The organism is Streptomyces sp. NPDC047000, from assembly GCF_040644295.1.
Classification (GTDB): Bacteria; Actinomycetota; Actinomycetes; order Streptomycetales; family Streptomycetaceae; genus Streptomyces.
Map to the genome: position 1 here is coordinate 748,489 of NZ_JBEYWE010000001.1, position 57,671 is coordinate 806,159.

The window sequence follows — 57,671 nt, forward strand, 5'->3', positions numbered from 1 at the left end:
CTCGTCGACCAGTTCCAGCAAAATCGCGTCCGCGGTACCGCTCGACGAACTGTGCGTCGCAGTGGCAGGTGTGATCGGCATACCCATCCTTCGCCTCGGTCCTCGTGCCCCAGTCTGCCGTACGGATCCGGCACCCCCGGCACTCCGCGGTGATCGTTCCCGGCGCGGCGGGCGGAGAACCGTCGGACATCAGGACGGGCACACCCCGGGGGTGTGAGGCTGCCGCGGGCCGCTCAGTGGCAGAGCCGGGCCTCGTGCTCCGCGTGGCCGCCCGGCTCCAGCTGGAAGGTGCAGTGCTCCACGTCGAAGTGGCCGCCGAGGCACTCCTGCAACTCGTGCAGCATCTTCTCGTGACCGATGGCGGTCAGCGCGTCCGAGTCCACCACCACGTGCACGGACAGCACCGGCATCCCCGAGGTGATCGTCCACGCGTGCAGGTCGTGCACGTCCTCGACGCCCTCGAGCGCCAGGATGTGGGAGCGCACCTCGGCCATGTCGACCCCCTTCGGAGCCGCCTCCAGCAGCACGTCCAGGGTCTCGCGCAACAGCTTCACGGTGCGCGGTACGACCAGCACACCGATGGCGATCGACGCGATCGGGTCGGCCGCCTGCCATCCCGTGGTGAGGATCACCACCGCGGCGATCACCACCGCCGCCGAACCGAGTGCGTCCGCGGCCACCTCGAGGAACGCGCCACGCACGTTCAGGCTCTCGGACTGTCCCCGCATCAGGACGGTGAGCGAGACCGTGTTCGCCACCAGGCCGACCAGACCGATCACGATCGTCAGACCGCCCGCCGTGTCCGCCGGTGTGACGAACCGCTGAACGGATTCGAACAGCACATAGCCGCCCACTCCCAGCAGCAGGAGGCCGTTGGCCAGCGCGGCCAGGATCTCCGCGCGGGCGTAGCCGAACGTCCGTGTCTCACTGGGCGGGCGGTTCGCGAAGTGGATCGCCAGCAGGGCCATGGCCAGGCCCACCGCGTCCGTCGCCATGTGCGCGGCGTCCGCGATCAGGGCGAGCGAATCGGCGAGCAGCCCGCCGACCACCTCCACCACCATCACGGTGAGCGCGACCCCGAGGGCGAACCGCAGCCGGCCGCGGTGCGCGGCACCGGCGGTGCCTGGCCCGCCGTGAGCATGCCCGTGGCTGTGGCCGTGCCCGTGGTCATGTCCGGCGCCCATACGGCTCCGCCCCCTTCACCTCAGCCCTGCCTCACCCGGGGTGCCAGTGAACTACGGGCGGGGGGTATGGGGCAACGCGGCACTGAAGACCGTTGTCATGTGCCGTGATCAGGTACTTCGTCTCCGTGGCCGCCGTCCCCGTGCCCGCTCTCCCCGCGTCCGCCCTCACCGCACCCACCCTCCCCACGGCGGTACGTGTTCCGGCGGCAGGCGCCCACGAAAAGGGAGGCGCGTCACCCCGAGAGGACATCCCAGCCGTAGATACCCGCCCAAACCCTCCCTCCCCGCCCCCGGTGACCCCCTCGCGGTTTGTGGCGCGGGCGCCGCATCACCCATGATGATCGCGGCGACGGCAAGCCGGGTTTTCGCTGAGCGTCCCGTGAACGGGTGATGAACGCAGGCTTTTCATCATCCGATAACCTCAGCCGTCATGCCGCCCCCGGGTGCCGCCGGAACAGGGGGCGCCGCCCATCAGCACACCGCCGGCGCACACGCGTCGGCACCAGGGAGTGAGTTCGGTTGTCGACCGCAATCCTCACCGGTCAGCCGGTCCCCGGATCGTCGATCGAAGGTGATCTGCGGACGCTCGGCTTCGATGTCCAGGCAGCCTCCGACGCCTCCGACGCCGACGCCCTGCTCGTCGCAGTGCCCGCCGACCAGCGCGTGGCCGTGGTGGACGCCCGCTTCGTGGGCCATCTGCACGCGCTGCGCCTCGGTCTGACCGACCCCCGCTTCGACCTGGCCGCGATCACCGGCGCCGTCACCGCACGCCCCGCGGCACGGGCGGCGCTCACCCGGGCGCTGGTCCGCGAGGCCGTGACCCCCGCCGGCGGCCCCGCGCCCGCCGGCACCACCGCTGACGCGACCGCCGTCACCGACGTCACCACGGCCACCGTCACGGGTACGGCCTCCGGCAGCCTCGCCGACCGCCTGGCCGCCGCCCTGGACGCCGACGGCGCCGAGGTGCACCGGCCCGAGCTCGGCAGCCTGGTCGCCGCCGTCCCCTCGGACCCGCAGTCCCGCAACGAGGCGCGGCAGGCCGTGGACGCCGTCGACGACGAGGCCGTACGCCTGAAGTCGGCCGTGAAGTCCCGCGACGGCTTCTTCACCACCCACTTCATCAGCCCCTACTCCCGTTACATCGCCCGCTGGTGCGCACGGCGCGGCCTGACCCCCAACCAGGTCACCACCGCCTCCCTGCTCACCGCGCTGATCGCGGCCGGATGCGCGGCCACCGGCACCCGTCCCGGGTTCGTCGCGGCCGGTGTGCTGCTGATCGCCTCCTTCGTGCTGGACTGCACCGACGGGCAGCTCGCCCGCTACTCCCTGCAGTACTCCACGCTCGGCGCCTGGCTGGACGCCACGTTCGACCGGGCGAAGGAGTACGCCTACTACGCCGGTCTCGCCCTGGGCGCGGCCCGCTACGGAGGGGGGGACGACGTCTGGGCGCTGGCGCTCGGCGCGATGGTGCTGCAGACCTGCCGGCACGTCGTGGACTTCTCCTTCACCGAGGCCAACCACGACGCCACCGCGAACACCAGCCCCACCGCCGCCCTCTCCGACCGGCTGGACAGCGTCGGCTGGACGGTGTGGGTGCGGCGGATGATCGTCCTGCCGATCGGCGAGCGCTGGGCCATGATCGCCGTACTGACCGCGCTCACCACGCCCCGCGTCACCTTCTACGTGCTGCTCGCCGGGTGCGCCTTCGCCGCCACGTACACCACGGCCGGGCGGGTGCTGCGGTCCCTGACCCGTAAGGCGCGGCGCACCGACCGGGCCGCCCGGGCCCTCGCCGACCTGGCCGACAACGGCTACCTGGCGCAGCTCGTCGCCCGGCGCACCGCCGGCCGAAGGACGCTGAACCCGCTGCTCACCGCCGCGGCCGGGGTGCTCGTGCTGGCCGCCTCGCTCGTCGCGGGCCGTGTCGCCGGCTGGACCTGGGTCCCCGTCGCGGGCGGCCTCGTCTACGCCGTCGCCTCCGGCCACGCCCTCGTCAGGCCGCTGAAGGGCTCCCTCGACTGGCTGGTCCCGCCGCTGTTCCGCGCCGCGGAGTACCTCACGGTCCTGGTGCTCGCGGCCGGCATGAAGGTGAACGGAGCGCTTCCGGCGGCTTTCGGACTGGTGGCCGCCGTCGCCTACCATCACTACGACACGGTGTACCGCATCCGCGGCAACGCCGGAGCGCCCCCGGCCGGTCTGGTGCGCGCCATCGGGGGGCAGGAGGGGCGGACTCTGCTCGTCACCCTCCTGGCCGCTGTGCTCACCGGCAACGGGTTCACGGTCGCGCTCACGGTGCTGGCCGTGGCCACAGCCCTTGTGGTGCTCGCCGAGAGCATCCGGTTCTGGGTGTCCGCAGGGGCGCCCGCCGTACACGACGAAGGAGACCCCGCATGATCGGCCTCGTGCTGGCCGCAGGCGCCGGACGGCGTCTGCGCCCCTACACCGACACCCTTCCCAAGGCACTGGTGCCGGTGGGGCCCGCGGGTGCGGAGGACGAGCTCACCGTCCTCGACCTGACGCTCGGCAACTTCGCCGAGATCGGCCTGACCGAGGTCGGGATCATCGTCGGCTACCGCAAGGAGGCCGTCTACGACCGCAAGGCCGCCCTGGAGGCCAAGTACGGGCTCACCCTCACCCTGATCGACAACGACAAGGCCGAGGAGTGGAACAACGCCTACTCCCTGTGGTGCGGGCGTGACGCGCTGAAGGACGGCGTCATCCTCGCCAACGGCGACACCGTGCACCCGGTCTCCGTGGAGAAGACGCTGCTGGCGGCCCGCGGCGACGGCAAGAAGATCATCCTCGCCCTCGACACGGTGAAGAAGCTCGACGAGGAGGAGATGAAGGTCGTCGTGGACCCCGAGAAGGGTGTCCGCAGGATCACCAAGCTGATGGACCCCGCCGAGGCCACCGGTGAGTACATCGGGGTCACCCTCATCGAGGGCGACGCCGCGGCGGAGCTGGCCGACGCCCTGAAGGCCACCTTCGAGCGCGACCCGCAGCTCTACTACGAGGACGGTTACCAGGAGCTGGTGGACCGGGGCTTCAAGATCGACGTCGCGCCGATCGGCGAGGTGAAGTGGGTCGAGATCGACAACCACGACGACCTCGCCCGCGGCCGGGAGATCGCGTGCCAGTACTGACGCGGCTCATCCCGTCCCCGCTGGTCGTCGACATCCGTCCGGGTGCCCTCGACGACCTGGCGGGCGTGCTCGCGGACGAGCGCATCTCGCAGTCCGGGCGCCTGGCCGTCGCCGTCAGCGGCGGCTCCGGCGCCCGGCTGCGGGAGCGGGTCGCCCCCACGCTGCCCGGTGCCACCTGGTACGAGGTCGGCGGCGGCACCCTCGACGACGCCGTACGGCTGGCCCGTGACATCAAGGCCGGGCACTACGACGCGGTCGTCGGCCTGGGCGGCGGCAAGATCATCGACTGTGCCAAGTTCGCCTCGGCGCGCGTCGGCCTGCCCCTGGTCGCCGTACCGACGAACCTCGCGCACGACGGCCTGTGCTCCCCGGTCGCCACCCTCGACAACGACGCGGGCCGCGGCTCCTACGGGGTGCCCAACCCGATCGCCGCCGTCATCGACCTGGACGTCATCCGCGACGCCCCGGTCCGCTTCGTACGGGCCGGGATCGGCGACGCGATCTCCAACATCAACGCCATCGCCGACTGGGAACTCGCCAACCGCGTCAACGGCGAGAAGATCGACGGGCTGGCCGCGGCCATGGCCCGGCAGGCCGGCGAGGCGGTGCTGCGGCACCCCGGCGGCATCGGCGACAACGGTTTCCTCCAGGTGCTCGCCGAGGCGCTCGTCCTCACCGGTATCGCCATGTCGATCTCCGGTGACTCCCGGCCCGCCTCCGGCTCCTGCCACGAGATCAACCACGCCTTCGACCTCCTCTACCCCAAGCGCGCCGCCAGCCACGGTGAGCAGTGCGGGTTCGGCGCCGCCTTCGCCATGCATCTGCGCGGCGCCCACGAGGAGGCCGCCTACATGGCCGAGGTGCTGCGCCGGCACGGGCTTCCGGTGCTGGCCGAGGAGATCGGCTTCACGGCGGACGAGTTCGTCCGGGTCGTGGAGTTCGCCCCGGAGACCCGCCCCGGCCGCTACACGATCCTCGAACACCTCGCCCTCAAGACCGACCAGATCAAGGACTCGTACGCCGACTATGTCAAGGCCATCGGTAGCTGAACTCAGACCGGTCGTGCACCCCGCCGGGGTCAAGGACCGGCGCAGCGGTGAGCACTGGGCGGGACGCCTCTACATGCGTGAGGTGTCCCTGCGGATCACCCGCCGGCTGGCGAACACCAGGGTCACGCCCAACCAGCTCACCTACCTGATGACCCTGTCGGGCGTCCTCGCCGCCCCGGCCCTGCTGGTGCCGGGCGTGGCGGGCGCGGTGCTCGGCGTGGTGATGGTCCAGGGGTATCTGCTGCTCGACTGCGTCGACGGCGAGCTCGCCCGGTGGAAGCAGCAGTTCTCGCTCGGCGGGGTCTATCTCGACCGGGTGGGCGCCTACCTGTGCGACGCCGCCGTCCTCGTCGGGCTCGGGCTGCGGGCCGCCGACCTGTGGGGCGGCGGGCGGATCGACTGGCTGTGGGCCTTCCTCGGCACGCTGGCCGCGCTCGGCGCGATCCTGGTCAAGGCCGAGACCGACCTGGTCGGTGTCGCCCGGCACCAGAACGGGCTGCCGCCGGTCAAGGAGGCGGCCTCCGAGCCGCGCTCCTCCGGGGTGGCGCTGGCCCGCCGCGCCGCCGCCGCGCTCAAGTTCCACCGGCTGATCCTCGGCATCGAGGCGTCCCTGCTGATCCTGGTGCTGGCGATCGCCGACCAGGTCCGCGGCGACCTGTTCTACACCCGGCTCGGCACCGCCGTGCTCGCCGGGATCGCCGTGGTGCAGACCCTGCTGCACCTGGTGTCCGTCCTCGCCTCGAGCAGACTGCGGTGAGCGCCGCCCTGCGCGTCGGCGCGGTGATCATCACCATGGGCAACCGGCCCGGGGAACTGCGGGCGCTGCTCGACTCGGTCGCCAAGCAGGACGGCGACCCGGTCGAGGTGGTGGTGGTGGGCAACGGCTCGCCCGTCCCCGACGTCCCCGAGGGGGTGCGGACGGTCGAACTGCCCGAGAACCTCGGCATACCCGGCGGGCGCAACGTCGGTATCGAGGCGTTCGGGGCCGCGGGCCGGGAGGTCGACGTCCTGCTCTTCCTGGACGACGACGGACTGCTCGCCCGGCAGGACACCGCGGAGCTGTGCCGGGAGGCGTTCACCGCCGACCCGCAGCTCGGCATCATCAGCTTCCGTATCGCCGACCCGGAGACCGGGGTCACCCAGCGCCGTCACGTGCCGCGCCTCAGGGCCGCCGACCCGATGCGCTCCTCCCGGGTCACCACCTTCCTCGGCGGCGCCAACGCCGTCCGCACCCGGGTCTTCGCCGACGCCGGCACACTGCCGGACGACTTCTTCTACGCGCACGAGGAGACCGACCTCGCGTGGCGGGCCCTCGACGCGGGCTGGATGATCGACTACCGGGCCGACATGGTGCTCCTGCACCCCGCCACCGCCCCCTCACGGCACGCGGTCTACCACCGCATGGTCGCCCGCAACCGCGTCTGGCTGGCCCGGCGCAACCTTCCCCTCCCGCTGATCCCGGTCTATCTCGGGGTCTGGATGCTGCTCACCCTGGTCCGCCGCCCGTCCCGGCCGGCGCTGAAGGCGTGGTTCGGCGGCTTTCGGGAGGGCTGGGCCACGTCCTGCGGACCGCGCCGGCCCATGAGATGGCGTACGGTGTGGCGGCTCACCCGTCTGGGCCGGCCTCCCGTGATCTGACAAGCTCGTCCCGGGCACCCGGCGCACACCGACGGCTCCGGACCGTGCCCGGCCGGCCGGGCCGCTCCTTACCGAACACGAAAGTTTCCCCACCGTGAGTGAGACAACGCAGGACGCAGTCGCCGTGAACACGACGCCGTCGCCCGACGACGGTCTGACAAGAGGGGAGCTCGCGGCCAAGTACGGCCTCAGTGTGAGCGGCGCCCGCCCCTCGCTCGCCGCGTACGTACGGCAGCTGTGGGGGCGGCGCCACTTCATCCTCGCCTTCTCCCAGGCGAAGCTGACCGCCCAGTACAGCCAGGCCAAGCTCGGCCAGCTGTGGCAGGTGGCGACACCGCTGCTGAACGCGGCCGTGTACTACTTCATCTTCGGCGTCATCCTGAAAGCCAGCCGCGGCATGTCCCGGGACATCTACATCCCGTTCCTGGTCACCGGCGTGTTCGTGTTCACCTTCACCCAGAGTTCGATCATGTCCGGCGTCCGCGCGATCTCCGGCAACCTCGGTCTGGTGCGCGCGCTGCACTTCCCGCGTGCCTCGCTGCCCATCTCGTTCGCGCTCCAGCAGCTTCAGCAACTGCTGTTCTCGATGATCGTCCTGTTCGTCTTCGCCATCGGTTTCGGCAGCTATCCGGGCCTGTCCTGGCTGCTGATCCTGCCGATCCTGGCCCTGCAGTTCCTGTTCAACACAGGGCTCGCGCTGATCGTGGCGCGGGCAGGCGCCAAGACCCCGGACCTTGCCCAGCTCATGCCGTTCCTGCTGCGTACCTGGATGTACGCGTCCGGCGTGATGTTCTCCATCCATCACATGCTGCAGGGCCGCCCCGAGTGGCTGGTCCGCGCGATGCAGGTGAACCCGGCGGCCGTCTACATGGACCTGATGCGCTTCGCCCTCATCGACGGCTACGGCTCGTCCAACCTCCCGCCGCACGTCTGGGTGATCGCCCTGTTCTGGGCGGTGGTCGTCTTCGCCGGCGGGTTCGTGTACTTCTGGAAGGCGGAGGAGCGGTACGGCCGTGGCTGAGCACAAGAAGGGGAACCACGTTCCCACGGTGATCGCGGACGAGCTGCACATCGTCTACCGCGTCAACGGGGCGAAGACCGGCAAGGGCAGCGCCACCGCCGCCCTCAGCCGCATATTCAGGCGTGGTGAGGAGCGCGGGGTGCGCAAGGTGCACGCCGTGCGCGGGGTGTCCTTCACCTCCTACCGCGGTGAGGCCATCGGCCTGATCGGTTCCAACGGCTCCGGCAAGTCCACCCTGCTGCGGGCCATCGCAGGACTGCTGCCCGCGGAGAGCGGCAAGGTCTACACCGACGGCCAGCCCTCCCTGCTGGGCGTGAACGCGGCCCTGATGAACGACCTCACCGGCGAGCGCAACGTCATCCTCGGCGGTCTCGCCATGGGCATGTCCTACGAGGAGATCAAGGAGCGCTACCAGGACATCGTCGACTTCTCCGGCATCAACGAGAAGGGCGACTTCATCACACTGCCCATGCGCACCTATTCCTCCGGAATGGCGGCCCGGCTGCGGTTCTCCATCGCCGCCGCCAAGGACCACGACGTCCTGATGATCGACGAGGCCCTCGCCACCGGTGACCGCAAGTTCCAGAAGCGTTCCGAGGCACGTATCCGGGAGCTGCGCAAGGAGGCCGGGACGGTGTTCCTGGTCAGTCACAACAACAAGTCGATCCGCGACACCTGTGACCGGGTGCTGTGGCTGGAACGCGGTGAACTGCGCATGGACGGCCCCACCGACGAGGTGCTCGCGGAGTACGAGAAGTTCACCGGCAAGTAGTCGGGAATGCGCCATGGAAGGCCCGGGGCCCGCCGCAACTTTTCCGGCGGGTCCCGGCGTCTGTAAAGGAAGCGTCAACTCCGGCCCGGCGAAGGAATCTTGAAGCCGATCGGTGTGTTGTTGTGATGTGCAGGACACCCTGACAGGGGTCATGGCGCTGTACAACGTAAGCTGTAGCGGTCCTTAAAGGCGGCAATCAGGGCGATAACGCATGACACCCCGCGACGGACCGTCCGGCGGACAGCCGGGCGGCGTGTCCGAAATAGTGTGTATTGGGTCGGCGGTGTAGAACGGGAGATGTGACGGCAATGGCTACGGAAACTCCCCAGCTCAACGCAGCACGTGCCGTCCCCGCGGGCAGCGGGCGGTGACGGGAACGGCCGCGGCGCGCCGCCCGGACCCGGAGCGCGCCACCCTCGGCAAGGCCACGGGCGAGAACTTCCCCGTGGCACCGTTCTTCCTGCCGCGCGACTGGCGCGCCGACCTGATGGCCGTCTACGGCTTCTGCCGGCTCGTCGACGACATCGGCGACGGCGACCTCGCCCCCGGCGGTGCCGACGCCCGGCTGCTCGGCGTGGCCCCCGCGCGGACCGAGGACCGGACGGCCCTGCTCGACGCCTTCGAGGCCGACCTGCGGCGGGTCTTCGACGCCACCCCGCGCCACCCCCTGCTGCGCCGCCTCCAGCCGGTCGTGCGCCGCCGCGCCCTCACCCCCGCCCCGTTCCTCGCCCTGATCGCCGCCAACCGCCAGGACCAGCTGGTGAGCCGGTACGAGACGTACGGCGACCTGCTCGCGTACTGCGAGCTCTCGGCCAACCCCGTGGGCCGGCTGGTCCTCGCCGTGACCGGCACCGCCACCCCCGAGCGCATCCGCCGCTCCGACGCGGTCTGCACCGCACTCCAGATCGTCGAACACCTCCAGGACGTCGCCGAGGACCTCGGCCGCGACCGTGTCTACCTGCCTGCCGAGGACATGAAACGCTTCCACGTCCAGGAGCCGGATCTCGCCGCACCCGCCGCGGGAGCCGCTCTGCGCGCCCTGATCGCATACGAAACACAACGCGTCCGCGATCTCCTGAATGAAGGCGCCCCCTTGGTGGGTAGCGTCCACGGCAGGCTGAAGCTGCTGCTCGCCGGGTTCGTGGCGGGGGGAAGGGCGGCCGCCGACGCGATCACCGCCGCCGGACACGACGTACTCTCCGGCCCGCCCAAGCCCGGCAAGGTCCGGCTGCTGCGCGAGGTGGGCGTGACTCTGCGAGGAAAGGGGTGATCCGGACCGTGGAGCTCCAGCCGCAGGTGTCCGCACCGGTACTCGCCGCCTACAGCTACTGCGAGGCCGTCACCGGGCAGCAGGCCCGGAATTTCGCGTACGGCATCAGGCTGCTGCCGCTGCCCAAGAGGCGCGCGATGTCGGCGCTGTACGCGTTCTCGCGGCGGGTCGACGACATCGGTGACGGGCGGCTCGCGCACGACGTCAAGACCGCCCGGCTCGAGGAGACGAGGGAGCTGCTCGCCCGGGTCAGGGCCGGGGAGGTGGAGGAGGACGACACCGACCCCGTCGCCGTCGCCCTCACCCACACGGCCGCCCGGTTCCCCGTCCCGCTCGGCGGTCTAGACGAGCTGATCGACGGTGTGCTGATGGACGTACGCGGCGAGACCTACGAGACCTGGGACGACCTGAAGGTCTACTGCCGCTGTGTCGCCGGTGCCATCGGACGCCTCTCGCTCGGCGTCTTCGGCACCGGGGACGGCGCGCGCGGCGCCGAACGGGCCTCCGAGTACGCCGACACCCTCGGGCTCGCGCTCCAGCTCACCAACATCCTCCGGGACGTCCGCGAGGACGCCCAGGGCGGCCGCACCTATCTGCCCGCCGACGACCTCGCCAAGTTCGGCTGCTCGGCCGGGTTCGCCCAGCCGGTGCCGCCGGAGGGCGCCGACTTCGCGGGCCTCGTGCACTTCGAGGTACGGCGGGCCCGGGCCCTCTTCGCCGAGGGCTACCGGCTGCTGCCCCTGCTCGACCGGCGCAGCGGCGCCTGTGTCGCCGCCATGGCCGGCATCTACCGCCGCCTCCTCGACCGCATCGAGCGCGAACCGGAGGCCGTGCTGCGCGGCCGCGTCTCGCTGCCGGGCCGGGAGAAGGCGTACGTCGCCGTGCGCGGCCTGTCCGGCCTGGACACCCGGCATGTGTCCCGCAGGACCGTCAGGAGGCGCGCCTGATGGACAGAGCGGTCCCAGTGCCGAGACGGGCGCGGTCCGCCCCGTCACGGCACCCGTCACGTTCCCCCGCACTCTCCGGCCACAGGGGACCGGCCCGTGCCCGGTCTTCCACCCCGCACGCCGGCAACAGGCACCGGACGCCGTGTCCCGGCGGGCGGGACGACGCGAGTGGCGGAGTCCGGCAAGGGGGAACTGCCGCGGCTGCGGGCCCGGTGGTGTCCGGTGCGCGGGTTTCGGCCCGGTGTGCCGGAGGCGCGCGGCGGACATCGTGTCCGGGCGGGCGGGCGTGGTCCGCCGGTGCGCCGGACGACGCGAGTGACGAGGTCCGGCAGGCAACCCTCCGCCGTCCGGCGGCGTCCCTGACTAGGACGGCCCGCACCCCGCGGCTTCGCCACCGCGGCGGCCGGGCAGGGGAGGGTGCACGATGACCGACGGCATGCGGCCCCCGGCGCCGCCCGCGGACCCGCCGGGGCGCTCCGGGCACAGCGCCGTCGTGGTCGGCGGCGGGCTCGCCGGGATCACCACCGCGCTCGCACTCGCGGACGCGGGAGTCCGCGTCACCCTGCTCGAGGGCAGGCCGAGACTGGGCGGCCTGGCCTTCTCCTTCCGGCGCGGCGAGCTGACCGTGGACAACGGCCAGCACGTCTACCTGCGCTGCTGCACCGCCTACCGCTGGTTCCTCGACCGGATCGAGGGCACCGCGCTGGCGCCGCTGCAGAACCGTCTCGACGTGCCCGTCGTCGACGTCGCCAAACCCGAGGGCAGACGGCTCGGCAGACTGCGGCGCGACCCGCTGCCCGTGCCCTTCCACCTGGGCCGGAGCCTGGCCGCGTATCCGCATCTCTCGCTCGCCGAGCGTGCCGCCGTGGGCCGTGCCGCGCTCGCGCTGAAGAAGCTCGACCCCGCCGATCCGGCCCTGGACACCCAGGACTTCGGCAGCTGGCTGACCGCGCACGGTCAGTCGGCGCGTGCCGTCGAGGCCCTGTGGGACCTGGTCGGGGTCGCCACACTCAACGCGGTCGCGGGCGACGCCTCACTGGGACTCGCCGCGATGGTGTTCAAGACCGGTCTGCTGTCCGACCCCGGCGCCGCCGACATCGGCTGGGCCCATGTACCGCTGGGGGAACTGCACGACCGGCTGGCCCGCAAGGCGCTCGACTCCGCGGGCGTCCGTACCGAGGTCCGTACACGCGTCACCTCCGTCTCCCACCACGAGAACGGCACCTGGCGCGTCCAGGTTCCCGGCGAGACCCTCGAAGCGGACGCCGTCGTCCTCGCCGTACCCCAGCGCGAGGCCCTTGACCTGCTGCCCGAGGGCGCGGTCGACGCCCCGGAAAATCTTGCCGCCCTCGGCACCGCGCCGATCCTCGACATCCACGTCGTCTACGACCGGAAGGTCCTCGGCGTCCCCTTCCTCGCCGCCCTCGGCACCCCCGTCCAGTGGGTGTTCGACCGCACCCGTGCCTCCGGACTGCGCGAGGGCCAGTACCTCGCGCTGTCCCAGTCCGCCGCGCAGGACGACATCGACACCCCCGTCGCCGCCCTGCGCGAGCGGTACCTGCCCGAACTGAACCGGCTGCTGCCCACCACCCGCGGCGCCCGGGTACGGGACTTCTTCGTCACCCGGGAGCGCACCGCGACGTTCGCTCCCGCCCCCGGCACCGGGCGGCTGCGGCCCGGCGCCCGCACCAAGGCACCCGGCCTCTGTCTGGCCGGAGCGTGGACCGCCACCGGGTGGCCCGCGACCATGGAGAGTGCGGTCCGCAGCGGCGTGAACGCGGCCGACGCCGCGCTCGCCGCCCTGGGCCGGCCCCGCCCCCGCCGCCCCTACCCCATCGAGGAGGCGGCATGACGGCCGACATGCACGGCACGGCGGCAGGCCCCCGCACTCCCCGTACCGCGACAAGAGGAGAGACTGTGCCCCCTGTGCCCCCGGCCTCGAAGGCTGCTCGAGAGACCGCGGTCGACGTGACCGCGCTCCTGGAGCGCGGCCGGACCCTGGCCACACCGGTACTGCGGGCGGCCTGTGACCGCCTCGCGCCTCCCATGGACACCGTCGCCGCCTACCACTTCGGCTGGATCGACGCCGAGGGCAACCCCGCCGACGGCGACGGCGGCAAGGCCGTACGGCCCGCCCTCGCCGTGCTGTCCGCCGAGGTCACCGGCGCCGCTCCGGAGACCGGGGTGCCCGGCGCGGTGGCGGTCGAGCTGGTGCACAACTTCTCCCTGCTGCACGACGACCTGATGGACGGCGACGAGCAGCGCCGGCACCGCGACACCGTCTGGAAGGTGCACGGCCCCGCCCAGGCGATCCTCGTCGGCGACGCCCTGTTCGCCCTCGGCAACGAGGTCCTGCTGGAACTCGGCACCGTCGAGGCGGGCCGTGCCACCCGCCGGCTGATCAGCGCCACCCGCGCCCTGATCGACGGCCAGGCCCAGGACATCTCCTACGAGCACCGCGACCGCGTCAGCGTCGCCGAGTGCCTGGAGATGGAGGGCAACAAGACCGGCGCCCTGCTGGCCTGCGCCAGCTCCATCGGCGCCGTGCTCGGCGGCGCGGACGACCGCACCGCCGACACCCTGGAGAAGTACGGCTACCACCTCGGCCTGGCCTTCCAGGCCGTCGACGACCTCCTCGGCATCTGGGGCGACCCGGACTCCACCGGCAAGCAGACCTGGAGCGATCTGCGCCAGCGCAAGAAGTCCCTGCCGGTGGTCGCCGCGCTCGCCGCCGGCGGACCCGCCTCGGAGCGGCTCGGCGAGATCCTCGCCGCCGACGCCAAGAGCAGCGACTTCGCCACCTTCTCCGAGGAGGAGTTCGCCGCCCGCGCCGCCCTGATCGAGGAGGCGGGCGGCCGCGAGTGGACCGCCGGGGAGGCCCGCCGCCAGCACACCATCGCCCTGGAAGCCCTCGACGACGTCGACATGCCCGACCGGGTGCGGGACCGGTTCGCGGCACTCGCCGACTTCGTCGTCGTACGGAAGAGATGATCATTATCGGTCGAACAGTCCTCGCGTAGTCGCCGGCCGGTGCCCGCGCATCAGAGCACCGGCCGACGGCGGACCCACAGCAGCACGACTTGCACGACTGCACGAAGGGGAAGCCATGACAGCGACGACCGACGGAAGCACCGGAGCACTGCCGCCCCGCGTGTCCTCGGCCAGCGAAACCGACATCACCACCCCCCTGGCGGCCGGGGCACGAGAAGCCGCCGTCCACGCGGTCCGCCGCGCCACCGACCACCTGCTGGCCCGCCAGGACGCCCAGGGCTGGTGGAAGGGCGATCTCGAGACCAACGTCACGATGGACGCCGAGGACCTGCTGCTCCGTCAGTTCCTGGGCATCCGCGACGAGGCCGTCACCCGCGCCGCCGCCCTGTTCGTCCGCGGCGAGCAGCGCGAGGACGGCGCCTGGGCCACCTTCTACGGCGGGCCCGGCGACCTGTCCGCCACCATCGAGGCCTACGTCGCCCTGCGGCTGGCCGGCGACGACCCCGCCGCACCCCACATGGCGCGCGCCTCCGCCTGGGTCCGCGAGCGCGGCGGGATCGCCGCCGCCCGGGTCTTCACCCGGATCTGGCTCGCCCTGTTCGGCTGGTGGAAGTGGGAGGACCTGCCCGAACTCCCCCCGGAACTCCTCTACTTCCCCAAGTGGTTCCCGCTCAACATCTACCACTTCGGCTGCTGGGCGCGGCAGACCATCGTGCCGCTCACCGTGGTCTCCGCCAAACGCCCGGTGCGCCCGGCGCCCTTCCCGCTCGACGAACTGCACACCGACCCGGAGCGCCCCAACCCGCCGCAGCCGCTCGCTCCCGCCCTGAGCTGGGACGGCCTGTTCCAGCGCCTCGACAAGGTGGTCCGCGGCTACCGCCCCGTCGCCCTGCGCTCCCTGCGCCGCGCCGCGCTCAACAGCGCCGCGCGCTGGATCGTCGAACGGCAGGAGAACGACGGCTGCTGGGGCGGCATCCAGCCGCCCGCCGTGTACTCGGTGATCGCCCTGCACCTGCTGGGCTACGACCTGGAGCACCCCGTGATGCGCGCCGGCATCGAGTCCCTCGACCGCTACGCCGTGTGGCGCGAGGACGGCGCCCGGATGATCGAGGCCTGCCAGTCGCCCGTCTGGGACACCTGCCTGGCCACCATCGCCCTCGCCGACGCGGGCCTGCCCGCCGACCACCCGCAACTGGTCAAGGCCGCCGACTGGATGCTCGCCGAACAGGTCGTCCGGCCCGGCGACTGGTCGATAAGGCGGCCCGGACTCCCGCCGGGCGGCTGGGCGTTCGAGTTCCACAACGACAACTACCCCGACACCGACGACACCGCCGAGGTCGTCCTCGCGCTGCGCCGGGTACGTCACCACGACCCCGAGCGCGTGGAGAAGGCCGTCTCCCGCGGGGTGCGCTGGAACCTCGGCATGCAGTCCAGGAACGGGGCCTGGGGCGCCTTCGACGCCGACAACACCAGCGACTTTCCCAACCGGCTGCCGTTCTGCGACTTCGGCGAGGTCGTCGACCCGCCCTCGGCCGACGTCACCGCGCACGTCGTGGAGATGCTCGCCGCCGAGGGCCTCGCCCACGACCCGCGCACCCGGCGCGGCATCGCCTGGCTGCTGGCCGAACAGGAACCGGACGGCTCGTGGTTCGGCCGCTGGGGTGTCAACTACCTCTACGGCACGGGGTCCGTGGTGCCCGCCCTGGTCGCCGCCGGGCTCCCGGCCGCGCACCCGGCGATCCGCCGCGCGGTGACCTGGCTGGAGTCCGTGCAGAACGACGACGGCGGCTGGGGAGAGGACCTGCGCTCCTACCACCGGCCGGGGGAATGGTCGGGACGGGGCGCCTCCACCGCCTCCCAGACCGGCTGGGCGCTGCTGGCGCTGCTGGCGGCCGGGGAGAAGGACTCCAAGGCCGTCGAGCGGGCCGTCGCCTGGCTGACCGCGACCCAGCGCGAGGACGGCTCCTGGGACGAGCCGTACTTCACCGGCACCGGCTTCCCCTGGGACTTCTCCATCAACTACCACCTCTACCGGCAGGTCTTCCCGCTCACCGCGCTGGGCCGCTACCTGTACGGCGATCCCCTCACCCGGCTGTCCCGCACCGAGGCCGAGGGGGGCTGATGAGCACGCAGCCCGCCCCGGCGCCGCTGCTGATCGCCTGCGCGCTCGGCATCGAGCACCTCGCCCTGCGCATGAGCGACCGCGGCGGAGCCGGCGGGCCGGTCACCGTGCTGCGCACCGGCATGGGGCCGAGGGCGGCCGACCGTGCGGTGACCCGGGCCCTGGCCGGGCCGGCGCTGGCCGACGCCGTCGTGCTCGCCACCGGCTTCTGCGCGGGTCTGGCGCCCGGGATGCACCCCGGCGACCTGGTCGTCGCCGAGGAGACCCGGGCCCCGCGCGGCCGGGTGCCCTGCACCGGCACCGAACTGCTCGTCAAGGAACTCACCCGCGCCCTGCCCGGCCGCACCGTCCACACCGGGCCCCTCACCGGTTCCGACCACGTCGTGCGCGGCCACGAGCGCGCCGACCTGTTCGCGACCGGCGCGATCGCGGTGGACATGGAGTCCGCGGCCACCCTGCTGAGCGCCGTACGCGCGGGCGAGCGCCCGGTTGCGGCCGTACGGGTGGTGGTGGACGCTCCAGAACATGAACTCGTCCGGATCGGAACGGTACGCGGTGGGATATCGGCCTTCCGCGTCCTCCGCTCCGTACTTCCCGCTTTCTTCGAATGGCACCGTTCTTTGCTGCTCCCCCGGAGGTGAGCCGTATGGCCATGCCGCTGCGTCAGTCCGTCAAGGTCGCCACATATTTGGCCGAGCAGAAGATCCGCAGGCGTGACAAGTTCCCGCTGATCGTCGAGCTGGAGCCGCTGTTCGCCTGCAACCTGAAGTGCGAGGGCTGCGGCAAGATCCAGCACCCCGCGGGAGTGCTCAAGCAGCGTATGCCGGTCGCCCAGGCGGTCGGGGCGGTGCTGGAGTCGGGCGCCCCGATGGTGTCCATCGCCGGCGGCGAACCCCTGATGCACCCTCAGATCCACGAGATCGTGCGGCAGCTGGTCGCCCGGCGCAAATACGTCTTCCTCTGCACCAACGCCATGCTGCTGCGCAAGAAGATGGACAAGTTCACGCCCTCGCCCTACTTCGCCTTCGCGGTGCACATCGACGGGCTGCGTGAACGGCACGACGAATCCGTCGCCAAGGAGGGCGTGTTCGACGAGGCGGTGGCGGCGATCAAGGAGGCCAAGCGGCGCGGCTTCCGGGTGACCACCAACTCCACCTTCTTCAACACGGACACCCCGCAGACCGTCGTCGAGGTGCTCAACTTCCTCAACGACGAGCTGAAGGTGGACGAGATGATGATCTCGCCCGCCTACGCCTACGAGAAGGCCCCCGACCAGGAACACTTCCTCGGCGTGGAACAGACCCGCGAACTGTTCAAGAAGGCGTTCTCCGGCGGCAACCGCAGGCGCTGGCGGCTCAACCACTCCCCGCTGTTCCTCGACTTCCTCGAGGGCAAGGTCGACTTCCCCTGCACCGCCTGGGCGATCCCCAACTACTCCCTGTTCGGCTGGCAGCGGCCCTGCTACCTGATGAGCGACGGCTACGTGCCCACGTACCGCGAACTCGTCGAGGACACCGACTGGGACAAGTACGGCCGCGGCAAGGACCCGCGCTGCGCCAACTGCATGGCGCACTGCGGCTACGAGCCCACCGCCGTGATGGCCACCATGGGCTCTCTCAAGGAGTCCCTGCGGGCGATGCGCGAGACCGTCAACGGAAACCGTGAGTGATGTGACGGGGGCGGTTCCCCGGACGGCTTCCCGGGCAGCCGCCCCGGGAGTCCCCGGGGCCCCGCAACGGCCCGGCGCCGGACGGCGCGTGGCACGGCGCACCGGCGCCGGGCCCGTGCCGGCCGGCGGCCGGGCGCCGGTGCCGGCAGGGAAGCCGGCCGACCGGACGGAGACGGAGCAGGACGGCACCGGGTCCGGAACACCCGCCGTCACCGCGAGCTGAACGGACCGAGAGGGGGCCCGAGCGTGAGCATTCTCGAGAACATCCGGGGACCACGCGACCTGAAGGCGCTGTCCGAGGCGGAACTCGGTGAACTGTCCGAAGAGATAAGGGAGTTCCTGGTGCATGCGGTCACCAGGACCGGAGGACACCTCGGCCCCAATCTGGGCGTGGTGGAGCTGAGCATCGCGCTCCACCGCGTGTTCGAGTCACCCGCCGACCACATCCTCTGGGACACCGGTCACCAGAGCTATGTGCACAAGCTGCTGACCGGCCGTCAGGACTTCTCCAAGCTGCGCCACAAGGGCGGCCTGTCCGGCTACCCCTCGCGCGAGGAGTCCGAGCACGACGTCGTGGAGAACAGCCACGCCTCCACCGCGCTCGGCTGGGCCGACGGCCTCGCCAAGGCCCGCCAGGTGCAGGGAGAGCGCGGCCACGTGGTCGCGGTGATCGGTGACGGCGCGCTGACCGGCGGCATGGCCTGGGAGGCGCTCAACAACATCGCCGCCGCCAGGGACCGGCCGCTGATCATCGTCGTCAACGACAACGAACGCTCCTACGCCCCCACCATCGGCGGCCTCGCCAACCACCTCGCCACCCTGCGCACCACCGACGGCTACGAGAAGGCGCTCGCCTGGGGCAAGGACGTCCTGCTGCGCACCCCGCTCGTCGGCGCCACCCTCTACGAGTCCCTGCACGGCGCCAAGAAGGGCTTCAAGGACGCCTTCGCACCCCAGGGCATGTTCGAGGACCTGGGCCTGAAGTACGTCGGCCCGATCGACGGCCACGACATCAGGGCGGTCGAGTCGGCGCTGCGCCGCGCCAAGCGCTTCCACGGCCCCGTCCTCGTGCACTGCCTCACCGAGAAGGGCCGCGGCTACGAGCCGGCCCTCGCCCACGAGGAGGACCACTTCCACACCGTCGGCGCGATGGACCCGCTCACCTGCGAGCCGCTCGGACCCCCCGCCGCCCCCTCCTGGACCGAGGTGTTCGGCGACGAGATGCTCGCCATCGGCGAGGAACGCGACGACGTCGTCGCCGTCACCGCGGCCATGCTGCACCCCGTGGGCCTGGCCGGGTTCGCCGAACGGTTCCCCGGCCGGGTGTGGGACGTGGGCATCGCCGAACAGCACGCCGTGGTCTCCGCGGCGGGCCTCGCCACCGGCGGCCTGCACCCGGTCGTCGCCGTCTACGCCACCTTCCTCAACCGTGCCTTCGACCAGCTGCTGATGGACGTCGCCCTGCACCGCTGCGGCGTCACCTTCGTCCTCGACCGGGCCGGCGTCACCGGCTCCGACGGACCCTCCCACAACGGCATGTGGGACATGTCGATCCTCCAGGTCGTGCCCGGCCTCCGGATCGCCGCGCCGCGCGACGCCGCCCAGCTCCGCGCCCAGCTGCGCGAGGCCGTCGCCGTCGACGACGCGCCCACCCTGGTCAGGTTCCCCAAGGAGTCCGTCGGACCCGAGATCCCCGCCGTGGCGCACCTCGGCGGTATCGACGTGCTGCACCGCGCGCCCGGGGCGGACGTCCTGCTGGTCTCCGTCGGCGTGATGGCGCCGGTCTGCCTCCGGGCGGCCGAGCTGCTGGAGGCCCGCGGCATCGGCTGCACGGTGGCCGACCCGCGCTGGGTCAAACCCGTCGACCCCGCCCTGCCCGGCCTCGCCGCCGAGCACCGGCTGGTCGCCGTCGTCGAGGACAACAGCCGCTCGGCCGGTGTCGGCGCCGCCGTGGCGCTCGCCCTGGGCGACGCCGAAGTGGACGTCCCGGTGCGGCGGTTCGGCATCCCGGAGCAGTTCCTCGCGCACGCCAGGCGTGACGAGGTGCTCGCCGACATCGGGCTCACCCCCGTCGAGATCGCCGGCCGGATCAGCGCCTGCCTCGCCGTCAGGGACGCCGGGGGGACCCGGGCGGCGAAGGAGCCCGCAGACCCCTTTGCCGGGCACCCCGCCCGGCAGGCCCCGGCCGTCCGTGAGACACCGGCCGTCCATGAGGCCCCGGCCGTCCGTGAGGCCCCGGCCGTCCGTGAGGCCCCGGCCGCCGAGCGCGCCGTACCGCCGCCGGACCAGGACGGGGCCGCCGGGCCGGTCCCGCACCGGGCCGGCACAGCCAAGGAGCGACCCGAATGACCAAGGAGTTCGACCTCGGCGCCCTCCTCGCCGAACGCGGAGCCGAGCGCTACGAGCTGCACACCGCGTACCTCAACCACCAGCTCCCGCGCATGCTGCACACCATCGGCTTCGACAAGGTCTACGAACGGGCCGAGGGCGCCCACTTCTGGGACGCCGACGGCAACGACTACCTGGACATGCTCGCCGGATTCGGGGTGATGGGCCTGGGCCGCCACCACCCCGTGGTCCGCAAGGCGCTGCACGACGTCCTGGACGCACAGCTCGCCGACCTCACCCGCTTCGACTGCCAGCCGCTGCCCGGTCTGCTCGCCGAACGACTCCTCGCGCACAGTCCGCACCTGGACCGCGTGTTCTTCGGCAACAGCGGCACCGAGGCCGTCGAAGGGGCCCTGAAGTTCGCCCGGTACGCCACCGGACGGCCCAGGATCCTCTACTGCGAGCACGCCTTCCACGGCCTGACCACCGGCGCCCTGTCCGTCAACGGCGAGTCCGGCTTCCGGGACGGCTTCGCGCCCCTGCTCCCCGACACGGCGATCCCGCTCGGCGACCTCGACGCGCTCGCCCGCGAGCTGAAGAAGGGCGACGTCGCCGCGCTGATCGTCGAACCGATCCAGGGCAAGGGCGTCCACGAGGCCCCGCCCGGCTATCTGCGCGCCGCCCAGGACCTGCTGCACCGGCACAAGGCGCTGCTCATCGCCGACGAGGTGCAGACCGGTCTCGGCCGCACCGGGGACTTCTACGCCTACCAGCACGAGGACGGCGTGGAACCCGACCTGGTCTGTGTGGCCAAGGCCCTCTCCGGCGGCTATGTGCCGGTCGGCGCCACCCTCGGCAAGGACTGGATCTTCAAGAAGGTCTACTCGTCGATGGACCGGGTGCTCGTCCACTCCGCGAGTTTCGGCTCCAACGCCCAGGCGATGGCGGCCGGGCTCGCCGTGCTCTCCGTCATGGAGAACGAGCAGACCGTCGCCCACGCGCGGCTCATGGGGGAGCGGCTGAAGTCCCGCCTCGCCGCGCTGACCGACCGGTACGAACTCCTCGCCGACGTGCGCGGCCGGGGCCTGATGATCGGCATCGAGTTCGGGCGGCCCAAGTCGCTGGGGCTGCGCAGCCGCTGGACCGTGCTCCAGACCGCCCGCAAGGGACTGTTCGCGCAGATGGTCGTCGTCCCGCTGCTCCAGCGCCACCGGATCCTCACCCAGGTCTCCGGGGACCATCTGGAGGTGATCAAACTGATCCCGCCACTGGTCGTCGACGAGGCGGACGTGGACCGGTTCGTGACCGCCTTCACGGAGGTCATGGACGACGCGCACAGCGGCGGCGGACTGATGTGGGACTTCGGCAAGACACTCGTCCGACAGGCCGTGGCCAACCGCTAGGCGAGGACCGGAGGCCGGGGCGCGGGGACTTCCGGGACGGAAGACCCCGGCGGCCCGCGTCGAACGGTCCCGGAAAGCGGGGACGAACGGCCCGGGAGGCCGGGACCAAGATCGGGTTTGCCTCTGAGGCAAGAAAGTTGCCTCAGAGGCAAATTTCCGGCTGAATAGGGGGCATGAGCCCTCCAGAAGCCGAGCCCGACGGCTCGGCGGGGCCGGTCGACGACGACCTGCCCGCCGTCGCACCGCAACTGCGCGCCCTGCGCCGTCGCGCCTCCCTCACCCTGGAGACGGCGGCCGGAGCCGCCGGGCTGTCGCCCGCCCACCTCTCCCGACTGGAGACCGGACAGCGCCAGCCCTCGCTCCCGATGCTGCTCGCACTCGCCCGCATCTACGGTACGACGGTCTCCGAACTGCTCGGCGAGCGGGTCGCCGACCGCGACGCCGTGGTGCGCTCCGCCGGCGCGGAGCCCACCTCGGCCGGCGGCTGGAGCTACTGGCAGGCCGGGGCCCCCGGCCGCGGGATGCAGGCGCTGCGTGTCCACGTCCCCCACGGCTCACAGGGCGACATGGTGCGCGTGCACCCCGGCGAGGAGTGGCTGTACGTCCTGCGGGGGCACCTGGTGCTGCGGCTGGGCGACACCACGCACCGGCTCGCCCCGGGCGACAGCGCGCACTTCGACTCGCTCACCCCGCACCGTCTCGCCGCCGCCGCTCAGGACGGCGTCGACCTGCTGTTCGTGCACACCCTTCTGCAGAGTCCCACCGCCGCCCTGTGCCTGGGCCCCCACACCGGAGAGATGCCATGAGCAACATGGAGGAGAAGTTCCCCCGTGCCCTGTGGATCCGCCTGATCATCTACATCGCCGTCGGCCACCTCTTCGCGGCCTTCATCTACCTGCTGTTCTCGGTGGGCGCCAAGTAGCCCACCGGGAACAGCGAGCGCCGCCGCCGGGGCGGCCGTCAGTCGAGCAGCCGGTCCCGCAGCCGCTCCCGGACCGGCGGGGTGACCCCGAGACCGCGCTCCAGATAGGCGTCGACACCGCCCCAGGTCTCCTCGGCGGTCTCCAGAGCCGCCGTCAGATACTCGGCCCGCGCGTCGAACAGCGGGCCGAGCAGCTCCATCACCTCGGGGGAGTAGGCCGAGTCGCCGGTGCGCCGCACCTTGTAGCGGCGGTGCTTGGCGTTGGACTCCAGGTAGTCGGCGAAGATCGCCTCGCGTTCCACGCCCAGCGCGAGCAGCGTGACCGCTATCGACAGACCCGCGCGGTCCTTGCCGGCCGCGCAGTGCATCAGCGCCGGGACGCTGTCCTCGGCGAGCGCCGCCAGCACCCGCGCGTGCTCGCCGGTGCGCTCGGTGACGATCGCCCGGTAGGAGGCGATCATCCGTGCCGCCGCCTTCCCCTCGCCGAGCAGCGCGCGCAGCTGGTCCAGATCGCCGTCGCGGACCATCCTCCAGAACTCGGCGCCGTCCGCCGGGTCGCTCAGCGGCAGGTTCACGTTCCGCACCCCGGGCAGGTCGACGTCCGGGCCCTCCAGCCTGCGGTCGGCGTCGTTGCGGAAGTCGAAGACCGTGTGCAGCCCCAGCGACGCCAGGAACGCGGCGTCCTCGTCCGTCGCGTGCGCGAGATGGCCGCTGCGGAACAGCACCCCCTGCCGCACCCGGCGTCCGTCCACGGTCGGCAGACCGCCCACGTCACGGAAATTGCGCACACCGGTCAGCTCGGGTTCGGTCGACGGGACCTGCTGCGTCACGGAGGCTCCTCTCATCGGCTCCGCCGGTGCTCGGCGGATCCGCCGGCGGATGCGACTTTGACGATACGGCACGGTTTCCCGGGGCAATGGACTGTCCACAGGCCCGGGTGGGGAGAGCGCTTCCGGGGCGTGCGGCCAGGCGCGGGGCGGCCGGGGGGCGGGGATGCGGCGAACGAGTTCTCGCATGTTTTCCACAGGCGTTGCTTCCCGGCGCGCAGCCCTTGATCATGGATCATGTCGGAGTCTGAGCGGGCTTGTCGGGAACTGTGGAGGCGCGGTGCTGGAGATCGCCGGAAACGGACGTACATGGCTGCTGTCGGGGCCGTCGAGCGGCTACGCCGTCCACCTCACGGACGACGACGTGCTCCTCCATCTGCACTGGGGCCCCAGAATCTCCCTGGCCGCCGCCGAGTCCCTCGTCCCCGGGCTGCTCCCGCCGTACCGGCCCTTCGAGTCCGGCCTCGACGGCCGCGAGGAGTACCCCGTCGAGGGCGGCGCCCGCTTCGTGCGGCCCGCCCTGTCGGTGCGCACCGCCGAACGCCGCGGCACGGAGTGGCACTTCGAGGGACATGAGCACGACGCGTCCGGCGACGGCGAACTGCGGCTGCGCTTCCGGGACGGCGGACTCGCGATCACCCTGCACTACCGGATGCGCGACGACGTGGTCGAGCGCTGGGTGACCCTCGGCAACGAGGGCGGCGAGCCGCTGGAACTGCTGCGCGCCGACCCGGCCACCTGGACCCTGCCCGAACGGGAGGACTGGCGGCTGTCCCAGCTGCACGGCCGCTGGGCCGCCGAGTCCCGGCTCGCCCGTACGCCCCTCACCTACGGGGACAAAATCATCGGCAGCCGGCGCGGCCACACCGGCCACCAGCACCTGCCCTGGGTCGCGCTCGACACCGGCGCCGACGAGGAGCACGGCGAGGTCTACGGCTGCGCGCTCGCCTGGTCCGGTTCCTGGCGCATCGCGGTGGCCCAGCTGCCCGACGCGCGCGTCCAGATCACCGGCGGCGCGGGGTACGACGACTCCGGGCTGCTGCTGCTCGAGCCGGGCGAGTCGTACACCACGCCGGTCTTCGCGGGCCTGTGGAGCGACGGGGGCTTCGGCGGGGCCAGCCGCGCCTGGCACGCCTACCAGCGGGCGTACGTCGTCCCGGACGCCGAGCGGGACCGGCCGGTGCTGTTCAACTCCTGGGAGGCCACCCACTTCGACATCACCGAGGAGCAGCAGAGCCTGCTCGCCCGGCGGGCCGCCGCGATCGGGGTCGAGCTGTTCGTGGTCGACGACGGCTGGTTCGGCTCGCGCACCTCGGACCGCGCCGGACTCGGTGACTGGCGGCCCAACCCCGACCGCTTCCCCGGCGGCCTCAAGCCCCTCGCCGACTACGTGCACGCCCTCGGTATGCAGTTCGGCATCTGGGTCGAGCCCGAGATGGTCAACCCGGACAGCGACCTCTACCGCGCGCACCCCGACTGGGTGCAGTTCCAGCCGGGCCGCAGGCGGACCGAGTTCCGCAACCAGCTGGTGCTGAACCTGGCCCGTGAGGACGTCCAGGAATATCTCTGGGAGCAGCTGGACGACCTGCTCGCGTCCACTCCCGTCGACTATGTGAAGTGGGACTTCAACCGCTGCTTCACCGACGCGGGCTGGCCCGGCGAGCCGTACCCGCAGCGGTTGTGGGTCGACCATGTCCGCTCCTTCTACACCCTCCTCGACCGGCTCCGGTCGGCCTATCCGGACGTGGCCTTCGAGTCCTGTTCGGGCGGCGGCGGCCGGATCGACCTCGGGGTGATGAGCCGCACCGACCAGGTGTGGACCTCGGACAACACCGACCCGCTCGACCGGCTGGAGATCCAGCACGGCTTCAGCCAGATCCACCCGGCGCGGGTGATGGCCGCCTGGGTCACCGACAGCCCGAACATCCAGCTCAACCACCGCGCCAGCAGCCTGCGTTTCCGGTTCGTGAGCGCCATGGCCGGCGTGCTGGGCGTCGGCGGTCACCTCAGCGACTGGAGCGAGGAGGAACTCGCCGAGGCGCGCGGCTGGGTGGAGCTCTACAAGGAGATCCGGCCCGTGGTGCAGCGCGGCGGGCAGTACCGGCTGCGTCCGCCGGAGGGCGGACTGAGCGCGGTGCAGTACTCGCTCGGCGACGAGACCGTCGTCCTCGCCTGCCTCCAGGCCCAGCGCTACGGCGAACGTGTCCCCGCGCTGCGGCTGCGCGGGCTCGACCCGGCGGCGTCGTACGAATGCCGCGAAACGGGTGAAGTGCACCCGGGTGCGGTGCTGCTGCACCACGGGCTGCGCACCGGGTTGCAGGGTGACCTGGACGCGACGGTCGTGCGGTTGCGGAGAATCTGAGGCTTCTGTCCGCTTCGTTGCCGCTATGCGGCTTTGGTTGTCCTTCATTGCCGTTCATTGCTCTTCATCGCCCTTCATTCCAACTCGGCCTGGAATGGGGGGCGATGGTGCGGGGCGGGTGAGCAGGCTCATATCCGTGACCGTGAGTCGTCCGTCATGCTCACGTAATCCATGAGGTTTTCCTTGGGAATTGCCGCGGGAATTCCGGGCGGAATGCACGGAGGGTGACCGGGAATTCGGTAAAAGGATCAAGTGAATCGCGCGGCGGCATATCCGTCGACTTGTTACTTCGCGTCCTGGTCGCTTACGTTCACGACCCATCCGGACGGACCGCCGAATCCTGCCGCCGACCGGAATCCGCACACCACCCACCCGACGCACGGCAGGAGCGGGGGACCCACAGGTACCACTGCCTGGTCCGGTCTCCGGAACAGGCTCGGGGTGAAGTCGTGACGTCCCGTCACGGCCGGGCAGCTCCAGCCCGAACCCGACAGCTCACCTCGCAGGCGCCGGAGAGGAATCCGTCATGCCCGCGAAGGGTAAGCACCGCCGTCCCAGGGCCCAGCGCCTCACCCGTTCCATAGCCGCCGCCGGAACCGGCGGTGCCGCGCTGGCCCTGCCGCTCATCGGCGCACCGGGCGCTCACGCGGCGACCGCGCAGCCGGCCGCGGAGACGGTCTCCCGGCCCGTCTCCGTGAAGACCGTTCAGGCCGCGCCGGTCACCGTGCACCGCGCGGGAACGGTGACCGCCGCGACGGGCGCGCGGGTGACGACGTACACCGTCCGCACCGGCGACTGCCTCGCGAAGATCGCCGCCGAGCATCAGGTGCGGGGCGGCTGGCACGACCTCTACCAGGCCAACCGCGCGGCGGTGGGCGGCGATCCGTCGCTGATCCACCCTGGTCTGAAGCTCACGCTCGGCGGGCAGGCGGCGGCGGGCACCGCCGGGTCGCGGACCGCGCCTGCGCGCCCGTCCTCCCCGTCCTCCTCGTCGGCGGCGTCCTCGTCCGCCGGGACGGCGTCCGCCGCGAAGGCCGCGGCCCCCGCCGCCGCCGGCTTCACGCTGCCGGTCTCCGGCGCCGGCGTCGGCACGTCGTACCACGTCGCGGGCAGCATGTGGTCCAGCGGCTACCACACCGGGGTCGACTTCGTGGTCGGGACCGGCACCCCCCTGAAGGCCGTGGGCGCGGGCACCGTCGTCTCCGCGGGCTGGGGCGGCGCGTACGGCAACCAGGTCGTCCTCCGGCTCGCCGACGGCTACTACGCGCAGTACGCCCATCTGTCCAGCCTCTCCGTCTCGGCCGGGCAGTCCGTGACGGCGGGTCAGCAGGTCGGCCTCTCCGGTGCGACCGGCAATGTGACGGGCCCGCACCTGCACTTCGAGATCCGCACCACCCCGGACTACGGCTCGGACGTGGACCCGGTGAGCTATCTGCGCTCGCACGGCGTCGCCGTCGGCTGACCGCCGAGCCGACCGCGCCCGGTCCGCCGGGTACGCGGCGCCGTACCCCCTGCCCCCGTCCCCCCGTACCGCCTGAGGCCGGACCACGATCCCCGGGTCCGGCCTCCGGCCTGCCCGCGCACCCGAGCGCCGGTGCGAGCCCCCGGACCGCGGGCGACCGAGCCGTCAACGCCCCCGGCCGGACGTGTATTCCAGAATTGGACAACGCTTTACGAGTGTCCTTTGTCACCGCTAGTCAAGCCTTGCCTACGGTCGCGTAGGTCACATCACCCGGTGAATCATGGCCCCTTGTGGCAGACGATTCGAAGAGTGACAGCAGATCAGTGATCGGGTCGTACGTGGCGGTGGGGGACAGCTTCACCGAGGGAGTGGGCGACCCCGGCCCCGACGGACAGTTCGTCGGATGGGCCGACCGGTTCGCCGTACTCCTCGCCGACCGGCGGCCCGAGGGCGACTTCGACTACACCAACCTCGCCGTACGCGGCAAGCTGCTCGACCAGGTCGTGGCGGACCAGCTCCCGCGGGCCGTGGAGCTCGCGCCGGACCTCGTCTCCTTCTGTGCGGGCGGCAACGACATCATCCGGCCGGGCACCGACCCGGACGACGTGGCCGAGCGCTTCGAGGCGGCGGTCGGCCGGCTCGCCGAGGTGGCCGGCACGGTCCTGGTGACCACCGGCTTCGACACCCGCGGCATCCCGGTGCTCAAGCGGCTGCGGGGCAAGATAGCGACGTACAACGGACACGTCAGGGCGATCGCCGACCGGTACGGCTTCCCCGTGCTCGACCTGTGGTCCCTGCGGGCCATCCAGGACCGCCGGGCCTGGGACGGCGACCGGCTGCACCTGTCCGCCGAGGGCCACACCCGGGTGGCCCTGCGCGCCGGACAGCTCCTCGGCTACGACGTCCCCGCCGACCCGGAGCAGCCCTGGCCCCCGCTGCCGCCGCGCGGCACGCTGGAGATCCGGCGCGACAACGTGAACTGGGCGCGCGAGTACCTGGTGCCCTGGATCGGCCGCCGGCTGCGCGGTGAGTCCTCCGGCGACCATGTGACGGCGAAGGGCGCGCTGTCGCCGGACGACATCAAGATGCGGATCCGCGCGGTGGCGTAGGCCCCTGCCGCGCCCGGCCGCCGGGCGGTCCACGCCCGGCGGCCGGGTCCGCCCCTGGGCGGCCGGGCCGCCTCGCGCAGGTGCCGGGCATGATCCGGCGGACAGGCCGCAGGGCACGGCCGTGGGCGCCCAGGGAAGTCCAAGAATTCTCCAAGGTTGGGCATCCGCGCAGGTCCGGGGCCTGCGGCCGGGGTCCCGTACGTCGTGCGCCGCCCGGCGCGGCCCAGGAGAGTCCCGGCGCCGCCGGGCGGTCCGACCATAATGGAAAACCTGACTGACGCCACCAGGAGGCACTGTGACCGGTTTGGGTTCCCTGAGCTCCGGGCTCCGTTCGCTGCAGCCCGCGGCTTTCGGCGCGGACCCGAGCGGTGACCGCATGGCGCGGATCCGCAGATCGCCCCACTTCAAGGACGGCGTCTTCCAGAACCCCGAGGGCACCACCCGGATCCGGCCCTCGGGCTCGACGCTGGACTTCGCCAAGATCTACTTCGACCGGGAGCTGCGGCCGCGCCGGGCACCCCGGGGCACGGTCCCGGTGCACCCCACCACCCTGGCCGACCTGGCCAAGCCGCCCGCCACGGGGCTCAGGCTCACCTGGATGGGCCACTCCAGCGTGCTTGCCGAGATCGACGGGCGCCGGGTGCTGTTCGACCCGGTCTGGGGCCAGCGCTGCTCGCCGTTCTCCTTCGCGGGGCCCAAGCGGCTGCACCCGGTGCCGCTCCCGCTGGCCGCGCTCGGACCGGTCGACGTCGTCGTCATCTCGCACGACCACTACGACCACCTGGACATGCCCACGATCAAGGCGCTGGCCGGCACGGACACCGTGTTCGCCGTGCCGCTGGGCGTGGGCGAGCACCTGGAACACTGGGGCGTGTCGGCCGGCCGGCTGCGCGAGCTGGACTGGCACGAGGCGACCGAGGTCGGCGGCATCACCCTGACCGCCACCCCGGCCCGGCACTTCTGCGGCCGGGGCCTGCGCAACACCCAGCACACCCTGTGGGCCTCCTGGGCCGTGGCGGGCGAGGAGCACCGGATCTACCACAGCGGGGACACCGGCTACTTCAAGGGCTTCCAGGACATCGGCGCCGCCCACGGCCCGTTCGACGCCACGATGATCCAGATCGGGGCCTACAGCGAGTTCTGGCCCGACATCCACATGACCCCCGAGGAGGGCATGCGCGCCCACCTCGACCTCCAGGACGGCGAGCCGTCCGGCGTGATGCTGCCGATCCACTGGGCCACCTTCAACCTGGCCCCGCACCCCTGGGCCGAGCCGGGCGAGGGAACCGTCAGCGCCGCGGCGGCGGTCGGCGCGCGCGCCGCCCTGCCGCGGCCCGGCGAGCCGTTCGAGCCGACCGGCGACTCCGTCCCCGCCGAACCCTGGTGGCGCGGGATCTCCGCCGCCCCGGCGGGCGGCTGGCCCGCGCTCCAGGCGCTGCCGCACGCGGTGGCCGAGATCGAGGGCGAGTCGGAGGTCCGTCACGCCGCCCGTCGGACGGCGGCCGACACACCGGCCGACACATCGGCCGACACGCCGGGTGACATGCCCGAGGGCGGGAGCACGGACAGCGGCGACCCGGAAGCCGTACGGGCGAGCTGACCGGGCACCGCGCAGAAGCCTGGGACGAGGGCCGGGGAGCGATCAGCTCCCCGGCCCTCGTCTTGCGTCTCCGACCGGTCGTGACCAGGTCGGATCGTCTTCTGATCGGTTGGTTTCGCGGGTTCGGGCGATGGCGTCGGTCGTGCGTACGGGGCCTCATACCAGAGGGGGACGAGCGGCGCGGGACTTTGCCAACTGTGCGCCGCATGTGATGCGTTGGCGACTACTGTGAGTGTCCGTCGAGTGACGCACTCGACCGGTGCCGTGACGGCGCACGCCTGTCTCGCGTGCGCGCCGCACCCACCCGAAAGGCCCGACGGACCCCGTACGAGGACGCAACGAGGACGCAGATGTCTCACCTCCGTGCACCGGCCCCACGCGCAGACCGCCGCGAGGGAGGACGGCACGGGCGGCCGGTCAACCGCACCGCCCCCGCGCTGCCCGACACCCGGATACGGCCACAGCTGCTGCGCCTCGCCGTGCTGCCGCCCGTCGCGGTGGCCCTCTGCGGCTGCGCGGCCGTCCTGTTCACCGTCCGCTCCGGCGGCGCCCACCACGGCCCCGCCCTGTGGGCCGTCCTCGCCGGCGCCCTCTCCGTGGCCCTCGCGGCCGTACTGATCGCCGCCGTCGCCGCGGGGCGCGCCGCCGCGTCCGTCAGCGAGCGCATCGGCGCCCTGCGCCGCAACACCGCCCGCGGCGAGGCCGATCTGAAGGCCCTCGTGGAGGGACTGCGCCGCGGCGAGGGCCCGCCCGTCCGCCGGGCGCGCAGCGGACCGCCCGACGAAGCCGACGAGTTCGAGCTGCTCGCCGCCGACCTCGCCCACGCCCACGAGGCGGCCGTCGCCACCGTCGTCCGGGCCGCCCAGCTCTCCAGCCGGACGAGCAGCGAGCAGAAGCTGGAGGTGTTCGTCAACCTCGCGCGCCGCCTTCAGTCCCTGGTGCACCGCGAGATCTCCATCCTCGACGAGCTGGAGAACGACATCGAGGACCCCGATCTCCTCAAGGGCCTCTTCCACGTCGACCACCTCGCCACCCGTATCCGCCGTCACTCCGAGAACCTCGCCGTCCTCGGCGGCGCCGTCTCCCGCCGCCAGTGGAGCAACCCGGTCCCCATGACCGAGGTGCTGCGCTCCGCCATCGCCGAGGTCGAGCAGTACCACCGGGTGAGGCTCGTGCCGCCCGTCGAAGGGGAGCTGCGCGGACACGCCGTCGCCGACGTCATCCATCTGCTCGCCGAACTCGTCGAGAACGCCACGGTGTTCTCCGCGCCGCACACCCAGGTGCTGCTGCGCGCCAGCCTCGTCACCTCCGGACTCGCGGTCGAGGTGGAGGACCGCGGCCTCGGCATGCCGCTCGGCGAGCAGCAGCGGATGAACGCCCTGCTGGCCCACCCCGACCAGGTCAACGTCGCGGGCCTGCTGGCCGACGGGCGCATCGGGCTCTTCGTGGTCTCCCAGTTGGCCCGGCGGCACGGCATCCTCGTCCGGCTCCAGACCAACATCTACGGCGGTGTGCAGGCGGTGCTGGTCGTACCGGCCGGGCTGCTCGGCCCGGCGCCCGCCGCCGACGCCGGGCCCTGGCTGCCGCCCGCCGCCGAGGCACAGCCCCGGCTTCCGTACGTCGCCGGGACCGTGCCGCAGCTGCCCCACACCGCCGGTCCCACCGCCGGACCGGGGGAGACGGCGGCACTGCCCCGCCAGACCGCCCCGGAACCGGCCGCCGTACCCCGGCAGTCCCCGGCCCGGCCCCCCGCCCTGCCCCAACCCCCTTCCCTGCCCAGGCAGTCGGCGGCCGGACCCGCCGCCGCGTCCCCCTCCCCGCAACCCGGCACGGACCGGGCCGGCGAGCACACCTCGCCGCGGTCCGGGGCCGCCCGGCCCGGCGAACCCGTGGCGCTGCCCGCGCGGGGCGGCCACGGGGAGCGGCCCGTGCCGCAGCCCGGCGCGGCCGGGGCCGGTGGCCGGTCCGGTGAGCCGCCCGGGGTGCCTGGGGTGCCCGTGCCGCTGCCCGGCGCGGCCGGAGCCGGTGATCCGTCCGGGGTGTCGTCCGGTGCGGACCGTCCCGGCGAGCGGTGCGGACCGCGGTCCGACGCGGACAGGTCCGGGGACTTCCCGGCGCCGCTGCCCGTGCGGGGCAGTCATGAGGAGCGGCCCAATCCCGCCGAGGCACGGCCCGGGATCCGGGCCGGGGAACGGCAGGCCGTCGCCGAGCACCTCGGCGCCCCGCCCGTCCCGCGTACCGGCGCCCCGCCCGCCCCGCGTACCGCCGCCGCGGCCGCCGCCACGGACCGGCCCCGGCTGCCCCGGCGCCGCGACCAGGAGAACCTCGTACCGCAGCTGCGCGGCGGTCCCGCGCCCCGCCGGTACGACGAGCACGTCGGCCACGACCCCGGCCTGATGGCGGCCTTCCGGCGGGGCATCAGCCTCGCCGAGACCCAGGAGACGCGCCGGACCGCCCCCGCCGAGCGCCCGCCCCGGACCCCGGCGCCCCAGGCCCAGGCCCCGGCCCACGGGGAGACCGCCGCCGTCACCGCCACCACCTCGTCGGCCCTCCTCGACCTGACCGCGGCGCGCGCCGCCCGCGCCGAACCTCCCACCGGGCACGACGGGAACGAGCCCGCCGGATGACCACGACCGGCGTTCCCGCCCCGGCCCCCACCACCCCGGCCACCCGCACCACCCTCACCGCTCCCGCAGACCTTCGTACCCCAAGGAGTCGATCCACCATGGCGAGCGAAGCGCCGACCGGCACCGCGCGCACCTCCGACCTCGACTGGCTGATGACCGGCCTGGTCCAGCGGGTGCCGCACACCACCAGCGCCGTACTGCTCTCCAGCGACGGTCTGGTGAAGTCGGTCCACGGCCTCGACCCCGACAGCGCCGACCACATGGCCGCCCTGGCCTCCGGCCTCTACTCCCTCGGCCGCAGCGCGGGCGTGCGCTTCGGCGACGGCGGGGAGGTGCGCCAGGTCGTCGTGGAACTCGACGCGACGCTGCTGTTCGTCACCACCGCGGGCTCCGGCACCTGCCTCGCCGTGCTCGCGGGCCGCGACGCCGACGCCGCCGTACTCGGCTACGAGATGGCCATGCTCGTCAAGAGCGTCCGCCCCTGTCTGGAGACCGCCCCCCGGCAGCAGCACGCCGTCGAACCCCTTGCGACGAGGCTGCCTTGAACGTGGCGGCCGCCGGTGACCCGCCGTGGCTCGACGACGCGGCCGGACGACTGGTGCGGCCCTTCACCGTCAGCAACGGCCGCACCCGGCCGACCGTGGCACTCGACCTGATGTCCCAGGTGCTGGCCACCGGAACCACTCCCCTCGGCTGTCTCGGCCCCGAGTACACGCGGGCGCTCGACCTGTGCGCCGCGCCCGTCTCGGTCGCCGAGGTCGCCGCCCATCTCAGGCTCCCGGCGGCGGTCACCAAGGTGCTGCTGTCGGACCTGGTCGACTGCGGCACGCTCGCCGCCAAGTCCCCCGCCCACCACCACGACCCCACGGACCGGTCCCTACTGGAGGCAGTGCTCGATGGACTACGCCGGCAGCTCTGAGTACGGCAGCGCGGAGCACGACGACGCCCCGGACCCCTTCCCCACCGCGCTGAAGATCCTGGTGGCGGGCGGCTTCGGGGTCGGGAAGACGACCCTCGTCGGCGCCGTCAGCGAGATCGCGCCGCTGAGCACGGAGGAACTGCTCACCACCGCCGGCGCCGGGACCGACCGGCTCGACGGCATCGAGAACAAGGTCGAGACGACCGTCGCCATGGACTTCGGCCGCATCACCCTCGACCCGCGGCACGTCCTGTACCTGTTCGGCACACCCGGCCAGGAACGCTTCTGGTTCATGTGGGACGAGCTGTCCGCGGGCGCCCTCGGCGCGATCGTCCTCGCCGACACCCGGCGGCTCGCGGAATGCTTCGCCGCCGTCGACTTCTTCGAGCGGCGCGGCCTCGGATTCATCGTCGCCGTCAACGAGTTCGACGGCTCCTTCCGCTACGACCCCGAGGAGGTGCGCCTCGCGCTCGACCTCGCCCCCGGCATCCCCGTGGTGTCCTGCGACGCCCGGATCTCCAGCTCCGGCATCCAGACCCTGCTCACCCTCGTCCGCCACCTCATCGCCCACGCCTCGGCGCCCGCGCGCGGCCAGAGCGTGCCCCGCTGACCCGACCCACCTCCCGCACCCCGCCCGAACGCCGCCGACGGAGGCCGCCCATGAGCTACGAACCGGCCCGCCCCGCCCGGGGCCTGCTGCTCACCCCCGAGGACCGTGAGGCCCCCGCACGCGCCCGCAGACTGCGCGAACTCGGTCTCGGCCGGCACGCCGACCCCGCCCTCGACGCCTACGCCGACCGTCTCGCCGAACTCGGCGGCGCCCCCTACGCGATGGTCAACTTCATCGACGAGGAACAGCAGTTCTTCGCCGGGCTGCGCATACCGTACGCGGGGACGGCCGTGAAGGCCGACGGCACCCGCCCCGAGCTGGGCCGCGGACAGCCGCGCGACCACGGCTTCTGCCCCCATGTGGTGGTGCGGCGCCACGCCCTCGTCCTGGAGGACGTGCGCGACTATCCGCGCTTCGCGGGCAATCCGGTCGTCGACGAGTACGGCATCCTCTCCTACCTCGGCGCGCCGCTGATCGACAGCACCGGCATGGTGCTGGGCACGGTGTGCGTGGCCGACGTGCGGCCCCGGGCGTGGGGGAGGAGCGGCCTGGACACCATCAAGGCGACGGCCGCGGAACTCGTCCTGCGGCTGGAGCGGCGCGGGGCCGACGGTTTCCCCCTGTGACCTCGCGCCCCCGTCCCGCGCGGGTGATTGTCAGTGGTGGTGGCTACGGTTCGTGACATGCCGGACGCCGAAGACGTACGCCGTATCGCCCTGTCCCTGCCGGACACCACCGAGAAGACCGCCTGGAACATGCCCACGTTCCGGGTGGCCGGGAAGATGTTCGCCACGCTGCCCGAGGACGAGACGTCCCTCGCCGTGCGCTGCCCCCGGGAGGAGCGTGACGAACTGGTGCTGGCCGAACCGGAGAAGTTCTGGATCGCCTCCCACGAGGCCCAGTTCGCCTGGGTGCGGGCCAGACTCGGCGCGCTGGACGACGAGACCGAGCTGCGTGACATCCTCGCCGACTCCTGGCGCCAGGCCGCCCCGCCCGGCCTGCTGGAGACCCACCCGGCGCTGGGCGCGCCGCCGGGGGAGTGAGCCCCGGCCCCGTGCCGCGCCCGTCAGCCCGTGACGACGGCCCGCCCCGCGAGGAACGCCCCGATCCGCTCCCGCAGGGCGCCCGCGTCCAGTCCGTGCGCCGCGGCATGCTCCTCGGGACTGCCGTAGCGCCGCAGCTCACGGCGGCCGACGCCGAGCCCCAGCACCCGGTGGGGCACCTCTGCGAGCGCCTCGGTCACGGCGCCCGCGGAGGTGCCCGCGAGATACGGCTCGACCAGCACGACATCCGTGCCCGCCGCCGCGACGGCGTGCCGCAGCGCCGCCGCGTCGAAGGGCCGCACGGTCGTCGCGTACAGCACGGTGACGTCGAGCCCCTCCGTGCCGGCGAGCACCGCGTCCAGTACGGGCCCCACCGCGACGACGACACCCGAGCGCCCCTCCCGGAGGGTGCGCAGCCGGCTCCCGTCGACGGGCACGGCGGCCGTGTTGGACCGCACGGACAGCCGGACGTACACCTTGTCGTCGCCCGCCCCGACCGCGTGCCGCAGCAGCGCCTCCGCCTCGTCGGGATGGCCCGGCACATGGACCGTCCAGCCGTCCAGGGTGTCGAGCAGCGCGATGTCGCCCGGCGCCATATGGGTGAAGCCGCCCGAGGACACGTCGAAGGAGGCCCCGGCACTCACCAGTACCGCTCCCGCGCCCTGGTGCCCGAGGTCCAGTTTGACCTGCTCGAAGGGCCGCTCGACGAGGAAGGAGGCGAAGGTGTGGATCACCGGCCGCAGTCCGGTGAGCGCGAGCCCCGCCCCGACGCCGAGCATCAGCTGCTCCCGGATGCCGACGTTGATCACCCGGTCGGGGTGCCGTAGTGCCGTGTCCTCGAAGGCGGCCGCGCCGATCTCGGCGAGGACCAGCGCGACACGCGGATCCTCGTCCAGCAGCCGGGAGAGAACGGGAACGAAGCGGTCCCGCATGGTGTCCATGAAGGCCGGGCCTTTCTGTGAGAACGGGCAGGAGACGTACGGGGACGACAGATCACGTCAGGAGTTCTTGTCCTCGACCCGGGCCACGACGACATGCGGCCGTCCCGGATGCGGCGCGGTGAAGGCGCCGTACAGCGCCTCGTGGTCCCGCCCGTCCACGCTGACGGCGGACCACCCGGCGACCTCGAAACGCGCCGCGATCCCGCCGGGCAGCCGGTGACTGGCGGAGGCGTTGTCGACGACGACGGCGTGCAGCCGCTCCAGACCCGTCGCCCCCGCGAAGGCGATCGCCTCGTGATTGCTGCCCTCGTCCAGCTCCGCGTCCCCGAGCAGCACCCACACCGCCGGCCCGGTCAGCCCCTGGGCGCGCAGCCCCAGCACCTCGCCGACGGCGATCGGCAGCCCGTGCCCCAGCGAGCCGCTGGAGATCTCCACCCCCGGCACGAGCACCCGGTCGGGGTGATACCCGAGCGGCGAGTCGTACGCCCCGAACCCGGGCAGCCACCGGACCGGGACGAAGCCCTTGGCGGCCAGTACGGCGTAGTACGCCATCGGCCCGTGCCCCTTGCTCAGCAGGAACCGGTCCCGCTCCGGATCCTCCGTGCTCCCCGGCCCGACCCGCAGCACCCGGTCGTGGAGCACCCACAGCACATCGAGCGTGGACGTCGCGGCGGGCCCGTGCTTCTCGTCGCCGGTCATCAGGCTCATCAGCCCGGACAGCTCCGCGTGACCGTACGTCCGTCCCTGCCCCTCGGTGATCGTCATACCACCGATCGTGCAACCTCGACCGGACTTGAGGTCAACACCGCGCATCCGGACCGCGGCATCAACGGATGCGCGATCACCAAGCCGAGTGCGGTATGGTTTCCTTGCACGTTGTGACCAGGGAAACCCCAGGTCAAACGGCACCGGGACGTGGCGCAGCTTGGTAGCGCACTTGACTGGGGGTCAAGGGGTCGCAGGTTCAAATCCTGTCGTCCCGACTCGATGGAGTCGCAGGTGAAGGGGCGGTTTCGGAGAAATCCGAGACCGCCCTCGATCGTTCTCGGGGACCGGTCGGGGACCAGCGGTCCTTGATCGGTGCCGGCGAGTGAGGACAGCCGTCGGGGAAGGGAACGCGGGGCGCGCGGCGACGGCACGGTCCACCGCCGCGATGAAGCGACCGACACCCCGGTCGAACACAAGCAGTACGGCACCTTCGACGCATACCACCGTCCCGGCCGGCCGCCGTATCGACACCGTGGTCAAGCCGACGGAGAGAGGCCGGCCGGGAGCAGCTCCGAGGCGGTACCCCCGATGCCCGGTCGGCTTCTCGACGGCTGCTCGCCCGGTGGCCATCCGGACCCCTCGCTGACGCCGCGGTGACGCCTCCGTAACGGCCCTCTTGCCAACGTAGCCATCGCCGGACGGGCCTGGACGACCCGCCGGGACCGGACTACCAGCGGGGGAATCATGTCGGCATTCGGGGACCGGGCGCTGTTGGCACTGAGTGACCCTGTCGCTCTGGGGGCGTTGCTGTCGCCCACCGACGGTTCGGGTGACCAGCGGGTCCGCACCATGCTGGCCTCGGTCTACGACCTGTCGGCCGTCCGGCTCGATACGATCACCGACGCACGGGTGGGGGAGATCGCCCTGCAACGGCCGCTGTTCCCGACCGGCCGCCAGGACGGGGCATGGTCGCAACTCGTACCGTCCTACACACGTACGGAACTGACCCTGACCGTGCCCGAGCCCACCCGGCCGGTCTGGATCGACCTGCGCGCCACCATCGACGTCACGCTGGTCGCCGAGATCGACCCGGCCGGCGCGGAATCGGTGGTGGCCCGGGCGTTCGACGACTTCGCCACCTTCGACGAGTTCCGGGCGAGGTTCACCTTCTTCGATCTCGACGCCTTCCTCACCGAGCACGGGATCAGCACGGTGGAGGAGCTGAAGGACGCCTTCCGCTACGTGGTCGCTGAGATACAGCTGCGCACACCGCCCCCCTTCGATCCCGACGACCCGGCGAACACGCACACCCTGCCGGTCACCCTGGCGGCCGTGGTCGTCGACCCGTTCGACCTCGCCGGCGGGCTGCGCGCCACCCGGCTCGTACGGGAGGCGGCCCGGCCCCTGACCGGCCCGGTCCCCGCCGGGCTCCCGGCCGAGGCCACCGAGGCCTGTGCGACGGCCCTGGTCATCGCCTCCGACGGCCTGCCCGACGGGCTCGCCGCGGCGGATGTCGAACGGGTCTGTGCCGCCGAAGGCGTCGTCAGCCTCTTCCTGCCGGCCTCGTGAGGAAGCCGTCATGACAGCGACCGAGGAGCGGGCCGACCGGCCCGGGACCCGGCTCACCCCTATCCGCCACCGATTCGGCCTGACCGGCCCCGCCATGGAGGAGAACCCTGATGCCCGTTCGGTATATCCGGGTTGACCCGACCGTCAACCTGTTCGCACCGGCCGTCCGCGCGTTCGGCACGATCGCGATCGTGGGCCGTGTGACCGCCCCGGCCCCCACCCCGCCCGCGTCGGCCTCGGCGTCGGCCAAGAAGTCGGCGGCCGCGGACGCGGCAGCGGCTGTGCCGCCCACGCCGGTGGCGTTCACCAGCCCGGACAAGGCGGAGGAGACCTTCCCGGGAGAACTCGGCAAGGCACTCACGCTGGTCTTCCGACAGAGCCCCGGCCCGACTCTCGTCTACGGCGTCCCGGTCGACGCCACCGCGCCGGACTGGAAGGGCGCGCTTTCAGTCGTCGCCGGCCTGAACGTCCAGCTCGTCGTCCTCGCCAACACCCCGATCGACGCCACCTCGAAGACCCCCGACGGACCCATAGGCCTGCTCTCCGCCCACGTCACCTCGGTGTCCGAAACAGGTGCCGACGGGATGGAGCGCATGGGTGTCGCGATGCTGCCCAAGGGCAGCACGGACCCGAAGGTGATCCTGTCCAACGAACGGATGGTCTACATCGCGCACAACAGCGAAGAGGACGCGGCGGTGGCCGTGACCGGCACCATCGCGGGCTACGAACCCTTCGTGTCGCTGCTGCTGAAGCAGGTGAACATCGAGAGCCCGCCGTTCAACCCCACCGACATCGACACCTTGAACGGACCGACGGAGGTCTCCGGATCGGGCCCGACGGGAGCCGGTGTCAACTGGCTGACAAGTCCGGCGCTCATCCCCGGCAACGGCGTCTACATGGGCGAGGGCTACACCGGCAACCCCGGCAGCCCCAAGAAGTACATCGACGTCTGCCGCTTCATCGACCACCTGTCCTTCCTGCTCAAGGCACAGCTCATCGGATCGATCGGGAACGTGCGGATCAGCAGGTCCGGGCTGCGCGCCCTGGTCGCCCAGATGGAGGCAGTGCTCAGCCCCTTCGCGGACGCCGGCGTCCTCAACAGTTTCGAGATCGTCGTCCCCGTCCTCGCCCTCCTGGACAAGGACCCGGCCACGCTCACCACCGACGAGGCGAGCCGGATCCACACCGCCGAGGTGCAACGCCTCGTGCAGGTGCTGGCCGCCGTCGAGTACGCGGGCGCCGTGCACCGGATCTCCATCGACCTGAAGTTCGAGTAGGGAACTTCGACCAGCCACATCCCACTAGGAAGGCACACCTGATGGCCGACTGGAACACCCGCCTCGAAGTGAAACTCGGGGACTCCACCATCACCCCCATCTCGACGTTCACCCCGACCTTCAACGTGCCGCACACCGTGCTGCACAGCGTCGAGGCGGACAACGTCGGGTTCGTCCGCCAGCCCGCGACGTTCACGTTCACCATGGGCGTGCCGGCGGTCGCGACCGCGGTCGCCGACCTGACCCAACTGGCCACGGAGGGAACCGAGTTCCAGATCATCGTGGCCGAGAAGAAGGGTACGGACTGGGCCTTCAACTCGATGAGGTTCGCCCGCTGCGTCGTCACGTCGGCGAACCCCAGCAACGTGGTGATCGACGGCGTCCCGCAGGCGAGCTTCACCTGCCTCGCGCTCTCCGTCGGGGTCGAGGCGTAACCCGTGGACGGCGACCCGGACGAGGGTCCGGACGGCGTCGAGAGCGATCCCGGCGGCCAGGACGTGTTCCCCGTACCGGGGTTCGCGACCGGCGGCCGGGTGGAACGCACCGGGATCGCGCTGGTGCACGAGGGCGAGTACATCGTCCCGCAGGCCGGCAGCGAGGCCGTGATCTCGCCGGAGAGCGAGTCCACGGTCGTCAACTACTACTTCCCGGTCCAGGTGGAGGTCGTGGGGACACTGCCGGACACCGAGGTCCAGCGGGTGGCCGGTTACGTCTTCGACCAGCTCGACCGGGAACTGGCGACCCGGATCTGACGGACGCCGACGAGCCGGACCCGACGGATGTGAAGGGGGAGGAACACGATGGCTGATGCGGTGAACCTGCCGGTGCTGGTGGGCCCTGTGCAGCTGATGTACGTGCAGAGCATGACCATCAACGAGGGCTACCGCATCGAGCGGATCATGGGCAGCCGGTTCTCCCAGGCCACCCAGCCCACGAACAAGACGATCGCGATCGAGGCCGTCCTGCTCGGCCCGCAGCGGCTGGAGCAGAAGAAGGCCCTGGAGGCGCTCGCGCTCACCTCGCGGCTGCTGGTCGCCGCCATGGCCCGGGGAGAGTCGGCGGTCGGTATCCCGGTGGTGTCGGGACTGACCACCAGTCTGAACATGCAGGTCACCGACCTGCGCTTCACCCAGGGAGTGGCCAAGCGGGACGCGCTGGACGTGTCGATCACGCTCCAGCAGATCCCGCCGGCCCTCACCACCGCGGTACTCGGCGAGATCGGCGACCTCGTCCTCGCCGTCGGCACCGCGGCCGTGCCCACCGGACCGGTGGCCAGTCCCATCGCCCGTGTCCCGGGCGGCCTGTTGTAAGTCCGCGACGAACCCCGTCATGACCAAGGAGGCAGGATATGGCGGCCCTGAACTATCTCGCCCTGCCCATCGACCCGGCCGACGGGTTCCCGCAGGCGTTCCGACTCTCCCTCGGCGTTCGCTCCTACCGGTTCCGGCTCTACGCCAACGTTGCGGAGGACCTCCTCGACGACGCGTCGGGCGACCTGCTCGACCTGCCGGCCCGAAGGGCGTTCCTCGTGCTGTCGGTCGACCGTGAGGAGCCGGCAGGCCTGACCACCATCCTGCGGCGCAAGCTGGCGCCCGGCGTGGAGTACCACGCGGCCGAACTGGCCCTGACGTTCCCCACGATGCTGCTGGACCCACGCAATCTCAACGGCGTCGGCTCGTTCGGCTCCCGGGTCGTCGGAGGGGTGGCCCTGCGATGAACGAACGGGCGAACTCCCGCCGGGAGGTGGCGACATGAGCTTCGTGATCCGGTACGAGGTCGAGATCTCCGCGCCCCTGGCATCCGGCGGGACCGGACTGCCGCTGACCGTGTCCAACGACGTGCTGGCCGGCTCCTTCGTGCTCGACGCCGACATCACCGTCACGATGACGGAGGGCGCCGCCACCGACACGTTCGAGGTCACGCTCATCAACCTGCCGACGGACGTGATCGACATGATCCGCGCGGTCCAGGCGCGGACGGCGGTCAACGTCTCCATCAGGCTCGGCTACTTCGACGACCCGTCCACCACGACGGGCGACGCCGGCCGTGTCCTCGTGGGGCGGGTCACCAGGATCTCCGGCACCGTCGGCCAGGACGGCTACGCACGCACGGTGCTGTACGGGCAGGAGGAGGGCGGTTACCTGCTGCGCAACAAGCCGGTGGCCGTCGGCAGCCCGGCCGGGACGAGCGCGCAACTGTTCGCCCTCAACCTGCTGAAGAAGGCGGGCGTGCCGGTCGCGGCGGGGTCGACCCTGCCGGGAGACCTGAGCGGCTTCACCGTGCGCAGCGGGTCCACCCTGGACGCGCTGCGCACCCTGGCCGAACGGGGCAACGTGCCGCTGGTGGTCCGCGACGGCACTGTCCACCTCGGTGCGGCGGTCGGCGCCGCCAAGGACACGGCGCCGGTGGCGCTCGACCCCGACATCAACATCGTATGGCTGGACAGTTCCTACGGAGAGGACACCGACGGGGCGTTGTCGCCGCCGGTGCGGGCCACCGTGAACCTGGCCGTGCTCGGGCATCCGCGGCTGCGTGTCGGCCAGGTCGCGAAGATCACCGGGCTGTCCGGCGTGCCCGACGGCACCCTGCGGCTGACACGGGTGGTGCACCGGTTCACCACCTCCGGCGGATACACCGCGGAACTCGGCCTGATCGCGGCCGCCGCGGGCGAACGGGCCCAGGTCACGACCGGTGTCCAGGTCGTGGTGGACCGCTGGCGGGGCATGGTGGACCGGGCCCGCGACGACCACCCGGCCGTCGACGTCGGCGAGGTCACCGAGTACGCCGCCGGCGCCGACAGACACCTCGCGTCCCTGCACTACGCCCAGGTCCCCGACCCCGGAGTGGTCGCGCCCAGCGTGGACAGCCTCGTCGACACCGGCGCGAGCATGCACGAGAAACCGATCGCCTCGGTGTTCGCGTTCGACCGCACGGGCCTGGTCGTGCCGGTGTACCCCGGCATGCGCGCCCTCCTCGCCCACAACCGGGGCGCCGTCAACGACGCCGTACTGGCCGGGTTCCTCTGGCCGGACAACCCGGCGACGCGACGCCCGGCCAACGAGCCCGGCGACTACTGGCTGGCGCTGCCCACCGCACTCGGTGACGACGGCCGGCCGACCGGCCCCGGAGCCAACGACCTCACCGACGCGGGCGGTCACCGGATCATCCAGACGACCGGTCTGCACATCGTGGTCGGCAAGGACCTGCTGCCCGAGGTGGGCGCCCGTCCGAAGCCGCCGGACGACGACACGATCACCATCGAGCACCACAGCGGTACGACCATCACGGTCGGCGCCGACGGCACGGTCACCATCAGCACCAAGGACCGACCGATCCGGCTGACCAACGGCACGGTCGGCCTGGCCCTCGACGGTTCCGCCGTGGCGGTGTCGTGATGGCCGCCGTTCTCACCGCCGCGTCCACGCTCCAATGTCCGCACGGGGCACCTCTGTTGATCGTGCCCGGCGGACACCTGCTGACCGTGGACGGCCAACCCGTCCTCACCCGCGCCGACCTGCTCACCGCGACCGTCCCGGCCTGCCCGAACAAACCACCGTGCGGCGCGGTCGCCTCCATCGACACCGGCCTCGCCACGACGCTGAAGGTCGGGGGCGAACCGGTGGCACTGGAGACCGCACAGGGACCGACCCTGACGGCCACGCCCTGGCGGGTCGTCTCGGCCGGCCAGACGAAATTGGAGGCAACATGACAACGCCGACGTCCCCGGACCCGTTCGGGCGCGGCCTGCGCGTGGACGACGGGGACCTCGTACTCGACGGCGGGGACCTGGCCGAGGTGACCGGGATCGCCAACCTCACCCAGGCGCTGACCCTGCGGGTCCTGACACCCTTCGGCTCCGACCGGTTCAACACGGGCTACGGCCTGGACGTCACCCAGGCGTTCACCGAACCGAACGGCACCCGCGTCGCCAAGCAGCTCCTGAAGCTGAACCTGGTCGGCACGCTGGGCACGGACCCGAGGGTGAGCGAGGTCAGACAGGTCACCTTCGACGACGATCCCGAACGCCTGGCCGCCGGACCCGGCGCCGTGGCACAGGCGCGCGCCGCACAGGTCCGCCGCGCGTGGACGGTCGAGGCCGACCTGGAGACGGTGGCCGAGGTTCCGGTCACGCTGCGCGTGAACGTGGAGGTGTGACGACCGTGACCGATTACGGGGTGACTGCCGACGGGTTCGTCCTCAAGCCCGTCGACGTGATTCTCAGCGAGTCCTTCGACCGGGCCCGGGCGGCGTTCCCCGGAGCGGACCTGAGCAGTACCAGCGCACTGCGCAAGATCCTGGAGACGGCCGCCGCCGAGGACGGCGAGCTGTGGAAACGGCTGGAGGACCTCTATTACGCCAACTTCGTGTCCACGGCGGTCGGTGACGCCCTCGACCTGCTCGGCGAGGACACCGGTCTGGACCGCGCGCCGCTGGCGAGCACCGGCACGGTCACCGTCACGCTGAACAATGGCGTGGAGGGCCGGAGTTACGTCCTGCCCCAAGGGGCGATCCTGGTGACCGCCGCCCGACCCGGCCTCCCCGCACAGTCGTTCGGCACGGTGGCGCCGGTCGTGCTCGACAGCCGCGACACCCCCACCGCGGACGTCGGCGTGATGGCGTTCGAGCCGGGCCCCGACGGCGACGTCGAAGCCGACAGGATCACCGCCATCGACCCGACGTACCGGTCGATCTACCTGACCGACCTCGGGGCCGCGGACTTCAAGGTGACCAACGCGGCCGCGACGACCGGCGGCACCAAGGAGGAACCGGACGGGACCTATCGCGCCCGGCTGCTCGGGATCGCCCGCAACCTCTGGACGGTCGAAGCCGTGGCGCAGGCGGCCCAGGGCGTCCGCGGCGTCCTCGACGTCGTCCTGTCCGACCCGCTCGGCGGAGTCGACGTGTCGCAGAGCTACTTCGACCTGTTCCACTTCGACCAGCGGGCGTTCAGCAGCGAACGCCGCGTCGGACAGCCGTACTTCTTCACGGTCGTGGTCGCGCACGACTTCCGCTGGCCGTGGCACACCACCGGCTCCGTGCCCGGAATCTTCGAGCGGGTCGGCGCGGCGGTCGACGCGGTACGGCCGATCGGCATCCATGCCGACATCGTCGAGGCCGACCACATAGAGGTCGGGGTCCGGGCCACCCTCGTGATCGCGCCCGGCTCGGACGGTGTCGCCCTGCTCTCCGCGGTGCGCCGCCGCCTGGCGACGGACATCGGGGCGCTGCGCCTGGGCGGCGACGTCCTGTACGCGCAGGTGGTCAGCGCGTTCGTCGAACAGCCGGGTGTGCTCGACGTCCAGGGGCTGCATCTGCGCAGGGCACCGGCCGCGTTCGGCCGGATCACCTTCGGCGACGTGCCCTTCCAACGGGTGCTCGCGGAGGGCGCCGTGGGTGAGAACCTGGTGATGGGCCCGACCGAACTGGCGACCTTCGTGGTCGACGGCGAGGCCTTCGACGTGACGGTGGTGACCGGATGACCACCGAGGAGCTCACACCGGCACCCGCGCTCGCCGCCACCACGATGGCGCGCCGGCTCACCACACCGTTCGCTCGCGGCGCGGACATCCTCGGCCTTCGCCTGCTGCCCTCCAACAGCTCCCAGGCCACGGTGGAGAGCTACGACTTCGCCGACCACGAGGCCCGCTTCGGCGTACCGCCCGAGCCGCGCTACGTCCTCGCCACGACCCGGGACATCGACGTCGACATCACGGTGACGATCACCTACGAGGAGCCGGGCGCGCGTGCGGTGGACACATCGGTGACCGTGCCGGCCGGCACGGTCACCGGCACTTCGTTCCTGCTGGAACGACCCGTGACCGCGACTGCCCGGCTGCTCCTGCTCACCATGGGTACGTCACCGTTCGACAACCGGCCCCAGGACTGCTGGACGCTGACCGCGCTGCTCGGCACCACGGCCAAGCTGCTGTGGGTGACCGGCGCCGAACGCGACCGGCTGCGGCGGCACGCGGTCACGACCCTCGCCCAACGGCACCTGCCGTCCGCCCTGGGCCTGAGCCTCGACCTGATCGGCGCCGACCTCGGCGTACCGCGCTTCCCCGCGCTGCCGTACGGCTTCGACACCGACACCGTGGCGCTCTACCATCTCGACGACGACGCCGGGGCCACCCCGCAGGTGGCGGACGCGACCGCCGCGTACCTGGGCCGGACCGCGCATCACGGTGTGCTCCAGGGCCCGGTGCAGGTCGGCCTCCCCGGCCGGTACGGGCGAGCGATGGGCTTCCGGTCCGCCGACACGGTGATCATGGCCGACACCGACGCCACGTTCGACATCGGCGAGTGGGACGACGCGACGTTCGAGTGCTTCGTCCGCCCCGACCCGGCCCTCGACGCCGATCTGGATCCCGACCCCCGCGCCCACGACGGGCCGGTGCTCAGCCGACGCCCCGACCCCGGCGAAAGACGGGTTCCGGGCTGGGAGTTCGCGATCGGCGACTTCGGACGCGGGCTCCCGCGCAACGTACGGTTCACGATCAGCGACGGCGACCCGGACCACGACGTGATCCTGTTCGCGGACACCGGCCTGCCGACCGACGCGTTCACGCACATGTCGGCGGTGGTCGACCGCACCAGCGGCCGGGTGAAGCTGTTCCTCGACGGACGACTGCGGGACTGGCGGTTCCTGTACCCGCTCGGCGCGGTGGCGAACACGGCCCCGCTGCGCATCGGCGCGGGCGGCGGCGGCTTCCGCGGGGTCGTCGACGAGGTACGGATCAGTTCTACGCCGAGGACGGGCTTCGCACCCGTCCTCGGCGAGGACGACGACCACTACCGCCGTCGGCTCGAGCTGTTCCGCCGCTGGACCCTGCCGACCCCGGCGAACCTCACCGCCCTCCTCAACCGGCTCGCCGGACCGATCGGCGGGCAGCACGACGCACTGGTGGTCGACGACACGAACGCCACCCTGGTCCGCGGCACCCGGCTCGTGCACATCCGGCCGTACGCCCTGCTGCCCGGTGAGAGCATCGACGCGACCGGACGGCGCCGCACGACCGAGTCGAGCGTGGTGGGCACCGCCGCCCAGGAGGACACCTTCGACCCGGCCTACCTGTTCCGCTACGACCACGCCGGGGTGGACTTCACCCCGGCGCCGGCCCCTGCCGACCCGCACCTGGTCCAGGTCGGGGTCGCCGAGTGTCTCGACCGGCTGGTCACCCTGGCCGGCACCGAGACCGCACCGCCCGGCCGCCTGCTGGTCGACGCCGCCTACGACCCTCTGGCGGACGACCTGCGGGCAACGGGCCGGGCGGTGCTCCTCCGCCACAGTTCGGTGCCGACGGGGCGACTCGCGGCGCTGGCCCACCGGGCGGGCTTCGACTACGTCACCCACCGGGGCGGAGCGGGGGAGGTCTACGCGGCCACAACGCAGAGCGACTACTTCAGGATCGACGTCACTCCTGTCCAGGCCGTCCCGACTGCCGTTCCTTCAGACGGTGTTGCCCCGACGGCCCCCGCCGCGGTCGCCGCCTCCGGCACCCCGAACCCGCCCGACCTGGACCCGGGAACCCTCGTGACCCTGTCCCTGCGTCCGGCACCCCCTGCGGACGCGTTCGTCAACTGGCTTGTGGTGCCCGGAGGTTCAGGGCGAGGCTTGTTGTCGCCGGAGAGCGGGGCCGGCTCCCGGCACCGGACCGCGGCTCTGAACGCCACCGCTCCCGGGCAGCTGATCGTCAAGGCCGATGTGGCCCGGGGCAGACACACGGTCGCGGCGTCGGGCACCCGCACACTGCGGGTCGGCCTGGCCGGCCTGGACGACGGCGCCACGATCGCCGCGGACGGAACACGCGGCGTGCCCGCGTCGAGCGTGGAGCGCCCGGGAACCTACTTCGACCCGGCGTTCCTGGTCCGCCACGACGACCCCCGGGTCGACTACGGCGGTGACGGCGCCCACCTGATGCAGCCGGCCGTGGCCGAACTCCTGGACGCACTGCTCGCCGAACTGGCACGCCGGTCGGTCACGGGACGGCTCACGGTGACCGCCGGCTTCGACGACACCGGCGACCCTCCCGACCCGTCCGCCGCCGCAGGACGCCGGCTCGTCCTGCGGCACAGCTCCCTGGACCCCGGAGCGCTGGCCGGGCCCGCGTTCGCGGTCGGCTTCGGACATCTCCTGAACAGCGGCGACGACCTGGAGGTGCGCCAGGCCCCCGGGCAGCTCGTCGAGGTACGCGGGCCCTCCGGCGTCGAGCGGGGCGCCGTCGTCGAACTGGACGAGGGCTCCACCATGGAGCTCACCGCGACCCCGTCGCCCGCCGCCCTGGCCGGTCTCATCGGCCAGTTCCCCGGCGAGGGGCCGCGCCTGGGCTGGGCGTCGGGGACGTACGACGACGCCGCGATCACCGTGGCGTCCAGCACCCGGCAGACCGTCACCCTGCAGGCCGACGCGGCCGGCACGGCCTGGGTGCAGGCGAGCTACCTGATCGGCGGGCAGGCGGTCCCGTACACCTTCCAGGTGCGGCTGCGGCCGGAGGCGGACACCCCGGCGACGGTCATCACCAAGGACCAGCACGACCTGATCATGAACGTCCTCAACGTGCTGCATCCGGTCGGTGTGGAGGTCAACACCGCCGCGATCCGCGCCCATGTGGTCGAACTCCAGGGTGACCTCTCGCTGGCGAACCCCGACTACACCTACCCGAGGTTCCGTGTCCGCGGCCCGCTGCCGCCCCGAGCCAGGAGGCCCGCCGATGGCTGACATCGTGTTCCAACCCACCTTCTTCCAGAAAGAGTTCGTGGACGGCCCCGACGGCGACCGGGTCAGGGCCGGCGAACCGAACGGATTCAACGCCCGGTTCGCCGCCATCGAGCACGATCTGCGCCAACTGTCCACCGTCGTCGCCCAGATCGACGCCGCCGTGGACCGACGCGGCACCGGACCGGTCGGGCATGTCCTCACCCTGGCGCCGATGCTGACGGGCTCCGAGGGGGGCGGCGCCGGCTGGAGGATCACCGGCGGCGGTGCGGCCCAGGCGCAGGACGAGGACGTGTACGGGCAGATGGAGGTGACGCTTCCCGACAACGTTCAGTTGACCTCGTTCCGTGTCATGGGCCAGGTCGGCGCCAACGTGGTGGGTCTGGCCGTCTCCCTTTCCCGGGTCAAGATCCCGGGCGGCACCCCGGAGGTGCTGGCGGCGGTCAGCGGCGACACCGACCCCTTCGACAGGTCCACGGACGTGGACCTGTCGAAGGCCGTGACCGCGACGGCGACGTACCGCTACCTCATCCAGGCCTCCCTCATCAATTCCGGGACCACGGTCACTCTCGCGGCCTTCCAGATCGCCTACACCAGCAGCTAGGAGTCAACGTGGCCGACATCAGCTACACCCCGACGTTCCGCCATGTCGCCTGGGAGGACCGCAAGGACCGGGTGGAGGCAGCCGGTCCGAACGGGTTCAACGTGCGCTTCAACGCGATCGCGGGCGACCTGGGCCAACTGTCCACCGCGGTCACCGACATCGGCACGGCGATCGACGCGACGAACGCCGTGCCGCCCCCACAGCCGCAGCGGCTCAGTTTCACACCGTCCCTTCGACCCACCGGACTCCTGTCGGGGGGCGTGTGGAGCTACGACCGGAACGGCGTGGCCCACGCCAACTCCCTCGCCATGACCGGGGTGGCCAACCTCACCCTGCCCCACGGGCTTCGGCTGACCTCGGTACGGGTCGTGGGCGACATGCAGAGAGGCTCCGCCCACAGCGTCAGCGGCACCGTCTCGCTGGCGCGCACACCGATTCGGCTCGTCGTCCCGGCCCCGGCCCCCGAACCGCTGGCGGTCAGCGACGACTTCGGGTCCGTCGGACCCTTCGACCTCCAGATACCGGTCTCGGCGCCACGCGCCCTGATCGACACCAGCGTCTTCCGCTACGTCCTCACGGCGACCTTCATGACCATCATCTTCGGCCGCATGTCCATCGAGGCCGTCCACCTCACCTTCGCCTCGCCGTCCTGACCGGGAAGGGACACCTGTGACCGACCTCAGCTACACCCCCACGTTCAAGCACACCGACTGGATCGACAACGTCAGCCGCATCACCGCCGACGGCCCGAACGGCTTCAACGTGCGGTTCGACGCGATCGCGAGCGACCTCCACCGGGCGGCCGCGGTCGTCACCGAGATCGACACCGCGCTCGCCCAGCCCGTCGGCGTGCCGACCGGCCAGCAACTGCTCACCCCCGGCATCGACCTCGTATCGCTGCCGGGATCGGGCGACGGCTGGCTGTACGACGAGACCGGGGCGGCGTACCCGGCAGTCAGCGGCCCCGACAACGTCGCGGTGATGGGCCTCAGCCTGCCGGCGAACGTCAGGCTGGTCTCGTTCCGAGCCGTCGGTCTCTGGTTCGGCGCTCCGGCCGCCTTCAGCATCGTCCTGACCAGGGCCCCACTGGCGAACGCGAGCGCCGCTCCCGACAAGCTGGCCGAGATCGGTACGGCGACGTCCGCCGTCACCAACCCGTACGACATCACCGTGCCCGTCGACGCGGCGTTCGCCGCCGTCGATCCGCAGACGTACCGCTACTGTGTCGTGGCCACGGGTTCGGCCATCCAGGTGGCCGGCGCCACCAGCCTCGCCACCGTCCAGCTCGCCTGCACCGCGGGCTGAGCCGGCGCCATGCGGATCGACTGCCACGTTCCGATCACCCTGCGGATCGTCGGGGTGCCCACCGACGACCAACTGGAGGCGGCAGGGCGGGCGTTGACCCGGGCGGTCGCGGCCCGGCTGACCGAGGCCGAACGCCTGCTGGCCGACCGGCACGGCCGGGACCGTGGCACGGCGGTCGAGGTGAAGGAGCCGTACGACGCGGACCGGCAGGGCGCCGAGGGGTACGCCGTCCCGTCCTTCGGTGACGGCGGCAAACCGGTCGCGGTCCCCGACAGACAGGGCACGTCGGCACCGGCGGGAGCGGAACCGACCGGGACCGGGGCTGCCGAGCCCGTGGCCATGCCCGCCGCGGAGGCCACGGCCGTTCGCCCTTACCCGACGAGCGGTGTCTCGGCCTGGACCCGGGCATGGGCGGTCCGCTTCGGCCTGGACCGGGCGATGTCCGGCGTGGACGAGGCGGTGCCCGCGCCGAGGGTGGCGGCATCCTCGGCCGCCCCCACCGAGGAGGGCACGCCGCTGGCCCCGCACGGTCCGTCGACCACAACGCCGGCACCGGCCCAGGAAATCCACGCGGCGCCGCACCACCCGGCTCCGGTGGACACCGGCACCCTGCATCCGGACGCCCAGGCCTTCCTGGACGGCAAGCTGCGCAAGTTCTACGAGCTGATCGGCACCCAGGAGCGCATCAAGCTGAAGCGGAACTCCACCATCGCCATCGGCCTCGTGACCCTCGACGGTGATCCGCGGCTGGTCTACACGATCGCCGGCAACCGCGGGGGCAAGAAGTTGTTCCAGGCAGCTGAGCAACTGGACCTCGTGCGGTGGAGGTACGACACCGGTGTCCCGGGCCGGGGAGCGGTCGGAGCGCCCAACGACGCCGAGCAGCTGATGATCGAGTTCGCGCGGGACCATGACGCCGTCGTGCACGGCATGGCGGTCTCCCGGCGTCTCTGCGCCGACTGCGCGAGCGTGGTCACCGTCACCGCGCGGGACGGCACCACGAGGACGCGGTACAGCGTCAGCGTGGTTCCCGATCCGATCCCCATGCCACGCGAGGCTGCCCCCAAGAGCAGGCCGGAGGCGACAACCAAGCCGAAACCCGAGGCAGTGGCAGAGGCAAGGCCCGAGGCGAGACACGACGTGGCTGTCGAGGCAAGGCCCGAGGTGCGCTCCGGCGCGACGATCGAGACGAGGGGAGCTCCGGTCGAACCGATCCACAGCCCCGTGAACCTTGACCTGAAAAGTGCTGCCGAGGGCGCGGCCACCATGCTGCTCGCGCTGCAGCTCGGCAGCCTCAGGGGCGCCGAGGAACAGAAGGCGAGAGCCGCGTACGAGGAGCTGTTCGCCCGGGACATCGGCCCCGGCCTGGCCCGGGGCAACAGCGTCGGCGTGGCCGTGGTGTACGAGGTACCTGACCAGGTCGACATCGCGGCCTACGTGACAGGGATCGGCGACACCGGCCAGGTGGTCCTGTTCAGGAAGATGTACGTGAACGCCGAAGCTCCGTACGACCCGGAGAAACCGCTGCCCACGGCCACCACCCCGGCCTCGATGCACGCGAACCTGGCGCCCTCGCTCACGAACGAACCGTGGTACGTGAGCGAGGGGAGGAAGGAGAACCAGCCCACGAAGGGGTTCCATTTCAAGGAGTACCACTTCTCCGTCCAGCCACCCGACCGGAGGGGAAGGCCGCTCCAAGGCCCACGGCGCGGAGGAACGTACCGCCCGCAGGGCTACGTCCTGCTGCGCGGACGCGCCGAGGACGTGGAACTCCATGGCATGGGCCGACTGCTCTACGTCCCTCCCGCCGGGCACGAGCCCGCGGAGATGTGGGACATCAACGGCACACAGTACGACTCGCCGTTCGTGGTGCTGCCCGGGGAGTTCCCGCACCGCTGGTTCTCCGGAGTCGGAACGGACAAGGCGTACGCCCTTGACAGCCGTATGGATTACGGCGGACCGGACAAATGGATGATCATCGAGGACGTCACCGGTGAGGAACTCGGTTCGACACGGCGTCCGGGGAGCACTTGGCGGGCGCGGATCGTCTGGACGAGGAGCTGAACCATCGTGGCGAACCACCACAGCGACGCGGGGACGCGCCGGCGCTACCACCCGCCCACTGACATCACCCTGCCCGAGGGGCTGTCGGCCGAGACCGGCGAACGGCTGCGCGCGACGGTCGTGGCCGCGATCCGCCGCGCGGTGCGGGACGCCGAGCCGGGGGAGACGGCACCGCCGCCGACGAGGCCGGGCCCTCGGCCGCGGGCCCGCGCGGCGGCCGGGACCGACCGCCGTGACTACGCCGTACCGAGCTACGACAACGACGGCGAGAGAGTCGGAATCCCGGTCGCCTCCCAGGCACCGGCGCCGGTGCCGTCGCCCGCACCGGCCCCCGCCGCGCCGCTGTCGCCGCGCGATCCGACGAACCCGCACAACACGCTCACGATCGACGAGATGTTCAAGATCTGGCGCAAGTACTGGATGTCTCGTCTCAACCGTGCCATCAGGCGTGGCGAGGAGATCAGGCTGGAGGCGTTCCACAGGGACAGGAAGGCCTACATCAACGACATGGACGCCTTCATGCATGGGCATCACAGTGCGCTCGGGCCCGCGTACCAAGCGGCCACGGAGGAACGGGACTGGTGCGTGTTCGTCCTCTCCGCGCCCATGCAGGGGTGGCTCCTGATCCAGGAGCAGCACCACAGGCCGTTCACCATCGAGGAGATGAACGCGGAGGCATTGCGGCGGGCGCGGGCGCACGCGTTCTTTCAGGAAATGTTGGCGCCGATCATCATCGCCGGCGCGGGCGGGGTGCTGTCCTCGGGCCCGCGCACCACTCCGCCGTCGGCCGACGAGGTACCCGCGCCCCGGGGACTTCCCCCGGTGCGGCCGACCGAACCGGTGCGGCCGATCGAACCAGTGCGGCCGATCGAACCAGTCGAACCAGTCGAACCAGTCGCCCCGGTCGCGCCAGGGCCATCGCCGTCTGCCGCGACCGCACCGGTACCTTCCTCCGCGCCGGGGGGCTTCACGGCGTGGGCTCGGGCGTGGGCCGTCCGCTTCGGCCTGAACAGGGCGATGACCGGCGCGGACCAGGCACTGCCCGCCCCCAGAATGGCGGCGTCCTCGGCACCCGCCCCCACCGAGCAGACCTCGCCACCGACCCCCGGCCGGCCATCCACGACAACTCAGGCACCGGCAACGGCACCGGAACCGACGCCCGCGCGGACGGCGCCCGCAACGCGCCCTCCCGGCCTGACGGAGCCCACGCTGACCACGGAGGACGTCTTCGCACGGCTGCACGTCGAGCTGGCCCACCTGCCGTCGGCGCCGCCCAGCGGCACCAGAGTGCCGTCCGCCGTCGCCGACGCCCAGGCCGCCGGGCTGCTCGGTCCGCAGGGCGCTCCGGGCACGGCGGATCTCGCGGTGCAGCGACACGCGGACGCGCCGGTGGTCCGGGGCGCGTACGGGGTGTCGGGCGGACAGGTCCAGTCGGCGCACGCCGGCCCGACCTCCTTCCTGCGGGACGTGCCCGGCTACAGTCGCCGGGACGCCCTCACCGTGCTGCTCCCCACCTGGGTCCACACGGCGTTCGACCAGCACTGGAAGAACTGGGCGATGGCACGGCGCCGGGCCGGCGACACCCAGGTGAAGGTCGCGCAGCTGTACGCCGAGATGCTCGCGGCCGTCGACCGGATCCCGCTCCTCGACCAGGCCACCCGGAACACCATCGCCTGGGTCATCCACCGGGAGTTCTTCTACGACCTGGGACTCTCTCCCGGCGACGACCGCGCCCTTCCGTACCCCAACGTGCCGCCCGGCCCGTGACCCGGCGGGTGGGCGCCCACACCTCCGGGTCCGATGAGCGGAACGGCGTATGACAGCCCCCGTCCCGCCTCGCCACGCTGGTCGTCTCAGACCCGCGTGAACGCCGGCCTGAGCACACGGGGGCCGTCCGACCGGCGGTCGCCACACGGGGAAACGGGGACGGCGATGGCCTGGAACGAACTGACCGCGGAACCACGAAGACACGACACGGCGGAACAGTCCGCGGGACTCGCCAGACTGCGTCTGTTCGACGCCTTCAGGCTGGAGGGCACCGAGGGGGGTATCGCCGTCCCGGCCAACGAGCAGCGGCTGCTGGCCTATCTCGGACTGCATCAGCGCGCGCCCCGGTCGGTGGTCGCCGGGACCCTGTGGCCCGACGTCAGTGAGGAGCACGCGCAGGGCAGCCTCCGTACGACGCTCTGGCGACTGCGCCGGCTGCGGCACCCGGTGGTCGGCAGCGACGGCGACAGCCTGTACCTCGCGGACGGCGTGTCCGTCGACGTCGACGACTTCACCCGGGCCGCCCTGCGCCTGACCGGCTCCGCGCACGATCCGGGTGACGCGATGCCTCCGCTCGGCCTGCTGGCGAGAGGCGAACTGCTCCCCGGATGGGACGAGGAGTGGATCTGTTCCGAGCGCGAGCGGCTGCGCCAACTCCGCCTGCACGCGCTCGAATCGCTGAGCGCACGGCATGCCCGGAGCGGCTGCTACGCACTTGCGCTGGAGTCCGCCCTCACCTGTGTCGCGATCGAGCCCCTCCGCGAGAGCGCCCACTGCGCGGTGGTGACCGTGCATCTGGCCGAGAGCAATGTCGTGGAGGCGATCCGGCACTACGAGGCATTCCGGCGGCTGCTCCGTGCGGAGCTGGGCATCGAACCCTCGGCACGCTTCGCCGGCATGATTCCGTATCACGCCAGAGGCGCTGCCCGTACCCCGTCGCCCCTGGCCTCGACACCCGAGCGGCACGACCGCCCGGAATGACGGGGCCCGGCCCGACGGCGTCGTGTTGATACGGCGGTGACGTCCCGGTCACGGGGTGCCTGCCATCGTTCCCACGACGAGCGAAGGCCGGCCCCTTCCGGCGCACAGGCCGCCGACCGGACCCGGTCACCACTCACGCCGTACGACGACCCGAAGGGGGAATGCCGACATGGCCACATGCCGTGGCGTCGACGTCTCCGCATACCAGACAGCCCAGAACTGGACCGCCCGCAAGGCCGAAGGCGTCGTTTTCGCCTTCGTCAAGGCCAGCGAGGGCGAGCACACCCACGACACGCGCTTCGCCCAGCACATCGGCGCCGTCATCGACGCCGGACTCGTCCCCGGCGCCTACCACTTCGGCTGGCCGAACCAGAGCGCCACCGCCGAGGCGGCCAACTACGTGGCCGCCGTGAAACCTCACGCCCGGCCCGGCTTCGTGCACTGGCTCGACCTGGAACGCCGGTCCGACGGAGCCAACTACGCGGGCGTCTCCGCGGCCGGGATCCTGTCCTACGCCAAGGCGTGGATCAAAGCGGTCCGGACCGCGTTCCCCGGCCAGCGCGTCGGCGTCTACACCTCGGGCAGCGACCTGACCGCCGGCCACGCTCCCACCGACGCACCGCTGTGGTACCCGGCCTACCCCTGGTCCGGTGCCGCGACCTACGCACAGGCGGAGGCAACCGCGCGGCCCGCCCCGGCCGGCCGCACGCCGCTGTTCTGGCAGTTCACCTCGACCCCGTTCGACCGATCCATCTGCTATCTGAGCGAGTCCGCGTTGCGCACGTGGGCCGCCGGAACGGAGACCGACATGCCGCTCACCGCCGCCGACATCGCCAGTGTCGCCACCGCTTGCGCGAAGGCGGTACTCACCATGGACGGCTTGATCGCCGCCCCGGCAGACGCCCCCGACGTGAAGACCAACCCTTACTGGGAACTCCAGTCCTACGTCAAGGACACCAACCTCCGCCTGCGGGCCGTCCAGGCGACCGAAGCGGCGCAGAGCGCGGCCATCAATCAACTCGCGGCCGCTATCGCGAAGTTCGACAAGACCATCGACCCCGCCGCCCTGGTCTCGTCCATCACCGCGGCCATCGAGGCGGCCGTGGGCAAGGTCGTCGTACACCTCGACACCGCCCCTTGACGGTGCCCGGAACCCGCGAGGCACGGAAAGGACTCTCCCGGTGAACCTCTTTGTCAGCTTCATGCGTACGGTCGTACCGATAGTCGCCGGCCTCGTACTGACCCTGCTGGTCCGTATCGGTGTCACCTTCGACTCGGCGGCGGTGGCCAGCGTGGTCACCGCGATCCTGACGGGCGCCTATTACACCCTGTTCCGGCTCCTGGAGACCCTCGCGGTGAAGATCCGCAACCGGCCGCTCGCGGCCGTCGCCGGGATCCTGCTGGGCTGGGCGGCTCCGCCGGACTACCCGGACCCGGCCGCCGCGTGACGCGCCGGCGTCGGAATCGGCGCAGGCCCGATCCCGTTCGGGATTCTCCTCCGAGAAGCCGACGCCCCTCGTCGATCCCGCTCCCGTGGGGACCGGTTGGGGACCACACGGTGCTCGCGACCCTGAACAGCGCGCGTGGGGAAGCACGTTCCGCACCCTCATTTTGCCTGATGCAGGTAGTTCCCATGGCCCTCACTCCTGGGGGGCAAGGGGGCGCAGGTTCACATCCTGTCGTCCCGACGGTGCGAAGGGTCTTCACGGGCAAGCCGCCCGCGAGGGCCCTTCTTCCCTGTCCGGACGGTATCCCGGCGGCAGTCGTGCCCCGATCCGTGTGAGGACACGGCCGCACCCTCCGGGAGACACAGAACACATCCGGTGTCGAGGGCTGCGCCCGCCGCCTCCCATCAGGTAAGGAGAAGGCCGGGGCGCGGACGACTGCGCCCTGCAACGCCGAGGGAACAGAGTGTCGCTTCCCTGACGCCGAGGAGTCGGATGTTCACCAAAGTGCTGGTCGCCAACCGGGGCGAGATCGCGATCCGGGCCTTCCGGGCCGCGTTCGAACTCGGGATCTCCACCGTGGCGGTGTTCCCCCACGAGGACCGCAACTCCCTGCACCGTGCGAAGGCCGACGAGGCGTATCTGATCGGTGAGCGCGGGCATCCGGTGCGGGCCTATCTCTCCGTCGACGAGATCATCAGGGCGGCGCGGCTCGCCGGTGCCGACGCGGTCTACCCGGGCTACGGGTTCCTGTCCGAGAACCCCGACCTCGCCGCCGCCTGCGCCGAGGCCGGCATCATCTTCGTCGGACCGCCCTCCGACGTCCTCGACCTCACCGGCAACAAGTCCCGGGCGGTCGCCGCGGCCCGCGAGGCGGGGGTGCCGGTGCTGGCCTCGTCCGCGCCGTCCCGGGACCTCGGCACCCTGCTCGCCGCCGCCGACGAGGTCGGCTTCCCGCTGTTCGTGAAGGCCGTCGCGGGCGGCGGCGGGCGCGGGATGCGGCGCGTCGCCTCCCGCGCCGAGCTGCGCGAGTCCATCGAGGCCGCCGTACGGGAGGCGGAGTCCGCGTTCGGCGACGGCACCGTCTTCCTGGAACAGGCGGTGATCGACCCCCGCCACATCGAGGTGCAGATCCTCGCCGACGGCGCCGGCAACGTCGTCCACCTCTACGAGCGGGACTGCTCGGTGCAGCGCCGCCACCAGAAGGTCGTCGAGATCGCCCCCGCGCCCAACCTCGACCCGGCCCTGCGGGAGCGGATCTGCGCCGACGCCGTCGCCT

The 57,671-nt window shown here is 72.0% G+C and carries 53 protein-coding genes, 1 tRNA gene, 2 pseudogenes and 1 riboswitch (2 of these 57 only partly in view); of the genes and pseudogenes, 51 read left to right on the forward strand and 5 right to left on the reverse strand.

The window, feature by feature from the left end; translation table 11 throughout:
- Together idi and ABZ862_RS03025 are read right to left on the reverse strand one after the other, a co-directional pair.
- Nucleotides 1-81: the start of an isopentenyl-diphosphate Delta-isomerase gene (gene idi, locus ABZ862_RS03020; protein ID WP_360951183.1), read on the reverse strand. The gene continues 513 nt to the left of window position 1, outside the view; 81 of the gene's 594 nt are visible here — the first part of the coding sequence; its start codon is at nucleotides 79-81; its stop codon lies off the left edge, out of view.
- Nucleotides 82-233: 152 nt separating this feature from the next.
- Entirely contained in the window at nucleotides 234-1,184 is a 951-nt protein-coding gene (locus ABZ862_RS03025) for a cation diffusion facilitator family transporter (protein WP_360951186.1), read from the reverse strand.
- A gap of 519 nt (nucleotides 1,185-1,703) precedes the next feature.
- On the opposite strand from ABZ862_RS03025, the gene ABZ862_RS03030 reads away from it, so the two are divergent.
- The 20 genes and pseudogenes from ABZ862_RS03030 (at nucleotide 1,704) to ABZ862_RS03125 (ending at nucleotide 22,459) form a co-directional block, all read left to right on the forward strand.
- A complete protein-coding gene (locus ABZ862_RS03030; RefSeq protein ID WP_360951189.1) occupies nucleotides 1,704-3,578 on the forward strand; it encodes a DUF5941 domain-containing protein in 1,875 nt (624 codons plus the stop codon).
- Nucleotides 3,575-4,327 (forward strand): phosphocholine cytidylyltransferase family protein, encoded by a 753-nt coding sequence (locus ABZ862_RS03035; protein ID WP_360951192.1) that lies wholly within the window; start codon nucleotides 3,575-3,577, stop codon nucleotides 4,325-4,327. Before ABZ862_RS03030 ends, ABZ862_RS03035 begins: the two co-directional genes overlap by 4 nt.
- On the forward strand, nucleotides 4,315-5,376 hold the full coding sequence (locus tag ABZ862_RS03040) for an iron-containing alcohol dehydrogenase family protein (protein ID WP_360951195.1): 1,062 nt from the start codon (nucleotides 4,315-4,317) through the stop codon (nucleotides 5,374-5,376). Before ABZ862_RS03035 ends, ABZ862_RS03040 begins: the two co-directional genes overlap by 13 nt.
- Nucleotides 5,354-6,133 (forward strand): CDP-alcohol phosphatidyltransferase family protein, encoded by a 780-nt coding sequence (locus ABZ862_RS03045; protein WP_360951198.1) that lies wholly within the window; start codon nucleotides 5,354-5,356, stop codon nucleotides 6,131-6,133. Before ABZ862_RS03040 ends, ABZ862_RS03045 begins: the two co-directional genes overlap by 23 nt.
- Entirely contained in the window at nucleotides 6,130-7,014 is an 885-nt protein-coding gene (locus ABZ862_RS03050) for a glycosyltransferase (protein ID WP_360951201.1), read from the forward strand. The genes ABZ862_RS03045 and ABZ862_RS03050 overlap by 4 nt, the downstream gene beginning before the upstream one ends.
- 94 nt (nucleotides 7,015-7,108) lie before the next feature.
- Nucleotides 7,109-8,035, forward strand: a complete 927-nt coding sequence (locus tag ABZ862_RS03055; RefSeq protein ID WP_360951204.1) for an ABC transporter permease — start codon at nucleotides 7,109-7,111, stop codon at nucleotides 8,033-8,035.
- Nucleotides 8,028-8,807, forward strand: coding sequence for an ABC transporter ATP-binding protein (locus ABZ862_RS03060; protein ID WP_360951207.1), 780 nt, complete (start codon nucleotides 8,028-8,030; stop codon nucleotides 8,805-8,807). Before ABZ862_RS03055 ends, ABZ862_RS03060 begins: the two co-directional genes overlap by 8 nt.
- A 367-nt stretch (nucleotides 8,808-9,174) precedes the next feature.
- Entirely contained in the window at nucleotides 9,175-10,077 is a 903-nt protein-coding gene (hpnC, locus tag ABZ862_RS03065; protein ID WP_360951210.1) for a squalene synthase HpnC, read from the forward strand.
- Nucleotides 10,074-11,024 (forward strand): presqualene diphosphate synthase HpnD, encoded by a 951-nt coding sequence (gene hpnD, locus ABZ862_RS03070; RefSeq protein WP_360951213.1) that lies wholly within the window; start codon nucleotides 10,074-10,076, stop codon nucleotides 11,022-11,024. Before hpnC ends, hpnD begins: the two co-directional genes overlap by 4 nt.
- Complete coding sequence (locus tag ABZ862_RS03075; protein ID WP_360951216.1) at nucleotides 11,024-11,452, forward strand: DUF6380 family protein; 429 nt, start codon at nucleotides 11,024-11,026, stop codon at nucleotides 11,450-11,452. Before hpnD ends, ABZ862_RS03075 begins: the two co-directional genes overlap by 1 nt.
- An 8-nt stretch (nucleotides 11,453-11,460) precedes the next feature.
- The gene (gene hpnE, locus ABZ862_RS03080; RefSeq protein ID WP_360951437.1) at nucleotides 11,461-12,876 is read left to right on the forward strand and encodes a hydroxysqualene dehydroxylase HpnE; all 1,416 of its coding nucleotides are present in this window, start codon (nucleotides 11,461-11,463) and stop codon (nucleotides 12,874-12,876) included.
- A 74-nt stretch (nucleotides 12,877-12,950) separates the two neighbouring features.
- A complete protein-coding gene (locus tag ABZ862_RS03085) occupies nucleotides 12,951-14,015 on the forward strand; it encodes a polyprenyl synthetase family protein (protein WP_360951440.1) in 1,065 nt (354 codons plus the stop codon).
- Nucleotides 14,016-14,130: 115 nt separating this feature from the next.
- On the forward strand, nucleotides 14,131-16,137 hold the full coding sequence (gene shc, locus ABZ862_RS03090) for a squalene--hopene cyclase (protein ID WP_360951219.1): 2,007 nt from the start codon (nucleotides 14,131-14,133) through the stop codon (nucleotides 16,135-16,137).
- A complete protein-coding gene (locus ABZ862_RS03095) occupies nucleotides 16,137-16,778 on the forward strand; it encodes a 1-hydroxy-2-methyl-2-butenyl 4-diphosphate reductase (protein WP_360951222.1) in 642 nt (213 codons plus the stop codon). The genes shc and ABZ862_RS03095 overlap by 1 nt, the downstream gene beginning before the upstream one ends.
- A gap of 5 nt (nucleotides 16,779-16,783) precedes the next feature.
- A complete protein-coding gene (hpnH, locus tag ABZ862_RS03100; RefSeq protein ID WP_360951225.1) occupies nucleotides 16,784-17,806 on the forward strand; it encodes an adenosyl-hopene transferase HpnH in 1,023 nt (340 codons plus the stop codon).
- Between the two features lies 1 nt (nucleotide 17,807).
- Nucleotides 17,808-17,948, forward strand: a pseudogene (locus tag ABZ862_RS03105) (4-hydroxy-3-methylbut-2-en-1-yl diphosphate synthase); the annotation flags it as partial.
- 104 nt (nucleotides 17,949-18,052) lie between these two features.
- Nucleotides 18,053-19,921 (forward strand): annotated as a pseudogene (gene dxs / locus ABZ862_RS03110) (1-deoxy-D-xylulose-5-phosphate synthase); the annotation flags it as partial.
- A 230-nt stretch (nucleotides 19,922-20,151) separates the two neighbouring features.
- Complete coding sequence (locus ABZ862_RS03115) at nucleotides 20,152-21,537, forward strand: aspartate aminotransferase family protein (RefSeq protein WP_360951228.1); 1,386 nt, start codon at nucleotides 20,152-20,154, stop codon at nucleotides 21,535-21,537.
- Between the two features lie 173 nt (nucleotides 21,538-21,710).
- On the forward strand, nucleotides 21,711-22,343 hold the full coding sequence (locus tag ABZ862_RS03120) for an XRE family transcriptional regulator (RefSeq protein ID WP_360951231.1): 633 nt from the start codon (nucleotides 21,711-21,713) through the stop codon (nucleotides 22,341-22,343).
- Nucleotides 22,340-22,459 carry a DUF6126 family protein gene (locus ABZ862_RS03125; RefSeq protein WP_360951234.1) on the forward strand — a complete coding sequence of 40 codons (120 nt, stop codon included), beginning with the start codon at nucleotides 22,340-22,342 and terminating at the stop codon, nucleotides 22,457-22,459. The genes ABZ862_RS03120 and ABZ862_RS03125 overlap by 4 nt, the downstream gene beginning before the upstream one ends.
- A 38-nt stretch (nucleotides 22,460-22,497) precedes the next feature.
- On the opposite strand, the gene ABZ862_RS03130 is transcribed toward ABZ862_RS03125, so the two are convergent.
- Nucleotides 22,498-23,289 (reverse strand): tyrosine-protein phosphatase, encoded by a 792-nt coding sequence (locus ABZ862_RS03130; protein WP_360951237.1) that lies wholly within the window; start codon nucleotides 23,287-23,289, stop codon nucleotides 22,498-22,500.
- 277 nt (nucleotides 23,290-23,566) lie between these two features.
- Between ABZ862_RS03130 and ABZ862_RS03135 the strand changes: the two genes are divergently transcribed.
- From ABZ862_RS03135 to ABZ862_RS03180, 10 genes are all read left to right on the forward strand, one after another.
- Nucleotides 23,567-25,648, forward strand: coding sequence for an alpha-galactosidase (locus ABZ862_RS03135; RefSeq protein WP_360951240.1), 2,082 nt, complete (start codon nucleotides 23,567-23,569; stop codon nucleotides 25,646-25,648).
- 359 nt (nucleotides 25,649-26,007) lie between these two features.
- Nucleotides 26,008-26,170: riboswitch (cyclic di-AMP (ydaO/yuaA leader) on the forward strand.
- A 4-nt stretch (nucleotides 26,171-26,174) separates the two neighbouring features.
- The gene (locus tag ABZ862_RS03140; RefSeq protein ID WP_360951247.1) at nucleotides 26,175-27,110 is read left to right on the forward strand and encodes a LysM peptidoglycan-binding domain-containing M23 family metallopeptidase; all 936 of its coding nucleotides are present in this window, start codon (nucleotides 26,175-26,177) and stop codon (nucleotides 27,108-27,110) included.
- A gap of 323 nt (nucleotides 27,111-27,433) precedes the next feature.
- A complete protein-coding gene (locus tag ABZ862_RS03145; protein WP_360951443.1) occupies nucleotides 27,434-28,219 on the forward strand; it encodes an SGNH/GDSL hydrolase family protein in 786 nt (261 codons plus the stop codon).
- Nucleotides 28,220-28,514: 295 nt separating this feature from the next.
- Entirely contained in the window at nucleotides 28,515-29,819 is a 1,305-nt protein-coding gene (locus ABZ862_RS03150) for an MBL fold metallo-hydrolase (RefSeq protein WP_360951250.1), read from the forward strand.
- Nucleotides 29,820-30,169: 350 nt separating this feature from the next.
- A complete protein-coding gene (locus tag ABZ862_RS03155) occupies nucleotides 30,170-32,446 on the forward strand; it encodes an ATP-binding protein (RefSeq protein WP_360951253.1) in 2,277 nt (758 codons plus the stop codon).
- A gap of 98 nt (nucleotides 32,447-32,544) precedes the next feature.
- Nucleotides 32,545-32,991 (forward strand): roadblock/LC7 domain-containing protein, encoded by a 447-nt coding sequence (locus ABZ862_RS03160; protein WP_360951256.1) that lies wholly within the window; start codon nucleotides 32,545-32,547, stop codon nucleotides 32,989-32,991.
- 2 nt (nucleotides 32,992-32,993) lie between these two features.
- Entirely contained in the window at nucleotides 32,994-33,365 is a 372-nt protein-coding gene (locus ABZ862_RS03165) for a DUF742 domain-containing protein (protein WP_360951446.1), read from the forward strand.
- Nucleotides 33,343-33,975 carry an ATP/GTP-binding protein gene (locus ABZ862_RS03170; RefSeq protein WP_360951259.1) on the forward strand — a complete coding sequence of 211 codons (633 nt, stop codon included), beginning with the start codon at nucleotides 33,343-33,345 and terminating at the stop codon, nucleotides 33,973-33,975. Before ABZ862_RS03165 ends, ABZ862_RS03170 begins: the two co-directional genes overlap by 23 nt.
- A 50-nt stretch (nucleotides 33,976-34,025) precedes the next feature.
- Nucleotides 34,026-34,601 (forward strand): GAF domain-containing protein, encoded by a 576-nt coding sequence (locus ABZ862_RS03175; protein ID WP_360951262.1) that lies wholly within the window; start codon nucleotides 34,026-34,028, stop codon nucleotides 34,599-34,601.
- A gap of 57 nt (nucleotides 34,602-34,658) precedes the next feature.
- Nucleotides 34,659-35,018, forward strand: coding sequence for an MmcQ/YjbR family DNA-binding protein (locus ABZ862_RS03180; protein ID WP_360951265.1), 360 nt, complete (start codon nucleotides 34,659-34,661; stop codon nucleotides 35,016-35,018).
- Nucleotides 35,019-35,041: 23 nt separating this feature from the next.
- On the opposite strand, the gene ABZ862_RS03185 is transcribed toward ABZ862_RS03180, so the two are convergent.
- Both ABZ862_RS03185 and ABZ862_RS03190 read right to left on the reverse strand, forming a co-directional pair.
- A complete protein-coding gene (locus ABZ862_RS03185; protein WP_360951268.1) occupies nucleotides 35,042-35,959 on the reverse strand; it encodes a transketolase C-terminal domain-containing protein in 918 nt (305 codons plus the stop codon).
- Between the two features lie 57 nt (nucleotides 35,960-36,016).
- Nucleotides 36,017-36,724, reverse strand: coding sequence for a transketolase (locus ABZ862_RS03190; protein ID WP_360951271.1), 708 nt, complete (start codon nucleotides 36,722-36,724; stop codon nucleotides 36,017-36,019).
- Between the two features lie 144 nt (nucleotides 36,725-36,868).
- On the opposite strand from ABZ862_RS03190, the gene ABZ862_RS03195 reads away from it, so the two are divergent.
- From ABZ862_RS03195 to ABZ862_RS03295, 21 genes are all read left to right on the forward strand, one after another.
- Nucleotides 36,869-36,942, forward strand: a tRNA-Pro gene (locus tag ABZ862_RS03195).
- A gap of 469 nt (nucleotides 36,943-37,411) precedes the next feature.
- A complete protein-coding gene (locus ABZ862_RS03200) occupies nucleotides 37,412-38,236 on the forward strand; it encodes a hypothetical protein (RefSeq protein WP_360951274.1) in 825 nt (274 codons plus the stop codon).
- A 110-nt stretch (nucleotides 38,237-38,346) separates the two neighbouring features.
- Nucleotides 38,347-39,513, forward strand: a complete 1,167-nt coding sequence (locus tag ABZ862_RS03205) for a hypothetical protein (RefSeq protein ID WP_360951277.1) — start codon at nucleotides 38,347-38,349, stop codon at nucleotides 39,511-39,513.
- A 41-nt stretch (nucleotides 39,514-39,554) separates the two neighbouring features.
- Nucleotides 39,555-39,947 carry a hypothetical protein gene (locus ABZ862_RS03210; protein ID WP_360951280.1) on the forward strand — a complete coding sequence of 131 codons (393 nt, stop codon included), beginning with the start codon at nucleotides 39,555-39,557 and terminating at the stop codon, nucleotides 39,945-39,947.
- 3 nt (nucleotides 39,948-39,950) lie between these two features.
- On the forward strand, nucleotides 39,951-40,265 hold the full coding sequence (locus ABZ862_RS03215; protein WP_360951283.1) for a hypothetical protein: 315 nt from the start codon (nucleotides 39,951-39,953) through the stop codon (nucleotides 40,263-40,265).
- 48 nt (nucleotides 40,266-40,313) lie between these two features.
- Nucleotides 40,314-40,823: a hypothetical protein gene (locus tag ABZ862_RS03220; protein WP_360951286.1), complete on the forward strand. Its 510-nt coding sequence runs from the start codon at nucleotides 40,314-40,316 to the stop codon at nucleotides 40,821-40,823.
- Between the two features lie 38 nt (nucleotides 40,824-40,861).
- Nucleotides 40,862-41,230 (forward strand): hypothetical protein, encoded by a 369-nt coding sequence (locus ABZ862_RS03225; RefSeq protein ID WP_360951289.1) that lies wholly within the window; start codon nucleotides 40,862-40,864, stop codon nucleotides 41,228-41,230.
- A 34-nt stretch (nucleotides 41,231-41,264) separates the two neighbouring features.
- Nucleotides 41,265-42,908 carry a hypothetical protein gene (locus tag ABZ862_RS03230; protein WP_360951292.1) on the forward strand — a complete coding sequence of 548 codons (1,644 nt, stop codon included), beginning with the start codon at nucleotides 41,265-41,267 and terminating at the stop codon, nucleotides 42,906-42,908.
- Between the two features lie 62 nt (nucleotides 42,909-42,970).
- Nucleotides 42,971-43,222, forward strand: a complete 252-nt coding sequence (locus tag ABZ862_RS03235) for a hypothetical protein (protein WP_360951295.1) — start codon at nucleotides 42,971-42,973, stop codon at nucleotides 43,220-43,222.
- Nucleotides 43,219-43,668 carry a hypothetical protein gene (locus tag ABZ862_RS03240; RefSeq protein WP_360951298.1) on the forward strand — a complete coding sequence of 150 codons (450 nt, stop codon included), beginning with the start codon at nucleotides 43,219-43,221 and terminating at the stop codon, nucleotides 43,666-43,668. The genes ABZ862_RS03235 and ABZ862_RS03240 overlap by 4 nt, the downstream gene beginning before the upstream one ends.
- Nucleotides 43,669-43,673: 5 nt before the next feature.
- Entirely contained in the window at nucleotides 43,674-44,993 is a 1,320-nt protein-coding gene (locus ABZ862_RS03245) for a baseplate J/gp47 family protein (protein ID WP_360951301.1), read from the forward strand.
- Nucleotides 44,990-48,229, forward strand: coding sequence for a LamG-like jellyroll fold domain-containing protein (locus tag ABZ862_RS03250; protein WP_360951304.1), 3,240 nt, complete (start codon nucleotides 44,990-44,992; stop codon nucleotides 48,227-48,229). The genes ABZ862_RS03245 and ABZ862_RS03250 overlap by 4 nt, the downstream gene beginning before the upstream one ends.
- Entirely contained in the window at nucleotides 48,222-48,830 is a 609-nt protein-coding gene (locus tag ABZ862_RS03255) for a hypothetical protein (protein ID WP_360951307.1), read from the forward strand. The genes ABZ862_RS03250 and ABZ862_RS03255 overlap by 8 nt, the downstream gene beginning before the upstream one ends.
- 8 nt (nucleotides 48,831-48,838) lie before the next feature.
- On the forward strand, nucleotides 48,839-49,483 hold the full coding sequence (locus ABZ862_RS03260) for a hypothetical protein (protein WP_360951310.1): 645 nt from the start codon (nucleotides 48,839-48,841) through the stop codon (nucleotides 49,481-49,483).
- A 16-nt stretch (nucleotides 49,484-49,499) separates the two neighbouring features.
- On the forward strand, nucleotides 49,500-50,135 hold the full coding sequence (locus ABZ862_RS03265) for a hypothetical protein (protein ID WP_360951313.1): 636 nt from the start codon (nucleotides 49,500-49,502) through the stop codon (nucleotides 50,133-50,135).
- Between the two features lie 9 nt (nucleotides 50,136-50,144).
- Nucleotides 50,145-52,199: a hypothetical protein gene (locus ABZ862_RS03270; protein WP_360951316.1), complete on the forward strand. Its 2,055-nt coding sequence runs from the start codon at nucleotides 50,145-50,147 to the stop codon at nucleotides 52,197-52,199.
- A gap of 6 nt (nucleotides 52,200-52,205) precedes the next feature.
- Entirely contained in the window at nucleotides 52,206-53,966 is a 1,761-nt protein-coding gene (locus tag ABZ862_RS03275; protein WP_360951319.1) for a hypothetical protein, read from the forward strand.
- Nucleotides 53,967-54,131: 165 nt separating this feature from the next.
- Complete coding sequence (locus ABZ862_RS03280) at nucleotides 54,132-54,947, forward strand: BTAD domain-containing putative transcriptional regulator (RefSeq protein ID WP_360951322.1); 816 nt, start codon at nucleotides 54,132-54,134, stop codon at nucleotides 54,945-54,947.
- Nucleotides 54,948-55,116: 169 nt separating this feature from the next.
- A complete protein-coding gene (locus ABZ862_RS03285; protein ID WP_360951325.1) occupies nucleotides 55,117-56,088 on the forward strand; it encodes a glycoside hydrolase family 25 protein in 972 nt (323 codons plus the stop codon).
- A gap of 40 nt (nucleotides 56,089-56,128) precedes the next feature.
- On the forward strand, nucleotides 56,129-56,395 hold the full coding sequence (locus ABZ862_RS03290) for a hypothetical protein (protein ID WP_360951328.1): 267 nt from the start codon (nucleotides 56,129-56,131) through the stop codon (nucleotides 56,393-56,395).
- A 492-nt stretch (nucleotides 56,396-56,887) separates the two neighbouring features.
- Nucleotides 56,888-57,671: part of a pyruvate carboxylase coding region (locus tag ABZ862_RS03295; protein WP_360951331.1), annotated on the forward strand (this coding region is incomplete at its 3' end). Its footprint extends 2,590 nt past the window's final position; the window shows 784 of its 3,374 annotated nt.

What these genes read in the sequence shown, in the direction of transcription:
- ABZ862_RS03025 (WP_360951186.1), bottom strand. Translation starts at nt 1,184, where the DNA reads ATGGGCGCCGGACATGACCACGGGCACGGCCACAGCCACGGGCATGCT.
- ABZ862_RS03035 (WP_360951192.1), top strand. Translation starts at nt 3,575, where the DNA reads ATGATCGGCCTCGTGCTGGCCGCAGGCGCCGGACGGCGTCTGCGCCCC.
- ABZ862_RS03045 (WP_360951198.1), top strand. Translation starts at nt 5,354, where the DNA reads ATGTCAAGGCCATCGGTAGCTGAACTCAGACCGGTCGTGCACCCCGCC.
- ABZ862_RS03075 (WP_360951216.1), top strand. Translation starts at nt 11,024, where the DNA reads ATGGACAGAGCGGTCCCAGTGCCGAGACGGGCGCGGTCCGCCCCGTCA.
- hpnE (WP_360951437.1), top strand. Translation starts at nt 11,461, where the DNA reads ATGCGGCCCCCGGCGCCGCCCGCGGACCCGCCGGGGCGCTCCGGGCAC.
- shc (WP_360951219.1), top strand. Translation starts at nt 14,131, where the DNA reads ATGACAGCGACGACCGACGGAAGCACCGGAGCACTGCCGCCCCGCGTG.
- ABZ862_RS03095 (WP_360951222.1), top strand. Translation starts at nt 16,137, where the DNA reads ATGAGCACGCAGCCCGCCCCGGCGCCGCTGCTGATCGCCTGCGCGCTC.
- hpnH (WP_360951225.1), top strand. Translation starts at nt 16,784, where the DNA reads ATGGCCATGCCGCTGCGTCAGTCCGTCAAGGTCGCCACATATTTGGCC.
- ABZ862_RS03115 (WP_360951228.1), top strand. Translation starts at nt 20,152, where the DNA reads ATGACCAAGGAGTTCGACCTCGGCGCCCTCCTCGCCGAACGCGGAGCC.
- ABZ862_RS03120 (WP_360951231.1), top strand. Translation starts at nt 21,711, where the DNA reads ATGAGCCCTCCAGAAGCCGAGCCCGACGGCTCGGCGGGGCCGGTCGAC.
- ABZ862_RS03125 (WP_360951234.1), top strand. Translation starts at nt 22,340, where the DNA reads ATGAGCAACATGGAGGAGAAGTTCCCCCGTGCCCTGTGGATCCGCCTG.
- ABZ862_RS03140 (WP_360951247.1), top strand. Translation starts at nt 26,175, where the DNA reads ATGCCCGCGAAGGGTAAGCACCGCCGTCCCAGGGCCCAGCGCCTCACC.
- ABZ862_RS03155 (WP_360951253.1), top strand. Translation starts at nt 30,170, where the DNA reads ATGTCTCACCTCCGTGCACCGGCCCCACGCGCAGACCGCCGCGAGGGA.
- ABZ862_RS03160 (WP_360951256.1), top strand. Translation starts at nt 32,545, where the DNA reads ATGGCGAGCGAAGCGCCGACCGGCACCGCGCGCACCTCCGACCTCGAC.
- ABZ862_RS03170 (WP_360951259.1), top strand. Translation starts at nt 33,343, where the DNA reads ATGGACTACGCCGGCAGCTCTGAGTACGGCAGCGCGGAGCACGACGAC.
- ABZ862_RS03175 (WP_360951262.1), top strand. Translation starts at nt 34,026, where the DNA reads ATGAGCTACGAACCGGCCCGCCCCGCCCGGGGCCTGCTGCTCACCCCC.
- ABZ862_RS03180 (WP_360951265.1), top strand. Translation starts at nt 34,659, where the DNA reads ATGCCGGACGCCGAAGACGTACGCCGTATCGCCCTGTCCCTGCCGGAC.
- ABZ862_RS03185 (WP_360951268.1), bottom strand. Translation starts at nt 35,959, where the DNA reads ATGGACACCATGCGGGACCGCTTCGTTCCCGTTCTCTCCCGGCTGCTG.
- ABZ862_RS03190 (WP_360951271.1), bottom strand. Translation starts at nt 36,724, where the DNA reads ATGACGATCACCGAGGGGCAGGGACGGACGTACGGTCACGCGGAGCTG.
- ABZ862_RS03200 (WP_360951274.1), top strand. Translation starts at nt 37,412, where the DNA reads ATGTCGGCATTCGGGGACCGGGCGCTGTTGGCACTGAGTGACCCTGTC.
- ABZ862_RS03205 (WP_360951277.1), top strand. Translation starts at nt 38,347, where the DNA reads ATGCCCGTTCGGTATATCCGGGTTGACCCGACCGTCAACCTGTTCGCA.
- ABZ862_RS03210 (WP_360951280.1), top strand. Translation starts at nt 39,555, where the DNA reads ATGGCCGACTGGAACACCCGCCTCGAAGTGAAACTCGGGGACTCCACC.
- ABZ862_RS03220 (WP_360951286.1), top strand. Translation starts at nt 40,314, where the DNA reads ATGGCTGATGCGGTGAACCTGCCGGTGCTGGTGGGCCCTGTGCAGCTG.
- ABZ862_RS03225 (WP_360951289.1), top strand. Translation starts at nt 40,862, where the DNA reads ATGGCGGCCCTGAACTATCTCGCCCTGCCCATCGACCCGGCCGACGGG.
- ABZ862_RS03230 (WP_360951292.1), top strand. Translation starts at nt 41,265, where the DNA reads ATGAGCTTCGTGATCCGGTACGAGGTCGAGATCTCCGCGCCCCTGGCA.
- ABZ862_RS03240 (WP_360951298.1), top strand. Translation starts at nt 43,219, where the DNA reads ATGACAACGCCGACGTCCCCGGACCCGTTCGGGCGCGGCCTGCGCGTG.
- ABZ862_RS03250 (WP_360951304.1), top strand. Translation starts at nt 44,990, where the DNA reads ATGACCACCGAGGAGCTCACACCGGCACCCGCGCTCGCCGCCACCACG.
- ABZ862_RS03255 (WP_360951307.1), top strand. Translation starts at nt 48,222, where the DNA reads ATGGCTGACATCGTGTTCCAACCCACCTTCTTCCAGAAAGAGTTCGTG.
- ABZ862_RS03270 (WP_360951316.1), top strand. Translation starts at nt 50,145, where the DNA reads ATGCGGATCGACTGCCACGTTCCGATCACCCTGCGGATCGTCGGGGTG.
- ABZ862_RS03280 (WP_360951322.1), top strand. Translation starts at nt 54,132, where the DNA reads ATGGCCTGGAACGAACTGACCGCGGAACCACGAAGACACGACACGGCG.
- ABZ862_RS03285 (WP_360951325.1), top strand. Translation starts at nt 55,117, where the DNA reads ATGGCCACATGCCGTGGCGTCGACGTCTCCGCATACCAGACAGCCCAG.